Source organism: Allorhizobium sp. DMC15 (assembly GCF_056314065.1).
In genome coordinates this window covers 1-57,671 of record NZ_JBQUZB010000006.1, presented here as the reverse complement: position 1 = coordinate 57,671, position 57,671 = coordinate 1, and the positions used below count along the sequence as shown (strand labels likewise).

The following is a 57,671-nucleotide window of genomic DNA, read 5'->3' as shown; positions in this document are numbered from 1 at the left end:
CAACGTCCGCGTACCGGCCCTGCGCCTCGACGAGATGATGGATCGTGTCGGCGAGCTGGTGATAGCGCAATCAAGACTGAGCCAGATGGCAGGTTCGGCTGTCGATCTCGGTCTGCGCTCCGTGTCCGAAGAAATCGAGCGTCTGGCCGGCGAGCTGCGTGACACCATGATGGTTCTGCGCATGATGCCGGTCGCGAGCCTGTTCAGCCGGTTCCGCCGCCTTGTTCACGACCTTGCTCGCGAGACCGGCAAGGAAATCGAACTGGTAACGACGGGCGAAGGCACGGAAGTCGACAAGACCGTGATCGACCGTTTGGCCGATCCTCTGGTCCACCTCGTGCGCAACTCGATCGACCATGGCCTGGAACTGCCGCAGGACCGCATCGCCGCCGGCAAGCCGGCGGTGGGTCAGGTGACGCTCTCCGCCCACCAGACCGGCAGCGAAGTTGTGATCACCATCAAGGACGACGGCCGCGGCATCGACCGGGCGCGCGTCCGCGCCAAGGCTGAGGCGAATGGCCTGATCCAGCCGGGACAAGCACTGTCGGATCAGGAACTGCTGCAGCAGATCTTCCAGCCAGGCTTCTCGACCGCAGAGAAGGTGACCAACCTTTCCGGCCGCGGCGTGGGCATGGACGTGGTCAAGAAGACCATTGAAGCGCTCCGCGGCTCAATCGACGTCAAGAGCGATGAAGGCTCGGGCTCGGAGATCGCCCTGCGCATTCCTCTCACGCTGGCGATCATCGACGGCCTCCTCGTCCGGGTGGGGAACGGCAACTATGTCATTCCGCTGTCTGCGGTCGAAGAATGCCTTGAGCTCTCCGCCGAAGAGGATCTTCGCTCTCGTGGACGCAGCTTCATCTCGCTGCGCGACGATCTGGTGCCGTTCCTGCGCCTGCGCGAACTCTTCCGCACCGGCACCCAGCCGGATCGCTACCAGAAGGTGGTGGTTATCTCGACAGGCCGCGAACGCGTCGGTCTCGTTGTCGACCAGATTATCGGCGACCACCAGACGGTCATCAAATCCATGTCGAAACTGCACGACCAGGTGTCCTCCTTCTCGGGCGCGACGATCCTCGGCGACGGCAATGTCGCCCTGATCCTGGATGTCGCGCACTTGATCGCGGCCGGGCAGCAACAGGAGGCGCAAATGCGGGCAGCAGGATGAGCGAACAAAACGCAAGATCAGACCATCGCGCGGTCTTCAATGGCGCGGACGATCTCTCGGTTCTCACCTTCACGCTGAATGGCGAGACCTTCGCCATCGAGGCCACGATCGTGCAGGAAATCCTCGACCTTCTTCCCGAAACGAGCGTGCCGGGCAGCCTGCCCTTCGTCGGCAGCGTGATCAACTTCCGCGGCAAGGTCATCCCGTTGGCCGACATTCGCGTCGCCTTTGGCATGGAGGCCGGAGACGTCACGATCGACAGCCGGATCGTCGTTACGGAACTCGACCTCGACGGGGAACTCTCCCTGATCGGCATCCGCACCGACAAGGTGCACGAAGTCACCCGCCTTCCGGCATCGGCCAGCGAGCCGCCACCGATCGTGGGGATGCGTTGGCGTCCCGATTACATTCATGCCCTCGTCAAGAGGGAAGGCGAATTCATCATTCTTCCCAACCTGCAGGCGATTTTCGCCTCGCAGCGCGGATCCACCATCTCAGCGACAGCTTGATAGAAAGCGAGGGGGCCATGCGCTTCACGATCAAACTTAAACTTCTGCTGGCATTCGGCTTCATCATTTTGATGCTGGTCGGGACTGCCTTCTACAGCGTTCAGAGCATTGCCGACGTCAACAATCACTGGACCGAAACCCTGAACGGCCCTGCCGCTCGTCTGAGCGCGGCACAGGACCTCAACATCGCCCAGCTGCAACAGGTCCGTCAGCAGAAGAACATGCTGGTTTCGACCTCCACGACCGAGATGGAAAAATACATCGAAAACAGCGACAAGGCGCGCGCGGAATACGATGAAACCTTCAACATCATCCTCGGCAAGGCCACGGAACAGGGCATGATCCTGTGGAACAAGCTGAAGGTCATGACCGCCGATTTCCGCAAGCAGGACGACCAGATCCGCAGCTTCATCCTTGCCGGCAATGTGGATGCTGCAATGCGGATCTCGACCACCACCGCACGCGAAACGACCTCGCAGATCGACGCGCTTCTCGCCGACGTCTTCCAGCTGGAACGCGAACGTCTGGCGGCTGCAAGCAAGAACGCGACGGACGAGTACACGAACATCCGATCGATCGTTATCGGCCTTGCAGCAATCGCCTCGATCGCAGCGCTCGGCGCCGCCCTTTGGATCATCGTTTCCATCAGCAAGGGTATCGGCACGGCGGTAACCACCGTCCAGCGCGTGTCGGAAGGTGACCTGACCAAGTTCGCAGAGATCCGCACCAGCGACGAAATCGGCATGCTGTTGGGTCATGTCAACGCCATGGTGGAACGCCTGCGCGCGGTCGTCGGCGACGCCTTGACCGCGTCGGAAAATGTCTCGGCCGGCAGCCAGCAGCTGTCGTCTGGTTCGGAACAGCTCTCCCAGGGCGCAACCGAACAGGCCTCCTCTGCCGAAGAAGCCTCGGCTTCGATGGAGGAGATGGCCGCCAACATCAAGCAGAACGCTGACAACGCCGCCCAGACCGAGAAGATCGCCCGCCAGTCGGCTACCGACGCCGAAGAAAGCGGCAAGGCCGTCGACAAGGCCGTCACCGCCATGCGCACGATTGCCGAGAAGATCTCGATCGTCCAGGAAATCGCCCGCCAGACCGACCTTCTGGCGCTGAACGCAGCGGTCGAAGCAGCACGTGCAGGCGAACATGGCCGTGGCTTTGCGGTCGTCGCTTCCGAAGTCCGCAAGCTCGCCGAACGCAGCCAGGCGGCAGCGGCTGAAATCTCCGGCCTCTCCAGCGAGACCGTCTCGGTCGCCACCCAGGCCGGCGAGATGTTGACCCGCCTGGTGCCGGACATCCGCAAGACCGCCGAACTGGTGTCTGAAATCTCGGCCGCCTGCCGCGAGCAGGACATCGGCTCGAGCCAGATCAACGAAGCGATACAGCAGCTCGACAAGGTGACCCAGCAGAACGCCGGGGCTTCGGAAGAGATGTCGGCCACCTCGGAAGAACTCGCCGCCCAGGCAGAAGAACTCCAGGCGTCGATTGCCTTCTTCAAGGTCGATGGCGCGAGCAAGCCGGCAGCTGGAAATGGCTCGCAGCAGGTCAAGCAGCTGAAGGCCGTTGCACGAAAGATGGCAAGCCCGTCACCGGCGCCGCGTCATCAGTCCAGACCCAACGTTGCGCCCCAGAAAACCCAGGGCTTCTCCCTCGACATGAGCATGGGTGGTCCCGATAGCGACGATAACGATTTTCGGCAGAGCGCGTGAAAAACCAATGCAAGAGTTGAGAGACGCTTAGCGCCACGTGAACGGGCGCTAAGCACCTCCGGCAAATGACGCTGCCGGATCTTCGGCCGATGAGGTCTTCGGAAGTTTGAGTATCTCATTCTTCCGACGTGCGACGACGGAGCGTCGAATGAAATCCATCAAGCGCTTTACCCTATCAAGGACGATTGTTCATGCGCGTCACCATCAAGTCGAAACTGGCCATTGCTTTCGGTCTCCTCATTCTTCTGTCGACCGGAATGTCGACGATGGCAATTTTGAACCTTTCCTCGCTGAATACGGCCATCACCGATATCATTCAGGGTCCCGCCAGCAATCTGCGAAATTCCAGTGACTTGTCCGATGCAGTCTTGAACGCGATCGGCAGTGAGAAAAGCGCTGTACTGAACAAGGATCCGAAGCTGATCCAGGGATTCGTTGAGGAGGTGTCTGAGAATCAGGCGAAGATTCAGGCGCTTGCAGCGGAAATTGCCAAAGACCGCGACCCGGCAATCAACGCCAAGATCAAGCAGTTCCTCGAGCTTGTACCTGCATGGAAGAGCCTGCAGGATAACGTGCTGACGCTTGCAATCGAAAACACCGACTTCAGTAATGCGCGCGCTGCCGATATAAATATGGGAGAAGGCCGAAATGCAGCCAATGCGCTCCTCGCCTCGCTTGATGAACTGAATGACCAGATTGCTCTCGATCTCAAAGCAACCGATGACGCGACCAACGAGCAGTATAGCTGGTCGCGCAACCTTCTGATTGCCTCGCTCGTCCTGATGTTCGCCATGTCGACAGGTGTGGCTTTGTGGATTGCGCTGGGCATCAATAGTGGCTTGAAGAAGATCCAGGCTGCTGTCAGCGCGGTCGCGATTGGCGATCTCGATCAGGATATTGAAGTCAAGACGAATGATGAGATCAAGGACTTGGTCGACACGGTCAATGCTATGTCCGGTAACCTGCGGGCGACGGCTGCCGTGGCAGACCAGATTGCTAATGGCGACTTAACCGTCACGCCGAAACCGCTTTCGGACAAGGACATCCTCGGCCGATCGCTTGAGAGCATGGTCGAGCGTCTGCGCGGCGTCGTCAGTGACGCGCTCGCCGCCTCCGAAAACGTCTCGGCCGGCAGCCAGCAGCTGTCGTCTGGTTCGGAACAGCTGTCGCAGGGCGCAACCGAACAGGCCTCCTCTGCCGAAGAAGCTTCGGCTTCGATGGAAGAGATGGCCGCCAACATCAAGCAGAACGCCGACAACGCCGCCCAGACCGAAAAGATCGCCCGCCAGTCGGCAACCGATGCCGAAGAGAGCGGCAAGGCCGTCGACAAGGCCGTCACCGCCATGCGCACGATTGCCGAGAAGATCTCGATCGTCCAGGAAATCGCCCGTCAGACCGACCTGCTCGCTCTGAACGCGGCTGTGGAAGCAGCCCGTGCCGGCGAACATGGCCGTGGCTTTGCCGTCGTCGCCTCGGAAGTGCGCAAGCTTGCCGAACGCAGCCAGGCGGCAGCGGCTGAAATCTCCGGCCTCTCCAGCGAGACCGTCTCGGTCGCCACCCAGGCCGGCGAGATGTTGACCCGCCTGGTGCCGGACATCCGCAAGACCGCCGAACTGGTCTCGGAAATCTCGGCCGCCTGCCGCGAGCAGGACATCGGCTCGAGCCAGATCAACGAGGCAATCCAGCAGCTCGACAAGGTGACCCAGCAGAATGCCGGCGCCTCGGAAGAGATGTCGGCCACGTCGGAAGAACTCGCCGCCCAGGCAGAAGAACTCCAGGCGTCGATTGCCTTCTTCAAGGTCGATATGGCCGGCAAACCGACAAACGGAAACAGCTTGCAACAGGCCAAGCAACTGAAGGCCGTCGCCGCCAAGATGGCGAGCCCGGCGCCGTCAAAGCGTCCTGCTACCCGGACGAACGCCGGGGCGGCGAAGAGCCATGGCTTCGCGCTCGATATGAGCCTGGGTGGCCCCGATAGCGACGACGCCGATTTCCGACAGACTGCCTAGATCCCGAAATCCGGTGGAGCCGCGATCAGCGGCTCCACCCCCAAGCTAATTTTCCGAAGGAACATTTATGCGTTTTACAATTAAGTCAAAATTGGTTTGCTCCTACGGGCTGCTGGTTGTGCTGATGGGCGCATGCGCCGGCTTTGGCATCAGCGGTGTCAACAGTGTTGCCTCGATGCAGGATGCTCTCGTGACCGGCCCGGTGCATCAGTCGACCGTGTCAGCACAGCTCGCTGCCGCGTTTGATGGTCTTGGCCTCGCCGAGGGCGACCTTCTGTTATCCACGTCCAAAGAAGGCATGGATGATGCTCTCGAACTGATGGCATCCGAGCGAAAGGAATTTGAACTCGCATTGGCAGAAGGCCGCAAATCCGCGCCGGAAGAGTATCAGCAGAAGTGGCAGGATATCAGCGATTTCTGGGATGGCTATGTCGAGATTAATGACCGGCTACAAAACTTAGTAGTCGCAGGCCGCGTGGCGGAAGCAATCCAACTGAACCAGACCGCAGGCGACAAGGCTTCGGATAAGCTCGATGAAATGACGGAAGCGCTCGCCTCCCTGACGCGCGATGCGATCGAAACGGGCGATCAACAGGCTGATGCAGCATTCCAGTCGACGCTCACAACGCTCATCGCCGTCTCGGTGATCGGAATTCTGGTGGCTCTGGCAGCTGCGTTCTGGATCGCCATGACGATCAGCCGTGGCCTGCGAACCATCACCAAAGTTGCAGAGGCAGTCGCAATCGGCGATCTCGACCAGAAGGCGGAGCTCCGGAGCGACGACGAGATCAAGGACCTCGTCCATACCATCGAACTGATGACCGACAACCTGCGTCAGACGGCCAGCATTGCCAGCCAGATCTCGGCCGGCGACCTCACGCAGACACCCGTTCCCCTGTCCGACAAGGACACGCTCGGTCTCTCGATGCTCAGCATGGTGAACAACCTGCGCGGGACCGCACAGATCGCCGATCAGATCGCCAATGGTGATCTCACCGTCACCCCGAAACCCGCATCCGACAAGGATACGCTGGGCATTGCGCTCCGCAACATGGTGGAACGTCTGCGCGGCGTCGTCAGTGACGCGCTCGCCGCCTCCGAAAACGTCTCGGCCGGCAGCCAGCAGCTGTCCTCGGGTTCGGAACAGCTGTCGCAGGGTGCGACAGAACAGGCCTCCTCTGCCGAAGAAGCCTCGGCTTCGATGGAAGAGATGGCCGCCAACATCAAGCAGAATGCCGACAACGCCGCCCAGACCGAGAAGATCGCTCGCCAGTCGGCCACCGACGCCGAGGAAAGCGGCAAGGCCGTCGACAAGGCTGTGACGGCCATGCGCACGATTGCCGAGAAGATCTCGATCGTCCAGGAAATCGCCCGCCAGACCGACCTTCTGGCGCTGAACGCGGCTGTGGAAGCAGCCCGTGCCGGCGAACATGGCCGTGGCTTTGCCGTCGTCGCCTCGGAAGTCCGCAAGCTCGCCGAGCGCAGCCAGGCCGCAGCGGCTGAAATCTCCGGCCTCTCTAGCGAGACTGTCTCGGTCGCCACCCAAGCCGGCGAGATGCTGACCCGTCTGGTGCCGGACATCCGCAAGACCGCCGAACTGGTCTCGGAAATCTCGGCCGCCTGCCGCGAGCAGGACATCGGCTCGAGCCAGATCAACGAGGCAATCCAGCAGCTCGACAAGGTGACCCAGCAAAATGCCGGCGCTTCGGAAGAGATGTCGGCCACCTCGGAAGAACTCGCTGCCCAGGCAGAAGAACTCCAGGCCTCGATTGCCTTTTTCAAGGTCGACAGCGCGGGCAAACAAAGCGCCCAGCAGGCGAGGCAGTTGCAGTCGGTGGCCAGGAAGATGGCAACCGAAGCGCCAGCGAAGCGCTCGGCAGCCACAACCCGGCCGCAGCCCAGAACGCATGGCTTCGCGCTCGATCTGAGCTTGGGTGGACCGGACGGCGACGATGACGACTTTCGCCAGACGGCTTGATCGAATTTAGCAGAAACCGTTGCCGGCCCCGCACGGGGCCGGTGATGCCAGCCCGGATCCCCTACCTTTTTCCTTTGGAAGGGGTCCGACGCGGTGCCGAACACAAGGAGAGTGCCCCATGGCCAATGCAGCAACTGAATCACAATACGTGACCTTCAGCCTAGACAACGAATGCTTTGCAGTTCCAGTCGAGGTCGTCCGGGAAATTCTCGACCACGAGGACCCTTTCCGGATACCCCACGGCCCTGCCTATCTCCTCGGCCTGCGCGATGTTCGCGGTCAAGGTGTACCGGTGATAGACTTGCGCCTTCGCCTGGGCATGTCGAAGACCGAGAAGACACCGCATACCCGTATCCTGGTAATCGATGTGCCGATCGAGGGTCGATCCCTGTCCCTCGGGCTCCTGGCGGACCGCGTCTTTGAGGTCACCTCTTTCCGGAATGACGCGATCGAGGCCGCCCCGGATATCGGTATCCGCTGGCCCTCGGATTACATCGCGGGTGTCGTCCGCCGCACCGGCGGTTTCGTCGTCATCGTCAATCTGACCAGACTTTTCTCGGCCACCGACGCCCGCTCCCTCGGCTCTGTCGCGGCTACGACCCTGGAACACGCATGAGAGCCTTTGCATTGAAGACGTCTGCGGCTTTGGCCGAGGAAAGCCGGCCTTCGGCATCGACCTTGGGCGACGGCCTGAGCCCGCGCAATTTTGAGCTCTTGGCGCGCTATATCTACGACTACAGCGGCATCAAGATGCCCATCACAAAGAAGACCATGCTGGAAGGACGCTTGCGTCGTCGCCTGCGCTTCGTCGGCGTCGACGGGTTGAACCAGTATTGCGACTTTCTGTTCAATGGCGGCGGCATCGAGAGCGAGGCGATCCACCTCATCGATGTGGTCACCACCAACAAGACCGACTTCTTCCGCGAGCCGGCTCACTTCGATCACATGACCAACAAGGCTTTGCCTGACCTTGTGGCCCAGGGTCACAGACGCCTTCGGGTATGGAGTTCGGCCTGCTCGATTGGCGCCGAACCCTATACGCTGGCCATGGTGATGGAAGATTACGTCCAGGCGAAAGGTGGCCCGGACTACTCCATTCTTGCGACGGACCTGTCCACCGACGTGCTGCGCGTTGCCAAGCGCGGCATCTTCTCGGCAGCGATGATCGAGCCGGTCGACCAGGAGCGACGCAAGCGTTACGTCATGGAGCCGCGCGATCCCGCCCGGGGCGAAGTCCGCATTCATCCCAAGCTGCGCGCCAAAGTCGGCTTTGCCCGTCTGAACCTGATGGACACGTCCTACGGGGTCGGTGACGCCATGCAGGTCATCTTCTGCCGCAACGTGCTGATCTATTTCGACAAGAAGACGCAGGAGAAGGTCCTGACACGTCTTTGCGACAAGCTCGTTCCCGGCGGCTATCTCTATGTCGGACACTCCGAGACCATCACCGGTTTCGCGCTGCCGGTGCGGCAGGTGGCAAATACCGTCTTTCAGAGGGTTTGACAGCTATGGCCAAGAAAATCCGCGTACTGGTCGTCGACGACTCTGCCAGCGTCCGTCAGGCTTTGACCCAGGTTCTGGAGGCCGATGGCGACATCGAAGTAATGGGCGTTGCGTCCGATCCATTCGTTGCCGCGCGCCGCATCCAGGAGGAAGTTCCTGATGTGGTGACGCTGGATGTCGAAATGCCGAAGATGGACGGGATCACCTTCCTGCGGAAACTGATGGCCCAGCATCCGATCCCCGTCGTCATGTGTTCGTCCCTGACCGAGGCGGGATCGCAGACGCTGATGCAGGCGCTGGAGGCCGGCGCTGTGGATGTGATCCTGAAGCCGAAGATCGGCGCGGCCGACCATCTGGCGGAAGCGGGCGCGACCATCCGTCAGACGGTCAAGGCCGCGGCACTCGCCCGCGTCAAATCCGATCGCCGCCGCGCGCCCTTCCCCGGCGCAACGGAGGCCAAATTGACCGCAGATGCCGTGCTCCCGCCACCAACTGGGCGCGCCATGGCCAAGACCACCGAAATGGTCGTTTGCGTCGGAGCCTCGACCGGAGGAACAGAGGCTTTGCGCGAACTGCTTGTTGCTCTGCCCGCCAATGCACCCGGTCTCGTGATCGTCCAGCACATGCCGGAGAAATTCACCTCTGCCTTTGCCGCGCGGCTGAACACCCTCTGCCAGGTCGAAGTGAAGGAAGCGGCTCACGGCGATCCGGTTCTGCGCGGCCATGTGCTGATCGCCCCCGGCGGCCAGCACATGCTGCTCGAGCGCCAGGGAGCCCGCTATATGGTCGCCGTCAAGGATGGCCCCCTCGTCTCTCGCCATCGTCCATCCGTCGATGTCCTGTTTCGCTCTGCCGCCCGTGCGGCGGGATCCAATTCCATGGGCGTGATCATGACGGGCATGGGAGACGACGGCGCGCGCGGCATGGACGAGATGCACAAGGCCGGCGCCTACACAGTGGCGCAGGACGAGGCGACATCGGTCGTCTTCGGCATGCCGAAGGAAGCGATCGCCAGGGGCGGCGTCGACAGGGTGGTACCGCTGGAACAGATTGCCCGTGAAATTCTCGCCGCAGACCGCAGGCACCTCGGATGACACCTATCCAGGCGATGGAGCCGCAAATGAAACGAACGAAAACGAGAAAAGAGGGCTTCATATGAACACCCAGAGATCGCACCGGGCCGAAGGCTTCTTGTCGCCGAAGGGCAGCACGGAATCGACGGTTACGATCGGAAACAGATTGAACGAAGCACTCGCCCAGATCGAGCAGCGTTTCCTCGATGGCGGTACCGTTCTGGTCGCAGTTCTCGATGTTTTCAGCGGACTTTTGACGTCGCTTGGTGGCGTTTCGGAAGCCTTGCGCGAAGACGAAGCCGCAGAGGCGACAACCGAACTGCAGCAGACGGCGGGACTGATCGCAGCCCTGCCCGCACGACAGCAGGACCTGCGCCAGCGGTTCGACATGATCGGAGAGTATGGTGAGGCTCTCGCGAATGAAGTTCTATCCATGGAGGACACGCTTCGCTACCTGCGCACCTTCGCCGTTACAGCAAAGATCACGGGTGCAGGCATTGCCGATTTCGCCGGTTTTGCCGAGGAGATTGTCGAGCGCATCCAGTTTGCCACCCAGGAAGTGAAATCCTTCGGCGAGCGCATAGACGCGCTCCAGCATCTGATCAGTCATGCCCGAACGGGAAGCGACAACCTTGGGCAGCATGATGGCTCCATCCCGGCCATCGTGGCGGACCTCAGTCGAAACGCCAATGCGATCCAGAACCAGCGCGGCACCCTCGCCGATCTGGCGACCCAGGTGACGGGCCTCGCGATGAAGGTCCAGGGCAGGTTGGCCAGCACCTTGTCATCGTTGCAGATTGGCGATGTGACTCGCCAACGCCTGGAACATTGCCAGGCAGCCTTCGACATCGCGGCAACGCACCTGTCCCGTCCGGAAGGTCAGGCACTCACCGCTGAGGACCGCGAACGTGTCACACGCATCATCATCCGCCTGGTCCGAGATCAGCTGATCGCCATGTCGGAGGATTTCAGTGCGGAATGCGCCACGATTGTCCGCAACATCGGGGCCTTTTCTCAGGACGTAACGGCGCTGATGGATTTGCAGCATTCAATGCTGCCGGTCGGCGATAATGCCTCCGCGCGCTCTGCCATGGGTCTGGTCCGCGAGAGCCTCGAAGCCGCACGTGCTGTCGTCTGCGGTATCCAGCAATCCGTTGGCGAGGCCCAGCGATTGAGCACTGCCGTCAGCGGCATGGTCAAGGATCTCGTGGAAAGCGTGGAGACCATCCAGATCGTCCGGACGGATATCCAGTATATGGCCCTGAATACCAACCTGCGCTGCAGCAAGCTCGGTGAGGAAAGCCGCGCCATCAATGTCGTGACCAACGAGCTGCGCACATTTTCCGGCCGTCTGGACGACGTCACGGATCGCGCACTTGCCCATTTGCAGCAGCTCGATGAGCAGGCGACCGGGCTCGGCCGGGACGAAAAGGGCGATGAGCAAGATGGCGAACCGGATCTGGTCGCCCGCATCGAAGTGGCCCTGGCGCATGTCACGGTCGCAGGCAAGACCCTCGACGAAAAGCTGGAAGATCTGCAACAGCATGGCCAGGAGATTTCGATCCGGGTGGCCAAGGCGACGGCCGGGCTCGATTTTCACCAGGATCTCACCGCGATCCTGGCCGACTGCCGCAGCCTCGCGGCCGATGCCATCGACATAGACCCCACCTGCGACGGACTGGAAGGCTTCATGTCCGGTATCTCCGGCGAGATCTATGCGACCTACACGATGAAGTCCGAACGTGACGTCCATTCGCTCATCTTCAGCGCCGTGGCAGACGACATCGAGACCACCGCGGCCTTGCAGGCGCAGCCCATGACGGATGACGAACTGTTCGACGATGCTTTGTTCTAAAGCGCCCCGCGCAGTGCGAGGCGACGAGGGTCACGCGACCAATCGAACGGGCTGCGACGCCGGAACCTCGGCACAGCCGATCGTGAAGTAACGCGTCAGCCGCTCCAGCACTTCCCGGCCGAGCATCTGCGCATTCTCCTGGGCCCGGTCGAGATTGCTCACATGGCGGGGATCCATGGTGTAAAGGGTCTCGCCGCAGGAGAACACATCCCGGAAGGCTGCCCGCTCGACGATCGGCGTCGCGAGCAGATGCACGCGTTTCTCCGCCATCAGAGCCTTCACCCCCTGCAGCGCGCGCGTGGTGATGATCGGATTGATGCGCGTCAGCACGACGGAGTGTGGAATGCGCACACCGGTTCTGTCCTCGAGGTAATAGAGGAGATCGATGACATTCGCTGCCCCTTGCGCATCCATGGCCGAACCCTGGGCGGGGATCAGCACATAGTCCGAGTAACCCAGCGCCTGCGCGATGAGCGGGCTGCGATGTCCCGGCAGATCGACCACAACCAGATCAACGGCGTGCTGATAGCGCTTGATTTCTCGTTCCAGGTTCGCGGCGGAGACATAGGGGACCACCTGCAATCGCTCAGGACAATTCTGCCCTAACTGTTGATGCCATCGCGAAATCCAGTGCTGCGGATCGGCGTCGAGCACGGCGATCCGCAGCCCCATCCGCGCCAGTTCGGTCGCGATCAGAAGCACTGCCGTCGTCTTACCGGCACCGCCCTTCGTGTTGGCAAACGTTACAACAGGCATATCGAGTGTCCATTCCACGCTGACATGGCCCAAGCCCTGCAGCAATCTATCCGAGTGGAATAGAGCATGACGTCATTATGCTTAACCCCCGGTAAACCGGAGCAAGAAGAAGCATCTTGTGGTCGCTTTATACGACGCTATGCCGCGTCAGCCGGCTTTCGAAACAACCTCCGTTCCGCCGCCTGCAGTCATTCGGTCGACCGGTTGCAGCGCGATCGCGAACCGTCGAGCGAGCCATGCACAGACCATCAGCTGGATCTGGTGAAAAAGCATCAGCGGCAGCACGATCGCGCCGACCGATTGTCCGGCAAATATCACGCCGGCCATCGGCACGCCGCTCGCCAGGCTCTTCTTCGAACCACAGAAGACGGCTGCGATCCGATCTTCCCGGCTGAAGCCGAAAAGCTTCGAGCCATAGAAGGTGACGGCCAGCACCACCGCGAGCAAGACAATGTCGAGACCGATCACCAGAGACAAGTCGGCCGCCGAAAACTCCGACCAGATTCCTTCGATAACGGCATTGGAAAAAGCGAGGTAGACGACCATCAGGATCGAGCCACGGTCGACAGGGGCGAGCAGCGACTTGCGAGCCCGGATCCAGTTGCCGATAAAGGGTTGCAGGGCCTGACCCAGCACGAAGGGCAGGAAAAGCTGCAGCAGGATCTTCCATATCATATCGAGCGACACGCCGACATGTCCGCCCGCTGAAAACAAAACAGCGACGAGCGCCGGCGTCAGGAACATGCCGAGGATGTTGGATGCAGACGCCGCACAGATCGCAGCAGGCACATTGCCTCCGGCAATCGACGTGAAGGCGATCGATGACTGCACCGTTGATGGCAGGACGCAGAGATAGAGCAAGCCGAGATAGAGCGCCGGCGGAATCAACCACGGCGTCAGGAGCCCGAGCAAGAGACCCAACAGCGGAAAGACGACAAAGGTAACGGCCAAGATGAAGCTCTGCAGCCGCCAATGCAGGAAACCGGCCACCACCACGTCGGTCGACAGACGCGCCCCATGCAGGAAGAAGAGCAGGGCAACGGCGAGATTGGTCGCAAGCCCGAACCATTCCGCCGGCTCGCCTGATATCGGCAGAATCGAAGCGAGCGCGACCATGGCAACGAGCAGCATCGTGAAAGTATCGGGAATGAAGCGTTTCATCTGAGCGTTCCGCAGCAGTCTGGACAGGGTTAAATGGTTGGTTATTGTAATCGCGAATGCAAGAGATAACAGTTATCGGAAAATGTGATATGCTTGATCTTGTGCATCTGCGCAGTTTTGTCTCCGTTGCCCAGGCCGGCAGCTTCACCATTGCCGGCCAGAAACTGGGTCTCGGGCAATCCACGGTCAGTCAGCACGTGCAACGACTGGAAACGGTATTGCGTCACCGCCTTCTGGCCCGGGATACGCACAGCGTCCGGCTGACGCCCGAGGGAGAGGCATTGCTTCCGCACGCCCGGCAATTGCTGTCTCTTGAACGTCAGGCGGCATCGCTGTTCGAAACGACCCAGCCGCGTGGAAAATTGCGGCTAGGGATCTCCGAAGATCTGGTCTCGGGGCAATTGCCCATCCTGCTCCGCGATTTCATCGCGGATTACCCCGCAGTGGAGCTCCATCTGACCGTTGCACTCTCCAAAGATCTGGCGGACATGCAGGACAAGGGAGACCTGGATCTCGTCTTCGCCAAACGTCGGTTGGGGGATCGGCGTGGCGAAGTAATATTGCGTGAGCCATTGGTCTGGCTGGCGGCGGATCCCGACGCGGTGCTCGCCAAACCCGTTCTGCCCTTGATCGTGTTTCCGCCGCCCAGCCTCACGCGCACTTTGCTCATGGAGGCTCTGGAACGCGCCGGCCATTCCTGGCGTATCGTCTGCTCCTGCCAGAGCCTCAGCGGACTGACTGCGGCTGCGCGAGCCGGCATGGGAGTTCTGGTCCAGCCGAGAAGCCTCGCTCCTGCTGGCCTGCGCGAATTGCCGCCCTCCGCCCTTCCGCCGATCGAGGATGTCGAATTCATACTGGTCGCCCGCCGTGGCGCCGATCGCAATTCCGTCGCAGCCTTCACGCGCCTCATTCGTGACCGGATGCGAAACGGCCTCGATTCATCGAACTGACCGCACCGCGACCGGTGCCGAAGGGGAACCATCAAGCTCGTTGGGGGATCTCATGATCCCACAATGGCAAAAGGCACCATTTCGAAACGACACGGCGCAAGCCCTGCTGGACCGTCTTCAAAACCTTTTGCCGCCGGGAAAACTGATCGGAGACACGTTTAGGCAATCGATCGAACCGCAGTCTTCGCGTCCGTCTGGAGAGCGATCTCGACACTGAGGACAACCGGGAAGGCTTCTCGCGGGTTACGCTGAGGAGCTTTCGAAGAAACAACTTGAATGGCAGCAGCATCAAGTTTGTTTGGTTGCGGGGGCCTGGTTGCACGGAGACTTACATAAAGCCCCCTCCAGAGGACTAGATTTGGCCCCTTGCAGGTTCATCGAACTAAGTCCGAATGAGGATAGCCCGAAAGTCGTTTACGTTGGTCAGCGTGGGTCCTGTGACGACCTGAGCGCCCAGCGCTGCGAAGAAGGAATGGGCGTCGTTGCGCTCAAGTGACAAACGTGGATCGCCACCACATTTACCCGCCGTCCTCAGGATGTTCGGGCCGATAACGGCACCGGCCACTTCCGCCGCGCCGTCGACACCGTCTGTATCACAGGCCAACGCATGAATGCCTTCGGCTCCGTCAAGCTCAAGAGCAAGCGCAAGACAGAACTCCGCATTCGGTCCGCCGACACCCTCGCCCCGGCGGGTGACCGTCAGTTCTCCGCCGGAAAGGAGTAGGATTGGTGGATCGCCCGGCTTCATGGCGGACCGCAAGGCCAAAGCCTCTCTTGCCTGGGACGCGGCAACCTCCCGCGCCTCGCCTTCGAGCGCATCTCCGAGCAGGCGCACGTCGCAACCAGCCTCTCGGGCCAGCGCAGCGGCTGCCTCCAGCGACTGGCGCGGTGCGGCGTAGATGACGTTTCGGGTACGGGCCAGGCGCGGATCGCCCGGCTGTACGACACCCGAACCATGGGACAGGGCTTCCCGGACCGAGACCGGGACCTCGACCTTCCATCGGTCGATCACCGCAAGAGCGTCGTTGGGCGTCGAGGGATCGCCGACGGTCGGGCCGGAGCCGATGAAGGCCGGATCGTCTCCGGGCACATCTGAAATGATCAGTGCAAGCAGATACGCCGGCCAGGCCGCGGCGGCCACCTGGCCTCCTTTGACCCGGCTCAGATGCTTGCGCACCGTGTTCATGCGGTCGATCGGCGCGCCGGAGGCGAGAAGCGCCTGGTTGACGGCCTGCTTTTCGGCGAGCGAGACGCCCGGTACCGGCTGGACCAGGAGCGCCGACGCACCGCCTGATATCAGGGCGAGGACGAAATCGCCTTCGCCGGCACCCTCGACCAGGGATAGCATGCGGGCTGTTGCCTCAAGGCCCGCCTCATCCGGCACCGGGTGGGCGGCCTCGACAATCTCGATTCCCTGACAGGGCCGGGCATAGCCATAGCGCGTGATGACGAGGCCCTCGCAAGGCCCCCAGGCCGCTTCAACAGCTTCGGCCATGCGCGCGCTCGCCTTGCCGGCACCGATCACGATCACGCGTCCCTTCGGCTTTTCGGGAAGGAAATCTTTCAGCGAACGCATGGGGTCGGCGACTTCGACCGCCCGATCGAACAGGCGTCGAAGGAAGAGGTCCGGTCGATCGATCATGGGATGTCCTTCAAGCCGCTGGTGTCGCGGATGACGAGTTCCACCGCTGTGAGCGTTTCAGGCTCGGGGCGCTTGCCCTCTTCCAGCCAGGCCAGGATCGTCGCCGCGATGCTGCGGCCAAATTCGGCGATCCCGCAATGGACGGTGGAGAGCGCTGGAAAGACCTGACTGCACTCCTCGATATCATCGAAGCCGACCATGCGGAAATCCTGCCCGACATGGCGCTTCAGCTTGGCAAAGCCCGAGAGCATGCCGAGTGCAACCAGATCGTTAAAACAGATCGCGGCGTCGATCTCCGGATGGGTGCGTGTCAGTTCCTCGGCGGCTTCGCGGCCGAAGCTGCGGCTTGCCCGGCCCGAGAGCACAAACGGCTCCATCCCGGCTTCGGTCAGCGCCTCGAAGTAGCCTGTCATGCGCTCGCGCGTGACGGCACGGTCCGCAAGTCCGCCGACAAAGGCGATGCGGCGGGGCGAAAAGGAGAGGAGATGCCGGGCAGCGAGCAGGCTCCCCAGCCGATAATCGGGGGCGGCGAAGGGAAATTGCTCGACGCGCGGATCGACCTTGCGCAGCACCTGCATGGGGGGGATGCCGCCGCGCGCGATCGCATCGAATGTGCCGCCTTCATCGCCATAAGTCGGGGACAGGACCAGCGCGGAAACGCCATGCTCGATCATCGCGCCGACGACCTGGGCCTGGACGGCAGGATCTTCGTCGGTATTGGCGACAACCGTTGCATAGCCGCGCGCAGACAGGGCCATCTGCAGCGAGGTTGCGAATTCCGTAAAGAACGGGTTGCGGAGATCGTTGATGACGAGGCCGATCAGGCCGACATTCGACGAGCGGAGGTTCGCGGCCGCGCGGTTATAGACATAGCCGACCTTGTCCATGGCCTCGCGGACCAGGCGGCGGGTCTCCTCCTTGACCAGCGGACTGTTCTGCAGGACGAGGCTGACGGTGGATTTGGAAATCCCCGCCACGCGCGCCACATCGATGATTGTCGGCCGCCGCTCCATGCCCGTCAGTATACCCCGTTCAGCTCCAGCAAGACTCGCATCCTTCTCACGGCAAGCTCCGGATCGGCAAGCAGATTTGCCTGATCCGCAAGCCGGAACACCTCCGCGTAGTGGACGATGTCGCGGCTCGACTGGAAGCCGGCCGGCATAATGAAGTGCCGCTGGTGGCCATTCAGCCAGGCGAGGAAGGCAATGCCGGCCTTGTAGAAACGCGTCGGCGCGCGGAAAATCTCGCGGCTGAGCGGCACGGTCGGTTTCAGAAGGCGGTGATAGGTCTCCAAGTCACCGGCCGCGAGCGCATCCAGCGCCTGCGAAGCGGCCGGTGCGATGGCGGCGAAGATGCCGAGCAGCGCATGGGAATAATGCTTGCCATCGCCGGCGATCAGGTCGGCATAGTTGAAGTCGTCACCGGTATAGAGACGAACACCTTCCGGCAGGCGGGCGCGAAACGCCTCTTCATGCGCCTGGTCGAGCAGCGAGATCTTGATGCCGTCGACCTTGCCGGGGTTCTCGCCGATCAGGTCGAGCACGAAGTCGCTGGCTTCAGCGACATCCTCGCTGCCCCAATAGCCCTTCAACGCCGGATCGAACATATCACCCAGCCAATGCAGGATGACGGGTTCGCGCGCACCATCGATCAGCCGGCGATAGACGGTGCGGTAGACATCCGGTCCGGCTCCCATGGCGGGGAAGGCGCGCGAGGCCATCAGGATCAACTGCCCGCCGGCGGCCTCGATCGCTTCGGCTTGCGTCTGATAGGCGGCTGCGATTTTGTCGGCGGTGGTCAGGTCAGCGAGCGCCATATGGTCGGTGCCGGCACCGCAGGCGACGCGCGGCTTCATTGGATGCGCCTTGGCGGCCACCATCGTCCGCCGAATCAGTTCCAGCGCCGTCGGCCAGTCGACGCCCATACCGCGCTGGGCCGTGTCCATGGCTTCGGCGAGACCGAGGCCTTGATCCCAAAGCGAGGTGCGGAAGGCGAGCGTGCCCTCCCAGTCGACCGCAGGCCGCGTGTCCCAGGGATTACGTTCGCGCAGCGGATCGGAGACGACATGGGCTGCGGCAAAGGCGGTGCGGGTCAGCGGACGCGTCGGAGCGCGTGGTGTCAGCGGCGTTCCGGTGAGGCGATAGTCTTCGATGCGACCGTCGGCGGTGGGCAAGGCAATCATGTTGGAGATCCCTGAGTTTGGACGGGGAGGTCGAAGACGAGGATGCCGTCGAGACCACCCTCGGCATGGGCAACCAGACGGGCACCGAAGCGCTTGTGGTCCGGATGGACCTGATAGGCTTCGAGGGCTGCCCAGTCGGCGAAATCGGCGACGAAGCCGTGCAGATAGCCCCGTTCGATGCGCTCCGGGCTTTCGCTGCGGCCTGATGTGATCGACATGAGCCCCGGCAGCTTGCCTTCGATCTGATGCAGCTCTGCGAAGAGGTCCTCGATGACAGCGGATGAAACCGCCGGCTGGAAACGAACGAGCACGATGTGGCGGATCATCGCGCTGCTCCGTGATCGGCCTTGATCATGTCGGCTGCCTTTTCGGCGATCATGATGGTCGGTGCGTTGGTGTTGGACGAAACGACCGTCGGCATGATTGAGGCGTCGATGACGCGCAGCCCTTCGATGCCGTTGAAGCGCAGGCGCGGATCAACGACCGCTGACGGATCTGACCCCATCCGGCAGGTGCCGGCCGGATGGTGGTCGGTCTTCGAGTGACGGCAGGCATAGTCGAAATAGTCCTGGTCGCTTTGCACGTCCGGGCCAGGAAGGCGCTCGGCCAGAACAAAAGGCTTCAGCGCATCCTGGCGCATGATGTCTCTTGCGATCTTCAAACCCCGGATCGACATCTCGCGATCATAGGGATCCTCCCAGTAGTTGGGATCGATCAAGGGGGCTGCAAGCGGATCGGCCGAGCCGAGACGGACGGTGCCGCGCGACCGAGGGCGGAGATAGGCGGAGTTCAGCGTCACGCCACCATTCGGCATGGCGGCGACACCGGCCTCGATGCCGGACCCGAGGCCGAGATGGAACTGAATATCCGGCGAACGGGCTTCCGGATCGGCATACCAGAAGCCACCTGTCTCGAAGAGGCTTGAGGCGACGGGGCCGCTCTTGGTCAAGAGGTATTGCAGACCGGCCAGCACCGAGAGATGCGGCTTGGCGAAGCGGTCATAGGTATGCGGGCCGGTGCATTCGGCGATGACGAAGAGATCGAGATGGTCCTGCAGATTGGAGCCGACGCCGGGCTGGTCGAAGACCACGGGCAGACCGACCGAAGCCAGATGGTCGGCAGGGCCGATGCCTGAGAGCATCAGCAGGCGCGGACTGCCGATTGCGCCCGACGAGAGCAGCACCTCCCGTTCGGCACGCACCACGCCTTCGCCAGCGAGTTCGACACCGACTGCGCGCCCGTTTTCGACCACCAGCTTCAGCACCTGCGCATCCGTGCGGATGGTGAGGTTGGGGCGTTTACGTCGGGGGTTGAGATAGGCGATCGAGGCCGAGGAGCGGCGGACATTACGCTGGGTCAGCTGGTAGTATCCGACGCCATCCTGCGTCTCGCCCGTCATGTCGCCATTGAAGGGGATGCCGAGTTCGGCGGCCGCCTTGAAATAGGCCTCGCAGATCGGCAGCGGCGCCGAAGGTTTGCTGACACCGAGTGGACCGCCCTTGCCGTGATAGCGGTTGTCGAAGCTGTCATTGTCTTCTGCCTTGCGGAAATAGGGCAGGACATCCTCGTAGGACCATCCCTCGCAGCCCATCTGGCGCCAGTCGTCGTAGTCGAGCGCATTGCCACGGGTGTAGATCTGCGCGTTGATGCTGGAGCCGCCGCCAATGACCCTCGCCTGCGTATAGCGGATCACCATGTTGTTCATGTGCCGCTGCGGCACCGTGCTCCAGCCCCAGCTGCCGATGCCCTTGGTCATCTTCGCGAAACCTGCGGGCAGATGGTAGAAGGGATGCCAGTCGCGGCCACCCGCCTCGAGCAGGAGCACGTTGAAATCGGGATTTTCCGACAGCCGCGCCGCAAGCACCGAGCCTGCAGAACCGCCGCCGACGATGATGAAATCAAAAGCTTGCCGCATAAAAATCTCCTAGAGGCGCGCGAGAGACAGGCCGCCATCGACGGGGATCACGGCCCCATTGGCAAAGGCAAAGCATCCTTCCGCAAGCGGCACGACCACACTGCCGATATCGACCGGCTGGCCCCAACGTTGCGCCGGGACGAGCCCGCCCTCGATCCGCGCCGTGTATTTGTCCTTCACGCCCGCCGTCATCTCGGTCTCGATGATGCCGGGTCTGAGTTCAAAAACGCCGATGCCATGCGGCGCCAGACGCAATGCGAAGAGCTCCGCCATCATGCCGGCACCGGCCTTGGAGATGCAGTATTCCGCCCGCTCGATCGAAGCCATGCTGGCGCTCACCGAGGTCACGAAGACGATCGAGCGATAGGTGTCAGCAGGGGTCGCCAGCATGCGCCGCGCGACCTCCTGGGCGAGGAAGAAGGCGCCGCGCAGGTTGACACCGAGCACGAAGTCGAAGCTGTCGGGTGCGAGCTCCAGCATGTCGCCGCGCACCTTGGCGGGCACGCCGGCATTCGACACGAAGGTGGTGACAGGGCCGAGGCGTGCTTCGACCTGATCAAGGACCGATACGATGTTGTCGATATCCTGCAGGTCATGGCGAACATAGATGGCCGATTCACCCAGTTCATCGAGCGCTGCCAAAACCTGTGGCGAATCTTCCTCGGACCTCGACGCCAGCGCGACCTTGTAGCCGGCGCTCACAAGCTCGCGGGCGATGCCGAGACCAATGCCCTGCTGGCCTCCCGTAATCAGTGCGACCTTGCTCACTGGCTGAACTCCGTTTCGATAATGTGCTGGCCCGAGCGCAGGGCGAGTGCGGCGATGGTGAGAGCCGGGTTGACGGCGGCCGAGGTCGGCAGGATCGACGCGTCGACGATGAAGAGATTGCGATGATCGTGGCTGCGCCCGAAACTGTCGACCACGCTCGTCATCGGGTCCGAACCCATGCGTGCCGTGCCGCATTGATGGGAGGGCGTGCGGCGGTCGAAGGGACGCGAGAGCACGACCGGGTAGCCGGCTTTCCGGATCAGTGACTTCAGCCGGTCGACCAGAGCGAGGTGCGCATCCCAGTTCGACCGCTTCCAGTCGAGCATGATCCGACCGTTCCGCACCGTCACGCGGCTTTCGGGATTGGGCAGATCCTCGGACATCGCATAGAGATCGATCGAGCGATCCGCGATCCACTGAGCGAGCGGGCTTGGCAGCGGCGAGCTCGAAGCGAGGATCGGGCCGGTGATCTTGCCGAGCAGCTGGATATTGCCGAGCGGTTCGCCATTCGGCCCGCCCGTCAGATAGAAGTCGTTGACCAGCAGGGTCTTTTGATAGATCGACGGATTGCGCCTGAAAGGGTGGAGCGCCAGCACCGCCGAACAATTGTGGTTCATGAAGTTGCGACCGACCTGGTCGGATCGGTTTGCCAAACCCTGCGGATGGATTTCGTTCGCCGATGACAGCAGGATGGCAGCGCTTCTGACGGCACCGGCCGAGAGAACCACGAGGGGTGCGGTCAGCACCTTTGTCTCACCCCGTTCCAGGACTTCAACGCCGACAATCTGACCGCCATCGCCTGCCAGAAGACGCGTCACTTCGCATCCTGTCACCAGCGACACGTTAGGATGTCGAAGGGCTACGGCGAGGCTCACCGTCTCCGCATCCTTCTTGCCGCCGCAGGTATCCGGGAAGGCGTCCCAGGTCGTTTTCCCATGGGCGAGCCATGTGTCGATATCGACACCGAGTGGCAGGGAGGCCGGGTGGAGACCGACGGATTTCAGCCGACGGCGCAGATCGGCGATAGTGGGCTCGTCAGGTACGGGGCGATGGTCATAGCTTCCGGAATGCGGCGGCTCCGTCGGATCCTCGCCCAGCGTTCCCCGGACCTCGAACACATGTTCGGCCCTCTGATACCACGGCTCCAGGCTGTCATAGGCGATCGGCCAGCCAGGCGTCGTTCCGCCTATATGGCGCAGGGGGGAGAAATCTTCGCGGCGATAGCGCAGCAGCACGGCCCCATAGAATTTCGAATTGCCGCCGACATTGTAGTAGTTGCCGGGATTGAAGGGCTGGCCGTCGCCATCCAGCCACTCCTCCTTCGGCCTGAAATGCGCCTTGCCGAAAATCGCGTCCGCGTCCCGATCGGCGGAGGAAGGCGTGAGCCTTCCGCCCTTCTCAACGATCAGGATTCGCCTGCCCGTCGGTGCAAGCTGGGCGGCAAGCGTTGCGCCCCCCATCCCGGAACCGACGATAATGATGTCTGCGTCGCTCATGGCCGGATGCGCTCTTCCGTCTTGGGGTCAAAGGCCACAGCTTTTTCCATGTTGACTGCGAATTCGAAGTCGTCGCCACCGGATATATCAACATCGGCGCGCATGCGGGCGATCACATCCTTGCCCCCGAGACCCATGGTGACGAAGGTGTCGGAGCCGGCCGGCTCGGTGACGATGACACGGTTCTTCAGGCTGACGATGTTCTGCGACTTGCGGTCGGCCCCTTCGGGATCGGTGATCGCCTCCGGGCGGATGCCGAGCAGGATCTCCCGCCCGTCCCAGGCGGCAAGACTCGGCTGGCTGAAGGCGAGCAGGCTCTTCGATCCATCCCCCAACACGACTTCGGCATGGGGCGTACCATCGCGAACAACAACACGTGCCGGCACGACATTCATCGCCGGGCTTCCCATGAAAGTGGCGACGAAGACATTGGCCGGGGTATCGTAGATCTCCTTGGGCGTGCCGAGCTGCTGAATGTAGCCCTTGTTCATGACCGCGATGCGGGTCGAGAGCGTCATCGCCTCGATCTGGTCGTGGGTGACGTAGACGATGGTGCGCTTGAGTTTCGCATGCAGCTTCTTGATCTCGGTGCGCATGTCGACGCGCAGCTTGGCATCGAGGTTCGACAGCGGCTCGTCGAAGAGGAAGACATCGGGATCGCGCACCAAAGCGCGGCCCATGGCCACACGCTGGCGCTGGCCGCCGGACAGCTGACCCGGCTTGCGATCGGTGAGATGATCGATCTGCAGCAGCTTGGCGACGTCGAGCAATGCCTTGTCCCGTTCCGGCTTCGGCACCCCATGCATCTCAAGACCAAATGTGATGTTCTGGCCGACGGTCATGTTGGGGTAGAGCGCGTAGGACTGGAAGACCATGGCGATGTTGCGCTTCGACGGATGGACCCCGTTGATGACGCGGTCCTTGATCGCGATCTCGCCCGAGGAGATGCCTTCCAGTCCCGCGATCATGCCGAGAAGTGTCGACTTGCCGCAGCCGGAGGGACCGACCAGCACGAGGAATTCGCCTTCCTCCACCGAGATGTCCACGCGATGCAGGACTTCAAGCTGTCCGTAGGACTTGGTGACGTTCCGGATGTCGAGAAAGCCCATGATCTTATCCTTTGACTGAACCGGCCATCAGTCCGCGCACGAAATAGCGCCCGGCGACGACGTAAACGAGAAGGGTGGGAAGGGCGGCGATGATCGCGCCCGCGAAGTGGACGTTGTATTCCTTCACACCCGTGGAGGACTGAACGAGGTTGTTGAGGGCTGCCGTCATCGGCTGGCTGGTGCCGCCGAAGGAGACGCCGAACAGGAAGTCGTTCCAGATATTGGTGAACTGCCAGATGACGGAGACGACGGTGATCGGGCCGGAGACCGGCAGCAGGATGCGCCAGAAGATGCGGAAGAAACCGGCGCCGTCGATCTGCGCCGCCTTGACCAGCTCGGTCGGGAAGGTGGCGTAGTAGTTGCGGTAATAGAGCGTGGTGAAGCCGATTCCATAGACCACATGCACCAGGACCAGTCCGGGAACCGTGCCGGCGAGCCCGAGCTTGCCGAGCACCAGCGCCATCGGGATCAGCACGATCTGGAACGGAATGAAGCAGGAAAACAGCATCAGCCCGAAGACGATCGTGTCGCCGCGGAAACGCCATTTGGTCAGGACGTAGCCGTTGAGGGCGCCGAGGATCGTCGAGATGGCGACGGCGGGGACGACCATCAGGATCGAATTCAGGAAGTAGGGCCTGAGGCCGGTCGGCGACACGCCGATCTGGGCGGTCGACCAGGCGGAGCGCCAAGCATCCAGCGTCCAGGTTTCAGGCAGTGCCATCATGTTGCCGCCGGTAATCTCCGGCAGCGGCTTCAGCGAGTTGATGCCCATCACATAGAGCGGCAGAAGGTAGAAGAGCGCGAAGAGGAGAAGCACCAGATAGATGAAGGTGCGGGTGACGCGACCGGTCTTGACGGCGGTGTCCTGGCTGACGGCAGACATCAGTTCTTCTCCTTCAGTTCGGCATAGAGATAGGGAACCATGATGGCCGCGATGGTCATCAGCATGATCACGGCCGAGGCAGAGCCGACGCCCATCTGATTGCGGGTGAAGGTGTAGGAATACATGAAGGTCGCCGGCATTTCGGTCGCGCGTCCCGGGCCACCGCCGGTCAGCGCAATCACGAGGTCGTAAGACTTGATCGCGAGGTGGCTGAGGATGACGAAGGCGGAGAGAAAGGCCGGGCGCAGCATCGGGATGACGATGCGCCGATAGAGTTGGAAGCTCGAGGCGCCGTCGATCTGGGCGGCCTTCAGGATTTCGTTGTCGATGCCCCGAAGGCCGGCAAGGAACATGGCCATGACAAAGCCACTGGTCTGCCAGACCGCCGCGATGACGATGGTGTAAACAGCCATGTCGTTGTCCTTGATCCAGGTGAAGGAAAAGCTCTCCCAGCCCCAGAGGCGCATGATGCGCTCCAAACCGATGCCCGGATCGAGGAACCACTTCCAGGCCGTGCCTGTGACGATGAAGGACAGCGCCATCGGATAGAGATAGATCGGCCGCAGTAGTCCTTCGCCGCGGATCTTTTGGTCGAGGAAGATCGCCAGCATCAGGCCGAGTGCGGTGCAGATGACGATGTAGAGGCTGGCGAAAATTGCGATGTTGCTGATCGCGATATGCCAGTTTTCCTGGGCCCAGAGCCGGCTGTAGTTGGTGAAGCCGACGAAGGTGTAGAGCGGCAGCATCTTGGAGCCGGTAAAGGACAGAAAGATGGTGAACAGGATGAACCCGTAGACGAACAGCAGAATGACGGCGAAGGACGGTGCCAGCACCACCTTGGGCAGCCAATCCTGAATGCGCGTGCGCAAATCAGCCCCAGTCGAGCTTGTCATGAGGGTTCTCCCTGAATTTTCTGGATAGACCGACGCCGCCTTTCACCTTGGCAGGCGGCGTCGGAAGGGTCGCGAGCGACGAGGAGCATCGCTTGCGACGGGAGGTTACTTGGCCGCTGCGACCGCTTCGCCGAGAGCCTTCGCAGCCTCGGCACCATCCTTGAAGCCACCATTGAAGGCCTTGGTCACGACGTCATAGACGGCGTTCTTCACGGCAGCCGGTGCTGCATGGCCATGGGCCATGGAGCCGAAGAGCGAACCGGCCGAGCTTGCTTCCGCCAGATCCTTCATGCCCTTCTTGCCGCAATCGTCGAAATCCGTGTCCGGCACGTCGGTGCGGGCCGGGACCGATCCCTTGACGACGTTGAAGGCCGACTGGAACTTCGGGCTTTCGATCGACGAGGCCATGGCCATCTGCGCCTTGATCTTGTCGTCGCCCGAGACGTTGAACATCGCAAACTGGTCGGAGTTGAAGGTCACCGACCCTTGCGTTCCGGGGAAGCGGATGCAGACGAAGTCTGCCCCCGGCTTCTTGCCGGCCTTCAGGAATTCGCCCTTGGCCCAGTCGCCCATCATCTGCATGCCGGCCTTGCCGTCGATGACCATGGCCGAGGCCAGGTTCCAGTCGCGGCCGGAGAAGTTGTCGTCGACATAGCTGCGCAGCTTGATCAGTCGGTCGAAGGCATCGGCCATGTCGGGACCGGTGAGTGTCGCTTCGTCGAGATCGACGAAGGCCTTCTTGTAGAAATCGTTGCCCTTGGAGAGAACGACACCATCGAAAACGGTCGCGTCCTGCCACGGCTGGCCACCATGGGCGAGCGGGGTGATGCCGTTTGCCTTCATCTTGTCGAGAACGGCCACGAGTTCGTCCCAGCTCTCGGGTGCCTTGCCACCGGCGGCATCGAGGGCGGACTTGTTGATCCAGACCCAGTTGGTCGAATGAACGTTGACGGGCGCGGCAATCCAGCGGCCATCATACTTCGAGAACTTCTGCAGCGCTTCCGGCACGACCTTGTCCCAGCCTTCAGCAGTGGCCACTTCGTCAAGGTTGCCGAGCGCGCCCTGCTCTGCCCAGTCGAGGATGTCGAAACCGAGCATCTGGACGGCGGTCGGCGGATCGCCTGCGGTGACACGGGCACGCAGCGCGGTCATCGCTGCCTCACCGCCGCCACCGGCGACCGGCATGTCGACCCAGCCGATGCCCTTGGTGTTCAGATCCTCCTTCAGAACGTTCAGGGCTGCGGCTTCACCGCCCGAGGTCCACCAGTGGAGCACCTCGACGTCGGTGGCATGAGAGAGGCCGGCGGTGCCCGCCAGCATAGTACCGGTAATCAGCATGGTTTTGAAAAGGCTACGCATGTTATTCCTCCTGTTTGATGCGTTGCTTTCAATTGTTCCGGAAGTCAGTCGCGCACCCAGTTCGGCCTGGTCTTGCCGATGCGCATCACGACGGATTTGATCTCCAGGAATTCATCGAGGCCGTAGCGGCCATTCTCGCGGCCCTGGCCGCTCTGCTTGAAGCCGCCAAAGGCGACTTCCGGGAAGCCATCCATCCAGGTGTTGGTCCAGACGGTGCCGGCTTCCGCGCGGCGCGCAAAGGCAAGGCAGGTGTGGACGTTCTCGCTCCAGACACCCGCCGACAGGCCGTAGGACGCGTCGTTGACGAGCGAGAGTGCCTCTTCGAGCGTCTTGAAGGTGAGGACGGCGAGCACCGGGCCGAAGACCTCCTCGCGGGCAATCGGCATGTCAGGGCGGACATTGGTGACGACCGTCGGTCCGAAGAAGTCGCCGGGCAGGCCTGGATGACGGACGGCCTCGCCGCCGAGGGCAAGCTTTGCGCCGGATGCCACCGCATCGCGCACATAGGCCGCGATCTTCTGCTGATGAGCCTGAGAAATGATCGCGCCGACCTGGGTCTCGGGATTGAGCGGATCGCCGAAGGCGACCTTGCGGGAGAGCGTCACGACCTTTTCGACCAGAGCTTCCGTGATGTCTTCGTGCACGATGATGCGGCTGCCGGAATTGCAGCATTCGCCGGCGTTGAAATAGACGCCGAAGGTGATCGCATCGGCGGCTGAATCGAGATCGGCGTCCGGGAAAACGACCTGCGGGTTCTTGCCGCCCAGTTCGAGTGCGACCTTCTTCAACGTCTTGGAAGCGGCGGCACTGATCGCCTTGCCGACTGCCGTGGAGCCGGTGAAGCTCACCATGTCGACATGGGCATGTTCCGCCATCAGCGCACCCACCGGCTGGCCGAAGCCAAGGACGATGTTGACGACGCCTGATGGCAACCCCGCTTCGATCAGCAGCTCTCCCAGCATCACGGTCGTAGACGGCGTCATTTCCGACGGCTTGATCACGCAGGTGCAACCGGCCGCCAGTGCAAAGGGCAGCTTCTGGCTGAGGATCCAGAAGGGGAAATTCCACGGAGTGATGATCGAGACGACGCCGATCGGCTCTTTCAGCACCACCGCCAACATGTCTTCGCCGAGCGAATTGTGGCTGTCGCCATGCAGGGTGCGGGCAAGTGCTGCCGCATAGCGCCAGAGGTCGGCGGCGCCTGCGACTTCGCCACGCGCCTGAGAAATCGGCTTGCCGCTTTCGAGTGTTTCGAGGAGCGCCATACGCTCGACATTCGCCTTGATGAGATCGGCGACCTTCAGCAGCAGCGTCGAACGTTCCTTGCCGGTCGCGCGGCTCCATGCGCCGTTGTCGAAGGCCCGTCTTGCAGCGGCAATCGCGGCTTCCGTTTCGGCCGTGCCGCCACGCGCGGAGCAGCTGACGACAACGCCATGGGAGGGCGAGATCCTGTCGAAGGTCGCGCCATCGGCACTACCCTGCCAGATCCCGTCGATCAGGTGGCGGCCTTCGAAGGGAGCCTCCGGCAGCGGATGGGCGACGGCAGCGGTCATGGTCATGTCGTTCATGTCATTCTCCCGAGAATGCGGGTTTGCGTTTTGCCCTGAAGGCGGCGACACCTTCGTCGCGATCGGCACTGGCAGCAATCGCGGCACTGCCCAGCGCCTCGATCATGGCATCGCGATCTTCGCCTCGGCCCGCATGGACCATGAATTTGGAGACCTCGACGGCGCGCGGAGAAAGGCTTAGAACCGACTGAGCCATGCTTCGGGCCGTCTCGGCGGGGGTTGCCGAAACCTCGGCGACAAAGCCGAAGGCATGGGCGCGCTCGGCGGAAATCCGCCGGCCGAAGAGCGCCATTTCCTTGAGGATCGGTTCCGGCAGCAACCGAGCCAGCCGCTGCGTGCCGGACCAGCCGGGCACGATGCCGACATGGGCTTCCGGAAGCGCGATCGTGGCTGATGGCGCCATGACCCTGATGTCGCAGGCGGCGGCAAGTTCCAGACCGCCACCAAAAGCGTGGCCCGCCATGGCGGCGATCACCGGCTTCGACAGGCGTGACAGACGATCGAAGATGCGATGCCCATCGCGCACCCAGTGGCGGGCGAATTCGGCAGGCGTCAAATCACCCCAGGCGTTGATATCGGCACCGGCACAAAACGCGCGCTCGCCTTCTGCCGTCACGATGACGCAGAGAACATCGACCGTCCGCTCCAGTCGGTCGAGATGACCGGAGAATTGCTCCAGCATTTCGACCGTGAAAGCATTGAGTTTCGCCGGGTTGTCGAGCCGGATCTCGGCAATGCCATCGGCAGTGTGGAGGTGAACTGCGCTCATGGTGTCCACCCCATCGGTTCCTTCGACAGGAGCGATGTCGAGATCACCCGCGCGTCGGGAGCAATTGTCACTCGGCCCTGCGATGCCGCGACTATGTCCCGCTCGGGTTCGATGCCCGGCATGATTTCTGTGGCGACGAGGCCGCTCTCCGTCAGCCGCATCACGCAGCGCTCGGTAATGTAGAGCACGTCCTGCCCCTGCTGCCTTGCTCTTTTGCCGGAGAAGGTGACGTGCTCGACCTTGTCGACCATCTTGGTAAACTTGCCGGGACTGCGGACATGGATGCCGTCTTCCGTCAGTTCGACGACCGCACCGGCCTCGAACCAGCCGGAGAAGACGATCTTCTTTGCGTGCGCCGTGATATCGACAAAGCCACCGCAGCCGGCAGTCAGATAGGGTTTCTTGCCGAGCTTCGAGACATTGACATTGCCCTCGACATCCACCTCCAGGAAGGAGAGGAAGGACACGTCGAAGCCGCCACCCTGGAAATAGATGAACTGCTGCGGTGACGGCACAAAAGCGTCCGCATTAGAGGCACAGCCGAAGGCAAAATCGGTGAGCGGCATGCCGCCGACGGCGCCCTGCTCGATTGCCCAGGTGACAGCCTCGGGATGCCCCTCTTCCAGCAGAATACGCGGCACCTGGGCGCTGATGCCGAAGCCGAGATTGGCCGTCATGCCGGACTTCAATTCCAGCGCGGCCCGGCGGGCGATCACCTTCTCGACGCCATGTTCGGCGAGCTTGAAGCTCGACCAGGGCCGCATGATCTGGCCCGAGATCGCCGGATCATAGGGCGTCTCGCAGGTCTGTTTCTGCTCGGGATCGAGAACGACGAGGTCGACGAGATGACCGGGCACCCGCACATCATGCGGACGAAGGCTCCCGGCCGCCGTCATGCGGCTCACCTGGGCAATGACGAGACCGCCATTGTTGCGTGTCGCAATCGCCTGTTCCAGCCCGCCGAGATAGGCGCCCTCGTGTTCGTAGGTGAGGTTGCCACGCTCATCGGCCGTGGTGGCCCTGAGAATGCAGACATCAGGATAGATGTTGGGGAAGTGCAGCCAGGTTTCGCCGGCGAATTCGACTCGGCTGACGATGGGATGGGCGGCTGCGCTTTCATTCATCGCGCAGCCCTCGCGGACCGGATCAACGAATGTGTCGAGGCCGATGCGGGTCAGCACGCCAGGACGCCGGGCGGCCGCTTCACGGTGCATGTCGAACATGATGCCGGAGGGGACGTTGTAGGCCTCGACCCTGTCTTCGACGACCATTTTCCAGATCTCGGGCATCGGCAGGCTCGACGGACCGGACGGATAAGAACCGGCCAGCACGCGGCTGATCAAGCCGTCTTTTGCGATGTGGTCGATGCCCTTCACCCCATACATGTCGCCGGCGGCAATCGGATGCAGCATGGTGAGATTGCGCGGATGACCTTCCGTCTCGAACCTGCGACCGAGGGCGGCGAGCACAAAGTCCGGGCAACCGAGGGCTGAGGACGAGGACACCGTGACGACGGCGCCATCGGGAATGCGCGAGACCGCCTCTGCGGGGGCAACAAGCTTGCTCAACGGACACCTCCGTAATTCACGCCGACCCGGACGCCGCGCGCGGCTGCATCGCGCACGGCAAGCGCGACGGCTAGCGACTTCACGCCATCGCGGCCGGTGGCTGCAGGCTCGCCATCGCCTGCGATGGCGGCGTGGAAACGCCGAACGCCTTCGGCGTAGAGATCATGGTGGTCAACGCCGATGACCTCGCGGCCCGAGGCCGTCACCAGCTCGAGGGAGCCGATCGGGTTCTGCGTCATGACATCCCGAGCGAAGATCGACCCTTCCGTGCCGTGCACTTCGAGACCAGAGCCGGCAAAGGGATGGGTGAAACTTTCATGGCTCATCACCATGGCGCCTGACGGCATGGCCCAGACGGACATGGCGGAATCCTCGACACCCTCGCCGAGGCCGGAACTCGCCATCTGCGCCACGACCGAAACCGGATCTTCGCCGAGAAGGAAACGGGCGACATCGGCGTCGTGAACGGTGATGTCGGGAATGACGCCACCACCGGCATCCGGTGCATTGATGCGCCATCCCTGAAGGTGCGGCGGCAGAAACACGGCGTGATGGAGACGCAGGGAAAGTACGCGACCGATGCGGCCCGAGGCGATGAGTGCGCGCACGGCACAGTGACTGCCGGAGCAACGCAGGTGGTGATTGGTGGCGAAGACGAGCCCGGCCTCTTCGGCGGCGCGCACCATCGCGCTGGCATCATCGAGCGCCAGCGCCAGGGGCTTTTCGCAGAGCACATGCTTCCCGGCCTTTATGGCGGCGAGCGCCTGCGGCAGATGCTTCTCATTGGTCGTCGAGATGTAGACAGCTTCGATTGTGGGGTCGGCCAGAAGCTCGTCCAGGTCGGTGCCTGATCGCGGGATCTGGTGCTCGTCGGCAAATGCCCGGGCACGCTCCGCCGATCCGCTCAGGACGCTGACAATCTCGCCTTGCTGGGCGCGGATCGCGCCGACCATGTATTGGCGCGCGATTGTGCTGGCTCCGATCAGGGCCCACCGCATCTGCATCTCCTCCCACAATCTCTTAGGCTTTTTTGGATCGTTCCAACATATATGGAACGATCCAAACTTTATGTCAACCGATTCTTGAGCGAGCGTTTCCCATGCTCTCTGTCGAAAATACTCTTCATGCTGCGAGGGGGCTTTCCCACACCAACGTTACGTGGGTTTTGCATGGAGATACTGCGCGATCATTGCGAAAGCTTCAGTGCGCGCGCTGGGCCCAATCCCGAAGGCTCGTTCACCGATCCGTGCTTCGGGTTTATCGCAAGCCTTTTATAAGGTTGAGACTAAGCACGATTGGTGGCATTTTCACGCATAGATAACTTTTTGAAATTCGAAGAAGCGCTCGCGCAGATCATTCTGATCGTTCACGCCCTGCCGCCCGCGAAACGAAATCCCTTCTTCAGCGACAACATCGCCTCAAATCCAGCAAACGTTCGGCGCGCGGTGTTGCAAGATTGGAAGCCGCCGATTCTTTGCATGTTCTTCTTGACCCGGAGGTGGTCGCTCTCGTTACCTTGTTGAAGGTGCTTGGTGGGATAATGTCCAGGCTTTGGATGCAGAAGCCCGTCATCGATGACCGTCTTGATCGTCCGTGGGGAAGGTGTTGGCGCCATCGGCGCCGATCTTTTTGGGGGAGAGTAGCGGCTCGCCCTTCAGCATTTACCGGAAGAAGCGCTCATGACCTGAGACCCTCCCACGGCACAAAGGGGTCAGACGCTTGCCGGCCGCGGACTGACAGCTCTCCCAGAGTGTTAAACGCAAAAACCGCCCACTACGAACCGCGTCGGAGGCGGCAGGCAAGAGGCGCATATCCTCCTCCGGCGTAGAGCAGCCGATCGCACGGCTGGCGCTGTCCAATGGCATCCGCTCGACCCTGATCGGCCGGTCAAAAACACTCGCTGCGTAAGTGGCCGCAGACGGCGTGACCGTGAACGTTCTTCTTCCCGGGCGCATCCACACACAAGGGTGGACGAACTCGACGCAGTTGCAGCCAGGCGCTTAGCCAAGAGTGTCGAGGCGATCGCCGCCGAATCCGCGGCCGTTATTCCGACAGGACGTTATGGCCGGCGGGAAGAATTCGCCGCCGTTGCCGTCTTCCTGGCCTCCGAGCCCGCGTCCTACGTAACGGGAAACAAGATCCGGGTGGATGGCGGGGCGATCAGATCAATCTGACGGCTTGCCTGGAGACGCGGCTTACGGCTCCAGCCCCGCGCAGCGCGCCGTGTTGCGGATATGCGTTTCCATCTCGAGTTTCGCCCGTGACCCGTCATTGGCCCTGAGTGCCGCAATGATCTTGCGGTGCTCGCCGATCGATTCCCGCATGCGCTCCGGGTCGGTGATCGGGATCGGCTGACGTTGGGTCTCTGTCACCTGATCCCGCACTGTTTGATAAAGCGCCTTCAGCATGGCATTAGAGCAGGCGGAGACGATGGTACCGTGAAACTCGAGATCCGCCTCGACATTGGCCAGAAGATCCTGGCTCGCCCAGCACTCTTCCATCGTCCGCGTCGCCTGCTCCATCTTGTCGAGCTGCAACTGGGTCAGACGCCCCGCGGCCAGCCGGGCAATCTCCCCCTCGAGCAAGATGCGGGTCTGGAAGACGTCGAACACGGAATAGCTGTCGGAATAGCGCCAGGGCGCCATGTGACCGGCGGCACCCGAACTAGGCGCAGAAGGACTTGCAACGAAGGTGCCCCGCCCCGCCTCGGTCTTCAACAGACCCAGTGTTTCCAGCGTCAGCAGCGCTTCCCGCAGAGAGGCCCGGCTGATGCCGAACTTCTGGGAGAACTCGCGTTGTGACGGGATTTTCTCCCCCGGCTTCAACTGCCCGGACTGGATCATCCCCTGGATTTCGCGTGCCACGGACTGCGGAACGAGCGTCTTGTTGAACATGCGGTCCCTTCCCCGGCGGCCTGTATCGTCGCGTAATCTATTTTTTTCGCCATCCTCTTGCCAAGCACAAAGCAGCATGCTTGTTTGGCCTGACTGGTCTGACCAGTTAGACCAATGTAGATTGAGTCATGTTCAAAAAACAAGGGGAACTCTCATGACACGCTCATCCGCTTTCAAGGCAACGGTACTCGCCGGCTTGCTCGCCGCTTTCGCCACCACCTCCCATGCAGCCGATCTGACCGTCGGCGCCAACATCGGCAACGTGCCGTGGGAATTCGAAGATGCCAGCGGCAAGGTCGCGGGCTTCGAAGTCGACCTCGTCAACGAGATCGCCAAACGCCTCGGCAAAACCGTCGAATTCGTCAACACGCCCTTCAACGGTCTCTTCCCGGCCGTCCAGTCGGGCCGCATCAACATGGCGATTTCCTCGATCACCATCACCGAGAAGCGCCTGGAATCGGTGACCTTCGCCCAGCCCTACTACGACAGCGACCAGTCGCTCACCGTAACGGCCGCCTCCGGCATCACGGGCCTGAAGGACATGGGCGGCAAGGTCGTCGGCGTCGACACGGGCTCGACCGGCGACATGTGGGCCGACGGCCACAAGGACGAATACAAGCTCGGCGAGATCCGCCGCTTCGAAGGCCTGCAGCCGGCCATGCTCGATCTCGTTGCCGGTCGCGTCGACGGCTACATCTCCGACATCCCGGCCCTTCTCTACTACGTCAAGGACAAGCCGGAACTGAAGGTGGTCGAGCGCATTCCGACCGGCGAAAAATACTCGATCATGTTCAACAAGAACGACCCGCTCGCAACCGAGGTCAACGCCGTCATCACCACGCTCAAGCAGGAAGGCTTCATCGCCAAGCTGCACGAGACCTGGTTCGGCGCCAAGGCCGAGGACACGACCTCGACGGTGACCGTACTCGACATGCCCAAGGGCAAGTAACGCTCGAAACGCGACCGGCGGAACAACCTCGTTCCGCCGGCCCGCCACGGGAGCCGATGCGGCATGACACTCATCAATACCTTCTTCAACCTGGACGTCCTCACCGGCAGCCTGCCGGCGCTGCTTTGGGGTCTTCTGGTAACGCTCGAGATCGGGATCACGAGTATCCTGGTCGGCCTCGCCGGCGGCCTGTTTCTCGCGGTCACCCGTCTCTACGCGCCTGGCTTCATCAAGCTCCTGATCCGCATCTACATCGACATCTTTCGCTCGATCCCGCTGCTCGTGCTGCTGATCGTCGTCTACTATGCGCTGCCCTTCGTCGGCATTCGCCTGTCGCCATTTCTGTCGGCGGTCACGGCATTGTCGCTGGTCTCGGCCGCCTACACGGCGGAAATCTTTCGCGCCGGCATCGAGGCGATCCCGCATGGCCAGTTCGAAGCCTCCGCGGCACTTGGCCTCTCCAACCAGCACACCATGATCGACGTGATCCTGCCCCAGGCGATCCGCATCGTCATCCCGCCGCTCACGAACAACTGCATCAACGTCATGAAGGACACGGCACTCGCCTCAGTCGTTGCCATGCCGGACCTCTTGAAGCAGGCGACGCAGGCGCAGGCCCTGGCCGCCAACCCGACACCGCTGATCGGAGCCGCCCTGATCTACGTCGCGCTGCTCTGGCCGATGGTGGCCGTGGTCTCGCGCCTTGAGAAACATTTCAGCCGAGGGAAACGCTGATGACCGAAAACGAGGCCCTCATCTCCATCCGCGGGCTCACCAAGGCCTACGGCACCTTCACCGTCCTGCACGGCATCGACCTCGACATCGCTGAAGGGGAAGTCGTTTGCGTCATCGGTCCTTCGGGTTCGGGCAAGTCGACGCTCATCCGCTGCATCAATCATCTCGAAGCCTTCGCCCCGGAGAGCCGGATCACCGTGGACGGCATCCGAGTGGAGCCGGGCCCGAGCCTTGCCAAGGTCCGGGCCGAGGTCGGCATGGTCTTCCAGTCCTTCAACCTGTTTCCGCACATGACCGTCTTGAAGAACGTCATGCTCGCTCCGATGCGGGTGCGCGGCACACCGGAGGCTGAGGCCGAGCGCAAGGCCCGCGAGCTGCTCACCCGTGTCGGCATCTCGGAGCAGGCGGAGAAGTTTCCTGGACAGCTCTCCGGTGGCCAGCAGCAGCGTGTTGCCATTGCCCGGGCGCTGGCGATGGAGCCGCGCGTGCTGCTCTTCGACGAGCCGACCTCGGCGCTCGATCCGGAAATGGTCGGCGAAGTGCTCGACGTCATGCGCAAGCTCGCCGGATCGGGCGTCACCATGGTCGTCGTGACCCACGAAATGGGTTTTGCGCGGCAGGTTGCCGACCGGGTGATTTTCATGGATGGCGGAAGGCTGGTCGAAAGCGGCACGCCTGGCGAAATTTTCGATGCCCCCAAGCACGAGCGGACGCGCGGCTTCCTCCGCGCCGTTCTCAACCACTGAACAAGAAAAGATACCGGAGGAAACACCCCCAATGGCCAACCCGTCTTCAAAGCCGCTCGACCTCGACTATGTCCGCAGTCAGTTCCCCGGCCTGTCCCGCGGCTGGACCTTCTTCGACAATGCCGGCGGATCACAGATCCTCAAGGGCGCAGTCGAACGCATCAACACCTTCCTCTTCGAGAGGAATGTCCAGATCGGCGGCTCATACGCGGTCTCGCAGGCTGCGGCCGCTGCCCTCTACGAAGCCCGCACCGCCGCCATGCACCTCGTCAAAGCCGATCGACCGGAAGAGATCGTCTTCGGGAATTCGACGACCGCGCTTTTGCAGAACCTCGCCCGGGCCATGCACAGCCAGCTCTCGGAAGGGGATGAGATCATCATCACCATCTCCGACCACGAATCCAACATCGGGCCCTGGGACCGGCTGCAGGAACGCGGGATAGTCCTGAAGATCTGGCCGCTGAACAAGGAGACGCTGACCCTTGATCTTGCCGACCTCGCCCCCTTGATGAGCGAACGGACGAAACTCGTCTGCGTCACTCACTGCTCGAACATCCTCGGCTCGATCAACCCGATCCGCGAAATCGCCGATTTCGTCCATGCCCGGGGCGCCAAGATCTGCGTCGATGCCGTCGCCTATGCCCCGCATCGCGCGGTCGATGTCCAGGCCCTCGATGTCGATTACTACGTCTTCAGCCTCTATAAGACCTACGGTCCGCACTACGCCCTGATGTATGGCCGATATGACCTGTTGCTCGAGCTCGACACGCTTTACCACTACTTTTACGGCAAGGACAAAGTCCCCGGCAAACTCGAGCCGGGCAATCCCAATTATGAGCTCGCCTACTCGACCTGCGGCATCGTCGACTATTTGGTGAGCCTCGGAGAGCGGGTCGGCGAAACCGGCTCTAATCGCCAAAAGATCGAGGCGGCTTATGGCGCAATCACCGCCCAGGAAAATGTCCTGACCGAGCGGCTGCTCACCTATCTGCGCTCGCGCAATGACTGCCGCATCATCGGCCAATCAATCAACCGAGACAGTCTGCGTGTGCCCACCATCGCCTTCCGCTTCGACGGCCGCGATGCCGCCGATCTCTGCAAGGCGATGGATGCGCAGAAGATCGCCATGCGTTTCGGTGACTTTCACTCGCGGCGGCTTGCCGAATATCTTGGGCTGACCGACCATGGCGGCATGCTCCGCGTCTCGATGGTGCATTACAACACGATCGAAGAGGTCGACCGGTTCACGGCAGCCCTCGACGGGATCCTTGCCGGAGAAGCAGGCCTTGCCAAGGCAAGCTGAGTGTCAACGAAAGGAAGGCTGATGCGCTTCGATACGGTAATCCGCAATGGAACGGTGGTGACGGCAAGCGATACCTTCGTCAGCGATGTCGGCATCAAGAATGGCAGGATCGCTGCGCTTGCAGCGGAGTTGACGGATGCCGATGAAGTCATCGATGCCACGGGTCTCTTTGTCCTACCCGGCGGGATCGATAGCCACGTGCATCTCGACCAGCCCTCCGGCGACGGTATCGTGATGGCGGATGATTTCGACAGCGGCACCCGCTCGGCGGCGATTGGCGGTAACAGCACGGTGCTCGCCTTCTGCATGCAGGAGAAAGGCCAGTCCCTGCGCGAGGCTTTGAAGGTCTATCACCGGAAGGCCGAGGGCAAATGCCATGTCGACGTCTCTTTCCATCTCGTCATCACCGATCCGACGGCAGAAGTGCTTGGCCAGGAACTGCCCGCCCTCGTGGAGGACGGCTACACCTCGCTCAAGGTCTTCATGACCTATGAGGGACTTCGCCTGCGCGACGACGAGATCCTCGCGACCCTCGATACGGCGAGACGCACCGGCGCGCTGGTCATGGTCCATTGCGAAAACGAAGATGCCATCCGCTATCTGATCGGCCGGCACGAGGAAGAGGGCAAACTTGCTCCAAAATACCACGCCACGACCCGACCGGTGGCTGCCGAACGCGAGGCGACCCATCGTGCCCTGTCTCTGGCCGAAATCGTTGACGTGCCTATTGTCATCGTCCATGTCTCCAACCGCGAGGCGATGGAAGAAATCCGCCGGGCCCGGCAACGTGGCCAGAAGATTGCCGGCGAGACCTGCCCGCAATATCTGATGCTGACGGCCGAGGATCTTGATCTCGAAGGGCTCGATGGCGCGAAATTCGTCTGCTCGCCGCCACCGCGCGACAAGGCGAGCCAGGACGCCTGCTGGGAGGGCATCGAGCAGGGTGTCTTCGACCTCTTCTCCTCCGACCACTGCCCCTTCCGTTTTGATGATCCGGAAGGCAAGCTGAACGAGAAGGGCAAACGCCACTTTCGCTGGATCCCGAACGGTATCCCTGGCGTTGCCACGCGCCTGCCCATCCTGTTTTCCGAAGGCGTGATGAAGGGCCGGATCGACATCAACCGCTTCGTCGCGGTGACATCGACGAATCACGCCAAGCTCTACGGCATGTACCCGCAGAAGGGCACGATCGCCATCGGTTCCGACGCCGACATCGCGCTCTGGGATCCGCGGGAGCGCGTGACCCTCACCAACGAGATCCTCCAGCACGGCGCCGACTACACGCCGTATGAAGGACTGGAGGTGAGAGGTTGGCCGGTACGCCTGCTCGTTCGCGGCCAGACGATCATGGAACGCGGTTCTGTCGTGGAGGCCGGGCAAGGACAGTATCAGAGCCGCAAGCGCTCGAACCTGATTGCCGTCGTCCCGACCTAAACCACGGCTTCCGCTTCAATCTCGACTTCGTAATCACCGACAAGCGCACCGGCTTCGATCAAGGTGTTCGCCGGAAGCACATCGGAGAAGAAGCGGCCATGGGCACGAGAGACAGGCTCCCACTGTGATGCATCTTTAAGATAGATCCGCGTACGCACGACATCTTCCATCCTTCCGCCAAGCGCGGAGATGGAAGCCGCGATCTTGTCGAGAATATAGGTCGCCTGCGCGCCCGGATCGCCGGGCGCCACGCAACGATTGCTGCCGTGGGTCGCCGTCGTGCCGGATACCAGGATCCGGTCACCGACCCGGACGGCGCGGCTGTAGCCGGCCAGCGGCTCCCAGATACTGCCGGAGGAAACACGCATCCGATCGTCGCGCCCCGGCACGGGAACCGCCCTGTAGACCGACGGGATCGCATCGAGGTGATGGCTGAGGTCGCCGGATGCGGTCAGAAAGGGCGGCTTGCGATACTCATCGCCGCAGTCGCCGGGAATGGATGTGGCTTCCGCAAAGACGTTGTCGAGCAGAGCCCGGTCATCCGCATCCAGTTCGAAGGTAAAGACCTTCAGATTGTCGTCGCGATGCTCGTTTTCACCCAGTCTTGCTCCAATGATCGTCGCGGCAACGGCCGGGTGTTCGAGAACCCAGCGGCTCGCCACATTCGAAATCGAGACCCCGTGCTTGCGGGCGATCGTGGATGCCGCCCTCAGAATACCCTGATAGACGCTCCATCCGCCGGCCGCATCGATGAAGCGTTTGTATTTCGACCGGCTCCAGTCCGCGATCGACGTGGGTTCCGGCTGGTCGAGCCACTTCTCCGACAGGAAGCCGCCGCAGAGCGTGCCATAGGCCAGGAGCTTCACGCCGCGCTTGAGGCACAGGGACGACAAATCGCCGGCGGCGCGCCTGTCGATCAGGGAGAATGAGACCTGGTTGCTGGCGATCTCGATCCCGTCCGACAGGGCGAGATTGAGATGGGCGGCATCGAAATTGGTGAGGCCGAGGGCGCCAATCAGGCCCTCCTCCTTCATCACCTGCATTTCATGAAGCGCATCGAGCCAGGCAGGATGTTCGAATGTCCACCAGTGGAACTGCAACAGGTCGACCTTGTCGACGCCAAGACGGGCAAGCCTGTCCTCCACACCCCGGCGCACCACATCGCGCGTCATCGGACCGGGCTCGGGGCACCATTTGGTAAAGGCGACCGGTCGCTTTCCGCCAGCAGCATAACGCTTCAGAAGATGGCCTGTGATGATCTCCGCTGATCCATAGTGATCGGCCATGTCGAAGCTGTCGAACCCTGCATTCGCGTAAGCCTGAAGTGCGTCAGCCCCCTGCTCCGGATCGACGGTGGCACCATTCTTTTCGATATCGGCAACCTGCCAGAGGCCGCAAACGAGGCGGCTGATCGACAGGTCCGGCGTGAGATTGATGCGTTCGGGGTGCTGGGACACGGAGATCATTCCTCGATGGTCAGGATTGTTTGTTGCGGTTCAGGCGGGCGAGCGGGCTCACCTCGCCGAACAGGCCGCGCGGACGCAACAGGAGCATGAGGCAGAGCCCGACGCCGATGGCGACAATCTGCAAGGCGGCGGCGCGCGCCTGTTCCTCGGGCGGAACGAAGGCGGAGACGGCAGCGGCCGTGAGCGCCCAAAGCCCCCAGACGAGAATGGCACCGGCAATCGCACCACGATTGTTGCCGGAGCCGCCGACAATCAACATGGCCCAGACCTGGAAGGTGAGGACCGGCATATAGTTGTCGGGTGCGATGAAGCCGATGAAGTGGGCCTGGGCGGCTCCGGCCAGGCCCATGATGGCGCCGCCGACGGTAAACGCCTGCAAGCGAAAGCGGACAGGCCGCTTGCCAAGCGCCTGGGCGGCCACCTCATCTTCCCGGATCGCCCGCAGGACGCGTCCCCAGGGGCTGCGCGACAAATGCTGCAGCCCGAGATAGAGGACCAGCACGACAAGGGCCATGAGGCCGCAATTGGCAAGACTGAAAAGCAGCGCATTGCCCTGCAGATCGGCAAAGGGACGCGGAATGAAGCCGATCCCAAAGGCCCCGCCTGTCAAGCTTTGCAGGTTGAGCATGCAGAGCTGAACGGTGACGGCGACGCCGAAGGTTGCGATGGCCAGGTAGTCGGATCTCAGCCGGATCGTCAGCGCACCGACGGCCCAGGAAAGCGCGCCTGAGACGATGGCAGCCCCAAGCCACCCGACGGCAATCGGCATGCCGAAGCCGCCAAAGCGCTCTGCCGTGTCCGGCGTCGTTAGGATCGCCGAGGTATAGGCGCCGACCGCAACAAATGCGGCGATCCCGACATTGAACAGTCCCGTCATGCCCCACTGAACATTCAGCCCCAGGCAGATGATCGCATAGGTGAAAGCCATGGTGAGGAAGAAGGCGCCATAGGCGATAAGATCGATGCTCATGTCGCTTTTCCGAACAGGCCGCGGGGGCGTACGAGAAGAACCGCAATCAGGATAGCGAAGGACACCGCCGCCCGCCATTCGGCCCCGATGAGCTGGACCGTAAAGGCCTCGGAAAGACCGATGAACAGACCGGCAATCATCGCGCCCGGAACCGAACCGATGCCACCGAGAATGGCGGCCGCAAACAGGGGCAGCAGAAGATCATGCCCGAGATAGGGGCGGATCTGGATGATCAGGCCGCTCATGATGCCAGCGATGCAGGCAAGTGCGGCGCCCAAGAACCAGGCCGTTCGGATAACCCGGCGGACATCGATACCGGCGATACCGGCAAGGCCGGGATTTTCGCTGACCGCCCGCATGGCCCGGCCGATATCGGTCCGCGTCATGACGAGATGCACGGTGATGACAGAGACCAGCGCCACGGCCAGCATGGCGAGCTGGTCCGGCGTGGCTCTAAGACCCAGCCCCAACTTCATCGCAATCTGCAGCGCCTGGCTGAAATAGGCGGGCTTCGAGGTAAAGAGAAATTCGAGCAGGCTGCGTAGTGCAAGCGACGCGCCAAAGCTTGCCATGACCATGATGATGATGGCGCTGCCGCGTCGCCGGAAGCTCGAAAACAGCGCTGCGTCGACGGCCAGTGCAAGCAGGCCCGTCAAGGCGATGGCGAGCACAGCCGCGATCGGCAGCGACCAACCGAAGGAGAACGGCACAATCGGCGTGGTGAGCCCCGATGCCAGCACGCCCAGCGCGCTGCTGATACCGAGCGCGAGGTAGGCACCCCAGGACAGAAGCTCGCCATGCGCAAAATTGGAGAAGCGCAGTATCGAATAGGTGAGCGTCACGCCGACCGCGCCGAGGCCAATGATCGCGCCTGCGATCAGCCCGTCCATCAGGAATTGCGGGTTCATGGCGCGACCTCACTGGCAGCGTGCCCGGTCGTGCCGAGATAGATCTTGCCGATGAGTGGATCATCGGCGAGATCGGCAGGTGTCCCTTCGTGGCGGATCTGCCCTTCGGCCAGAATGACGGCGCGATCGGCAATCGCCATGGCCGCCTTCACGTTTTGCTCTACCAGCACGATCGTCACGCCCTCACCATTGATGCGCTGGAGCATGGAAAAAACCTCGCCGACGATCTTTGGCGAGAGGCCAGCAGATGGTTCGTCAAGGATGAGCACCGGCGGATTGAGCGCCAGAGCGCGCGCCACCGCGAGCATCTGCCGCTGACCGCCGGAGAGCGCGCCCGCCAGACGCTTCGGCTTGACGGCAAGATCCGGAAAGCGCGTCAGTATCGTCTCGATGGCAATGTTGCGTTCAGATTTCGGCAGAAGCGCCACGGCGATCTGGAGGTTTTCCAGAATGCTCATGGTGGCAAAGACATTCTCCGTCTGCGGCACGAAGGCCAGACCTTCGGCCAGTTTGCGGTGCGGAGCGACATCCGTGATGTCCCTCCCCGCCAGATGAATCCGACCCGAATGCACCGGCACCATGCCGGCAATCGCCTTGACGAAGGTGGATTTGCCAGCGCCGTTCGGGCCCAAGAGGATGACGAGTTCGCCCGGTGCGACGGAAAAGTCCACGCCGCGAACAATGGGAAGGACCGGCTCGTAGCCCGCGACCAGCGCCGAGGTTGTGAGAACCGGCTCGATCATGCACCACCGCCAAGATAGGCTTCGATGACAGCAGGATCGGCGGCCACATCAGCCGGCGCCCCCACGGCAAGCAGCTTGCCGAGCGCCATCGCCACCACCCGCGAGCACAGCCTCGATACCATGTCCATGTTGTGTTCGATAAGGAGGATAGACTTGCCCTCCGCGTTGAGCGCCACCACCCGCTCCATGATCACTTCGAGCAGTGCCGGATTCACCCCCGCAGCCGGTTCATCGAGCAGGATCACCTGCGGATCGGCCATCAGCACGCGCGCGAGTTCCAGAAGCTTGCGCTGCCCGCCGGAAAGCACGCGGGCGGGTTCATGGGCCAGCCGCGACAGCGTGACGAAGTCCAGGATCGCATGCGCCTTTTCAAGAGCTGCCTTTTCTTCGTGGCGCACCAGGCGAGCTTTGAGAAAGTTGGCAAACAATCGCTCCCCCGTCTGCTTTTGCGCCCCAACCAGCAGGTTCTCAAGCACGCTCATTTCCAGAAAAGGCCGCGGAATCTGAAAGGTCCGCGCGACCCCATGGGCGATCCGCTGCTCCGGCGCTTGGCTTGAGACTTCGCGCCCCTCGACCCAGATCTCGCCAGAACTGGGCTTGAGGCTGCCCGCAAGCAGATTGAACATGGTGGTCTTGCCCGCACCGTTCGGGCCGATCAGGCCCAGGATCTCGCCCGGGGCGAGCTGGAGCGACATATCGGAGACCACGGTCAGCCCATCGAAATGTTTCGTCAGATGCCGCGCCTCAATGGCAGGCGATGCTGCGGCACTCTGAAACGATCGTGACGGTTGAGAATGGGCGGCAGCCATCTTCAAAAATGAGCCTTGATTTGATCCGTGATGTTTGATCAAACTTTACACGGACGCGAAAATCAACCGATATTTCCGGGAGGCTTGGAGGCGGGATGACGGACACGATTGGCCAATCGGACGACTTCCTCACACCTGTTGGCCGGGAAACCTTGCAGGACCGCGTCTACGATCAGCTGCGCCGAACTTTGATCAATGGCGGCTTTGCCGCAGGCGACATGCTGCGGATCGTCGACATGGCAGATCGCCTGAAGACGAGCACCATGCCGGTGCGGGAAGCGCTCGGCCGGCTCGTCTCCGAACAGGCGCTGGAGGCCCTTCCCAATCGCTCCGTCCGCGTCCCGCTGATCACCCGGGAACGCCTCGATGACCTGGAGCGTGCCCGCATCCTGATCGAGGGGCGTCTGGTGGCGCTCGCCTGCCATCGGCTGACGACGGAAGACATCGAAAGCCTGAAACAGATCAACCGGGATTGCGAGGCGGCGTTCGAGCGGCATGGCCAGGACGTCGGCCCAGTGACCTCTGAAATCAACCATCGCTTCCATTTCCAGATCTATCGGGCCGCCTCCTCGCGTGTGCTGATCCCGGTGGTGGAAAGCCTCTGGCTGCAATCCGGTCCGGTGGTCCGGGCCGCCGCCCATATCCACGACGAACAAGGCGGCCTTGCCGCAACGAACCACCACTGGACGCTGATCGAAGCACTCGAGGCGCGCAATGAAGAGGCGGCGGTCAACGCGCTTTCCAATGACATCGGCCGCTCGTTCGATCTTGTGCGCGGGCGTCTCGACGCCGGCGAACAAGCGGCGTGAGGGAGAGCACAGATGAGCGGCACCGACGACACATTCGAGCTCTTTGACCTGCGTGTCGAGGTGGTGATCCCGGAGGGTGGGGCCGTCTACTGCGGCGCCAAGCCCGGCGACTTTTTCGAGCTGCAAGGCGAAATGCTCTATCTTCCGCCGGGCCAGGGACTGTCGATCTACTCCCTCGCCTCTGTCCTTCCCCTGCTGGCAGCAAAACAGCGACCGACCCATGCGCATGACTGGATGACGACGGATACGGATATTGCCTGTCCGGATCCCAACTGCTCCACCCGATTGCGGATCCGGCGCACAGGCCTTCGCCGTTTCAGCCATGCCGCCACGACAGCCGTGCCCCTCGAAGGAAAAGAGTAACATGCAGCGTATCTCCATTGCCCCCGGTTACGAGATCTCCCGCGTCATCCGCGGTGGATGGCAGCTTGCCGGTGGCCATGGCGCCATAGATGAGGAGACGGCCATCGAAGACATGGTGGCCTTCGCCGATGCGGGCATCACTGCCTTCGACTGCGCGGACATCTACACCGGTGTGGAAGACCTGATCGGGCGCTTCCGGCTGCGCTACCGCGACATCCGAGGTCGGGCAGCACTCGACCGCATTCGCGTCCATACGAAGTTCGTACCCGATCTCGGCGTGCTCCCGACGATCACCAAGGCCTATGTGGAAGGCGTGATCGACACGTCGCGCAAGCGGCTTGCAATGGAGCGACTGGATCTCGTCCAGTTTCATTGGTGGGACTACGAAATGCCTGCCTGGCTCGACACCCTCGGCTGGCTGAAAGAGCTCCAGCAGGATGGGCGGATCGACAAGATCAGCGCCACGAATTTCGACAGCGAGCATGTCACGGCGATCCTCGATGGCGGGATCCCGCTGACCTCACTGCAACTGCAATATTCGCTGCTCGACCGGCGCCCGGAAAAGCGCATGGTGGAGCTTGCAGCCCGCCACGACTTCGCGCTGTTCTGCTACGGCACGGTCGCTGGCGGTTTCCTCTCCGACCGCTGGCTCGGCAAGGCGGAACCGGAGCATCCGCTCGAGAACCGATCGCTGACCAAATACAAGCTGATCATCGAAGACCTTGGCGGCTGGGATCTTTTCCAGGCTCTGCTGTCGACGCTTCGCAAGGTGGCCGACCGCCATGCAACCGACATCGCAACGATTGCCAGTGCCGCCATGCTGCGCCGGCCCGGTGTGACGGCGGTGATTGTCGGCGCCCGCAATCGCGATCACCTCGCCTCCAACCTCGCCATCTCCGATGTCGTCCTCTCAGATGCCGACCTGGCGGAGATCGAGACTGCACTCTCTGGAGCACGGGAACTGGAAGGCGACGTCTATACGCTCGAGCGGGACCGCACCGGGCGGCACGGCAGCATCATGAAATATAATCTCAACAAAGGGGAATGACATGTACAAGGGATATCAGATGAAACGCCTCGTCCTGGCTTCAACCATGCTTGCGGGCATTGCGGTCGGTGCAGCTCCGGCCTTTGCGCAAGAATGCGACATCACCGTCGGCGTCGTCATGGAACTGACCGGCCCCGCCGGCGAATACGGCAAGGCAGGCGCGAAATCCGTCGAAATGGCCTTCCGCGACTTCAACGACGCAGGTGGCGTCGGAGGCTGCAAGCTGGTCATGGACACTCGCGACAGCCAGAGCCAGGGCAACGTCGCCGTCGACCAGGCGACACAGCTCGTCAACATCAAGAAGGTGCCGGTCATCATCGGTGGCATCATTTCCTCGGTCTCGATCCCGATCCTGACCTCCGTCACAGCCCCGGCCGGTGTCGTTCAGGTCTCGCCCGCATCCTCATCCCCGACGCTCACGGCACTCGGCCGCGAGGGCAAGACCAACGGGGTCTTCTTCCGCACTATCACCTCGGACGCGCTGCAGGGAACGGCGGCTGCCAAATATGCGCTCGATCAGGGCATGAAGAAGATCGCCATCATTCACGTCAACAACGACTTCGGCAACAACCTGATGCAGGAGTTCACGGCCGCCTACACCAAGCTCGGCGGAACGATTACCTCGACGACCCCCTATAACGAGAAGCAGGCGAGCTATTCCTCCGAGGCTTCGGTCGCGATGGAAGGGGAACCGGATGCGCTCTACCTCGTCTCGACGCCGGTCGATGGCGCAACGATCGCCCGTGCCTGGATTTCAGGCGGCGGCGTGCAGAAGTTCCTGTTCAATGACGGCATGAACTCCAAGGACTTCATCGCGAGCGTCGGCCCGCAGTATCTGAACGAGGCCTATGGCACATCGTCCGGAACCACGCCGACGGCCTCGACCGAATACTTCAACGCAAACTACGCCGAGTTCTCCGGAGGCATCGAACCCTCTGCCCCCGCGGCCGATCGATCCTACGATGCCGGTGCCATCGTCGCCCTCGCCATCGCAAAGGCCGGCAAGGCCGACAAGGACGCGATCAAGAAGGCGATCTCGGACGTCACAGCACCCGGCGGCACGCCGATCTACGCCGGCAAGGCCGAATTCGAGAAGGCGCTTGGCCTGCTCAAGGACGGCAAGCCGATCAAGTACGAAGGCGTTATCGGCCCGGTCAGCTTCGACCAGTACGGCGACATCACCGGCCCCTTCCGCCTCTGGAAGATCACCGACGGCGAAGTGACCACCGTGGGCCAGATGGAATCCGAGGCCGTAGCGGAGATCAAGGCCACGCTCTCGAAGTAGTTCTCGCATCGGAGACAAGATCAAAGGCGGCTCGTCAGGGCCGCCCGATACCGCAAGGGTATTGCTCTGATTGCTCTTGTACCAAACCTTGGACCGCCGGAAGCGTATCCAGACCGGACTTCGGCGAGTCCGCTTGCAGAAACGCAAAAACCGCCCCCGTTTATACAGAGGCGGTTTCGGATTTGTTTTAGATATTTATGGTTGCGGGGGCTCGCAACCAACGATTCCTGCGATTGGTTGAGGGACCTGCTCCGAGATTAACAGCATGGCCGCACTCCGCCCAGTTGCTTAGTGATTTGCCTGTGTTATGCGCCGAAGCTTGATCCGATTAGGTCGCCAGCGTGAGCCCGGCCGACGCGCTTTGATCGACCAACACCCGCCGGAACCGATCGTGGTGCCGCTGGAGAATCGAAGACGTCCGAGAGCCGGGAACGAATCGGCACGATCTCACCCGCCCGATTGCGAAACCTCATTCGCGGAGCGCTTTGTACGTGCAATTTGCGACTCGACAATGAGTACGCCCAATGAAATCCGGAGCTCCGGTTCCAGAGTATCAGATCGGGCACGCCGCAATGCATCAAGCAGGACCTCATACTTGGACCGCGGCCGACTCGCGAGGTCCGCGACAAAGATCGCTTGCTCGACATCGCGTGCCCTCGCATCGGTGCGCAATCCGGCGAGGCGTTCAATCCATGAAGGTACGGGATTGCCAGCTTCGACCCGCTGCTCCTGGTAGAGGAGCGCCGGAACAATAAATTCGCGCAAACTCGGGTTCGCCACGTGTCCGCGAAGGACCGCAATGTCTTCGCTCAAAAGTTTGCGCGTGCGGCCAAATTCCGCCAGCGCTACTAACCAAGGGCCTGCGCCGACTACAATTGTAACGCCGGGCGTTGGGCTCACCGAAGTGCTGGAATCATCAGGCGTGTAGGGGGCGGCCGCGAACGCTTGTGCTCGCACCTTCGCCAGCATGTCGGCGGTATCCAGGCGTTGGCGCCCCAGCACCCCGTACATCTCGGCGGTCATCATCGATCTTGGCGTGACCGAATTCGCGGCACGCTCGATGAGTCCGTATGCAACGGCCCGATCGGCATCCGGTATCTGACTCATCGCGTGTGCCAATACTCTGGCGAGTTCGCTGTCCTCAAAGTCGAGTTCGCTCTTTTCGGAGGCAGCCTTAGCACTGACGATTAACGCACCAAGTACGGCCGGCGGAAGCGCGCGAGCATCCGCCGCACCGATCAGAAAATGCGTATGGTAGCTGTTGGGTACCGTCCCCAATTGAGCGAAGAGAGTTGCAACGTCGGCCACCAGCGCTTTGGCCCTCGGACTCGCGTCAAGACCCGCCAGGATTGTCCGAAACGCGACGCCTTGAGCCGGCTCATCGGCGTTACCGTGAAATCGTTCAAGCGCCTCGGTTGCGGCCTTTAGGCGCGCCTCACTGTCCGCAGGCAGGCGACTGAGTGCTAGACCGATCATCTCGGAATATCCGACATTAACCAAGGCCAGTAGATGTGCTCGATCCGCTTCATCAAGTGCTACCATTCCACGATCGATACGGGCAAGAGAAATGACACGAAGAGTATCGGCAACAGAATTGAGAACACGGTCACGCGCGCCACGTCCCCGCTGCGCATCAGTGTTGTGAACCAACCACTCCTGTGTCGCCTTCGCAAAACCGAGGAAAGCGGGAAACACTTCAACCGGATCCAGCGTCGCTGAGTAGGACAACGCCGCGGCATAGCTTTCCATGTTTGCAGGGCTGAGATCCAGGATTTCAAAATCCATACGATTGACATCAAGCTGCACCAACTCATGCGAGCGCCTGTCCATGCCCGGGACGTGCGGGAGAATCCCAACCAACGTGTGCGGATCGCCTACACTAAGCGCCATCCAGGCAGCCCGCTCGACGTCTAACGGAGTAGGTGCAGAACCGAGAGCTGGAGGTATGTCGCCGATGAGCGTCGCATAGTGGGCGGCGGCCGCGGGATCGAGCCCAGCAAGTATCGCCGTGAACCACGTCCGATAGTCCTCCATGTGCGTCCAGACACCACTCGTATATCCAGACTGGAGCGGCGCCGATGCTGCAGGATTGTTTGATAGGTTCGCAACAGCAATCCCCGTATCGACCCTGTCCAACGGAAGGAAGCGTAGGAGGGGCTCAAGAGACCGGATACCGTGCCGTACCAACAAAGTGCCGGTCGCACCCGGCTCGACATAGTATAAGAGAGCATAGGCGAAAAGGAGAAGCGCAACTCCTGTCGCGATGATGCCGACCGCGATTTGACGCAGGCGACGCAGCACTGTGCCAAGAATCGTCCGGCCCCGAACCCGCTGCGCGGAATTTGCGACTGGCAATGTCACCGAGGCCCGTGCAATGCCCCCCTTTACGGGCTCCTGATGCTCGCCATTCTTATGCTCATACACATACAGCGGCACCTGCTCGCAAAGAGCCGGAAACAACTCGGCATCGACATCGATGCGGTCCTTTCGACCGCTAAAGCTCGCGGAGCTGCCGGTATTGAGCAGGTCGATCAGGTGAGCGGTGAATACGCCTCGTTCAACTCCATCATCCTCCCAAGTCCGCTGCTTCTCCCGCGATGAAGCGACGTAGAGCCGCGCGACGCTCTGTTCAAGTGCGTCGAAGAACGTCATGTGACGCACCAGTCCCTCAGCGAAGCAACAATCGAGCACGAGTATCGTCCGCTCGGCGACGATCGAGCCGAGAAGTCTATCCAATCTTCTAACATCGAGCAGCGGCAGACATTCCCCGCCTTCGCTGGGCTGGGCGATCAGCCCAGCCGATGAATCGTCCACCCATCCGTGGCCGGACATGAAGATCCAGCACAGGTCATACGGTCCCTGCCTGGCAAGTGACGTCAGGCCGGCTTCAAGGGCAGCAGCCGTCGCCTCCTGCTCCTTGATCCTGACGATGTTGAGCTCTGCCGGCTTCCAGCAGGTCCGAAGGTATTGCTCGATGTCATCCGCGTCGTTGACGGCGTATCGCAGTCGGCCAAGGCGCCCAACGACATCTCGGGAATACGCCCCAATGCCAACGATGAATGCCCCTACCCTTGCCATCTCACCAAGTAAAAAAGTTTCGGATGCTCGGCGCGGGCTTTGCAATCACATTCCTCGACCCCGGTGGCTGCGGCACACTCGTTACCAGCTTTTGCAAAATCAGTGGGGTTGAAATCCCAACGTGCAGGGCAACGATGCCTTCCGCGCGCCCTCCGAAGTAGAGCCAGGTGATGAACCCGCCGGCAATGACCATGGCCATCGTAATTCCCCAGTACAAGGGGCTTTTTCGATAGGTAGGAAGTTGCTCCGCTTCTCGAAGGTTCCACCAGTGGAGCACCTCGGCGAGTACGCCGCCGGCGCAACCAATGCCAAACACCGTCCACGCTCCGTCAATGACCATTGTCAGCCCTTATCCCCAAACTTTGCCCATAAGCGTCCAAATCCAATCGGCTGCCTGCTCTCTACATCTCGTCCGGCAACTCGAAACGCATGCTAATTCTTTCCCGGCGCCGCCTGATCCCCGGCCCTGCGTCCAACGACAAGGGTGTCGCTGGCATGGCGTCATTTTGAATGGCTGCCATTACCTTGAGCATTGTCTCGATCTCAGCCGCCTGAGGATCGGAAGGGCCTTGGTGGTGACTTCCATGGTCGTGCCCGCCAATGTGCTCGTCGAGCGAGATGCCGACAAAGGGCTCGTCGACCTTTACCCAAGGAGCGTTGACCTCAAACCAATCCACGCCATGGAGCGAACGAGGTTTGACCGCTCCGGGCCGCGACGCCTCCTGCGCCCTGAACCAATCTTCAATCCTGTCGTCCACCCATCCATGGAGGCGCCAGAATACCGGGTTGACGTGTGATGAATAGAACTCACCGAGAAAGTCATACTTTGGCGAACTCCACTTCTCCGAGAAATCGAATGTTGGGCGCGAGTCGGGTTCGCCCGTTTCCGAATCGATGATCAGTTCTCCCGTTTCCGGATCCCGAGCTGGCGTCATCCAGCGGTTATGCATCGCGTTGTGGATAGTGAACTCCAGCAGGTTCCCCAACGCTCCCAGGCTCAAGCTCGCGAGCACGGAGGGACTTGTATAGTTCGCCTCCCATTGGCGCATCACGGTCCCAAAGTAATCAGGCGTCTTTACCCAATCACCGGCCGGTGGCACCATATTGCCTGACGCTGTGACATCTCGCTGGAAGATGGTCTGCCCAGAGTGACCGGTGCTGGGCGAATAAACGATTTGGGCAGTATCTGCGGCGGGAATACGCTTCCATGACGGGGGTGGCGGGAGTCCCTGCCCGTCATAGTCCCGGTGCACCATCTTGATCATCCAGCGATGCATGAAGAGAAAGTCTTCGCCTGCACCATTGTCCAAGATGAGAGTGTTTCCATCCGTCCGTTTTTTCCGCGGCGGCCGAGCGACTCCCCACCCGAGATCCGCTATCGCCGTTCGAGTGGCCTCTTTCTGCAGATTAGGCCATTGGCCTCGAACCGTGTGCCACGTGGCATGCCAGAGGCGATGCCATTTGCTAGAAAGCATGACGATCGTCGATGGCAGCAGCGCCACGCCCGGAATATCTCGCGGCTCAACAAAATCCCGTTGTACGGCAATGACGCTGGCCGTCGCACCTGCTTTAGCGTTGCCATGATCCTTTGCGCGCATGACGGACCCGACCAGACACTTGCGAGGACTCGTGCTTTCCGGCCACTGCCTCGCGAGCGTCAGTTCATAGACATACTCAAATATCTCAATGGCAGATCCCTTCGCGCCGGCACCGCGTAAGCGGATCAATGGTGGCTCCCGCGTGACCAGTTCCCCCTCAATCATCATCACCGCCCGCGCGGAATCGTCCTCGCTTGTCGGCCAGGACAGGATACCGGTAATCGTCCCATTGAGCGCCGCTACCAGCGTCAGCTCCGCTTCCGCGAACCGCAGTTTACCGAAGTCGTCGACAATGTCGGGTTCGTTCAGGAAGCTTCGGTAGGTGTAAGTGCCGGTGATCTCCGTCGGCTCCATAAGCTTCTCCTCGCTGCTGCGCCCTGTTGCTTGACCGAAAACAATCCGACCACGGCCGAAATTAAACTTCGAGTTCAATGCTGGCGTCCTTGTTGAACGCAAGCGACAGCGCGCCGCCGGATTGCCCCTGCAGTTCGGCAGCTAGGTCCTCGACGGCAACGAATGCTTCGTAGTTTTCGCTGCCCTCAACCAGACTGTCGGAGGTAGTGCTGAACCAGAAGGTGAAGGGCTTTCCGTCCGCCTCGGGAGCCAGGGCGCGCTTGTCTACGGGACCGAGGCGTGAGTTATAGATCTGCTGGATAACCGATAGCTCTGGATTTCCACTGGACCCGTTCCCGCAGAAAACATAGTGGTCGGCGGACACCTTCTTGCAAAACGCTTCGTCGACATTGTGTTCCGAGCCATGGTGCTGAACCTTCAGCACATCGACATGGCAGTAGCCATCGTCTAGGAAGCCCGCGAGTTCAAGTCCCTTCAGAATGATGTCCTGCTGGGAGTCGCCGGTCAGCAAAAGACGCTTGCCGTCGTCTTCGACCATGAACATCAACGACGCGATGTTCGGTGTCGTAACGCCCTTGAAATCCTCGATCCCGTTCCAGTCCCTTAGGTTGAATGCGTCTTGACCGAAGGCATCTACCTTACGCCTGATCTCTGCTCGCAGGTCGCGCAAGCGCTTGCGATTGTCGACGTCGCGCAAGAAATTGTTCCACCCTTCTCTCAAGGCCTCAAGTTCGGCCGCCGTAGGGCCGATAATAGTGAAACGCAGCGATCCAACCTTGAAGGATTTCTGTCCCTCCCGATACATGAGCAGCTTTGGCTGGTCCCGCGACCGTGGCAACTTATTGACGGGGATATTGAGTAGTTCCGCCGAGGCGTAGCGGGAGACCTTGATTGCTTCCGGGATCGAAACGGCAATCTGCTGCATTTCCGCACCAAGTTCGACAAGTTCCGGCACCGAAGTTGCGAGCAACGCTGGAGCTGCCGCCGCGAGCAGGCTCTCGATATCGCCAGCATTCTCTCCCACCTGATCGCGGAACGCGTTGTGCCAGATGCCGCCGATTTCCGGCGGGCGAGGCACCTTCGGCGCGCGAATCGGTGTTCCGTTCTCTTTGTGGTGATCGAAGAGGCGCCACTCCAGCTCATCTTCGAGCAACTGAAGGACTCCAGAAATGTGGTCCTGATCGATGTGCGATACGTAGATGTAGTCCAGTTTCACGCCTTGATCTCGGAGCTTGGAGAGCTGTTGACGAACGCTGTTCCTCATACTGGATGACATGCCTCCATCGCAAAGGATCCGGCCGTTTTCGGCACCTTCGAGCAGGAGGCAATCGCCCTTGTCGGATTGGAAGATGTGAAGCTTCATTGGGTGCCCCTCACCTCGACGCGTTCGTTGAAGGTCCGCGCTTCATCGACAGCCGCCGCAGGATCGATTACGCCAAAGCCGGCGTCATTGCGCCATTCATATGAACTGCCTGGAAGGGGGCGGGCTGTCCGTTGGAGGATGCCAGAGCATTGTGCTGACGTCAGATCCTTGTTGACAGCCAGCATCAGACCGACGACGCCGGCAACAAACGGACTGGCCATGCTGGTGCCGGTCATGCCGATCCACTGCTCGTTGTCCTCAGTGAACCCCTTGGCGGCAACGATGTTCGTTCCAGGCGCCGCGATGTCCGGCTTGGTACGATCATCACGCGTCGGCCCTTGGCTGCTAGATATGTTCATGCGCTGCCGCGCTTCGTCCAGATTCGCAACAGCGATGACGCGATGGGCACAGGCAAGGGAACTGATCGAGTGCGAGTCTACATTCGACCCTTCCGAAAAGAATGACGGGAACCGATAGAGTCGCAGGCCGCCATGCACACCGATATCGATCGGATCATCCCGTTCTATCCAGCAGTTGAAACGCCCGTTTCGTATCTCATCTCCTACGAGCCTTACCTTCCAAACCCCGGCCTCTACTCCCCGCAAACTGTCCGCCTGCAGATTAGGTGTAAGATAAATGGCTGCGTAGTTGCTACCGTTAGTCGGGTGATAAAGCTCGTTGTAGATCGAGACGGTCGTCCCGCTAGTCAGACGTCGATTCTGGACATACTCTCGAGGGTGAACAGTGATCCAATCGGCGCCAGGGCTAGGCGGCTTCACCATGACAGTTATACGATCCTGAGCGCCGTACCAGATCTCCAGCTCATTCTCGGACATGTCCTCGATACCATTGCCGACAACAGTCCATTCGAGATCGACGGTCAGGCCACGTGAGGCAATTCGGCCGCTCGAATGAATGCGGCCCATGATGAATCCCAAATCTTCTGCGGTCTCCCCCTTCTCTTGGCCTGCGTTGCCCGCCGCCACAGAAATGGCCCGACCAGGCGTGGCGAGCAGCGCGTCAATCCAGCGGCAGACACCATTCGAGCCATCGTGACCGGCGCCATTCGTGCCGAGACTTATATTGATCGAGATGGGTTTGCCTTCGCGCTCGGCAATTTCAAGCAAATACTCGACGGCATGAACGATCCGCGTCGAGTCGCTGAAGGTTGCACGGCGTTCCTCCATTTCATCCTCGAGCCGCGGAACTGATATCAGTACGGCCGCGATTGTCGCCTTGGGGCACACACCGTTGTTGCCGGCCGCTATGCTCGCCACGTGCGTGGCATGCGAGCTTTCCGATCGCTGTGACTGCCGCTCCGCGAAGGTAGCCGGAAACCCTCCCTTTTTCTTCGCTGCGACAATTGCTCGATCCATCAGATCCTTTGTGAGTTCGCTGCCATAATCGAATCGACTCCCGCCATTTTTGGAGGGGGGCTCGCGAAAATCTCCGCCTTGGTCCCAAATGGACAGAAACCGTGTCTTGCCGGCATCATCGAGAAAGTCGGCATGCGCAAAATCAAAACCGCCCACGTCAATGATGCCGATAATCACCCCCTCACCATCGCGATGGGCTTTGCGCAACGATGCCTCAGCATGAAAGCGGGTATTGGGGGCAGAAGCCAACTTGGGCGAAACGACCGGTCTGTCGAACGTCAGCGGCTCAGAAGGATGGACGAAGGCGACGTCTGGATCTGTCTCAAGCTCTGCAAGAGCCGTGATCGGCACCGTTGCTGAAACAAAGTTTCGCCGTACCAAGACCTGCCCACCCAGCAAGGCCTTGTCCAATGCTTTCGTGCCGACTTGGCCGGCTTGCGCGATCCGCCTGACGTGCTCTGCGGCGGCCTGCTCGGCCTTGCCATTGTCGTCAAGCCCTCCATCCCGATAAAGCTCAACAAAGACGTTGACATAGGACTGGTCGGCCGGCGTGGATGCCGCGAGTTTGGGCCGCTTTGGCAAACGTGTGCTTGCGAGGGTCTTTTGTGCATTAATCGGTAGGTTCGCGCGAAACAGAGAAAGATCGAGGTTCGCAGGGATGCCCAGCGACTCGGCGGACAAACTCGGATCCGTTGCAACTGTCGAACTGATATCAGATCTGAGGAGATTGACCGTTGCCGCTCCGTTTTTCAGGCAGCGCAGCCGCGGGTGAAGCCTACGAGAAGTCTCATCGCTAACTGCCACTGCCTGCCCCCCCCGAAAAGACCCAGTGTAGTAACGAAGATGTGCGTCAACTGCATGTTCGCGCTGCAGCAACACAACCTTTGAGTTAATACTATTGGTGGCATAAACACCTGTTTAATGCAACAGCTGGTGGCGATTAATTGTACATTTCGAGGGTCCGATCAGCGAAGCGCGGCAGAAGCACTTCACAGAATTGTTCGGGAGCAGATCCGAAGACCTCCAAATTCTTGACAAGCAGGAGAAAACGCTCAATTCGGCCATCGCCGCGAGCGTAATCAATTTCAGTCCGATCGCAAGCTCTCACAACCATTCCAGCGTGTGTCGATCAGTTGTACTCAGTCACCTCGACTTTCAACTTCCGTGACCTTGCCCCCAAGTTTTATCCAGTTTTGAGTTCGCTCCGGCGGTTTTGGGTTGCGGTATTGTGGGCGATAGCGGCGGGTTGCGGTGCGGAGCCATTCCGGCTGCGCAGCACCGCATCACGTCGCGGGTTGATGGTTTGAGCGAACTCGGCCGGTGAGAGCCAGCCGAGGCCGGAATGTGGTCGATGATCGTTGTAGTCGTTACGCCAGCTTGAGAGCGCTGATCGGGCATGGCTCAGTGACGAGAAGAGCGTCTCGTTCAGGAATTCATCCCGCAATCGGCCATTGAAGCTTTCGATGAAGGCGTTCTGGATCGGCTTGCCAGGCGCGATGTAGTGCCATTCTACCTTGACCTGGTCCGTCCATTGCAGGATCGCGTTGCCGGTGAACTCGCTCCCGTTGTCACTGACGATCATCTTAGGCTTGCCACGCTTCTCGATGATCCGATCCAACTCACGGGCAACGCGCAGGCCAGAAAGCGATGTATCGGCGACGAGGCCCAGGCATTCCCTGGTGCAATCATCAACGATCGTCAGCACCCGGAACCTGCGGCCATCGGTGAGCTGATCCGACACGAAGTCCAGCGACCAGCGGTCATTGGCCGTCATTGGGACCAGCATCGGTGCTCGTGTGCCGATCGCTCGCTTGCGGCCGCCGCGCTTACGCACGGTCAGCTTCTCCTCCCGATACAGCCGGAGGAGCTTCTTGTGGTTTACGCGGTGCCCCTCGCGCTTGAGAAGCACATGAAGGCGTCGATAACCAAAGCGGCGGCGCTCATGCGCCAGCGCTTTCATCCGCTCGCGAAGGTCATGGTCATCGCTACGCCTGGTTTCGTAACGAACCGTCATTCGGCAAAAGCCGCTGGCTTTACACGCCCGCCGTTCGCTCATCTGGTGATGATCCATCAGATGCACGACAGCTTTCCGCCTTGCTGCGGGCGTCACCACTTCTTTCCCAAAAGATCTTTCAAAGCTGCATTGTCGAGCATCGCATCTGCCAGGAGCCGCTTCAGCTTCGTGTTCTCGTCCTCCAGCGTCTTCAGCCGTTTGGCTTCCGACACGTCCATGCCGCCGAACTTCGCTTTCCATTTATAGATGCTGGCATCGCTGACACCGTGCTTGCGGCAAAGCTCCGAGACCGGCGTCCCCGCCTCGTGCTCCTTCAAAATGCCGATAATCTGTTCGTCCGTGAAACGGTTGCGCTTCATTCTCTGGTCCTCTCGATGGGCCAGAGCTTACTTCAAAATGGATTAGTTCACCGGGGCAAGGTCACACGATATCAGTTGCTTAGCGGGGCAAGGTCACAATGACGGCTGGCATTAAACGCAAAAACCGCCCCCATCAAATGGAGGCGGAGAGACTTTTATGTTTGAACTGGTTGCGGGGGCAGGATTTGAACCTGCGGCCTTCAGGTTATGAGCCTGACGAGCTACCGGGCTGCTCCACCCCGCG

48 protein-coding genes, 1 tRNA gene and 2 pseudogenes (1 of these 51 running past the window's edge) are annotated in these 57,671 nt (G+C 61.3%); 20 read left to right on the top strand and 31 right to left on the bottom strand.

Translation table 11 applies throughout. The features are described 5' to 3' along the window. The 9 genes from ACT53S_RS21510 to ACT53S_RS21470 all read left to right on the top strand — a co-directional run. A protein-coding gene (locus ACT53S_RS21510) for a chemotaxis protein CheA (protein WP_476068523.1) crosses the window boundary here: on the top strand, positions 1-1,168 show its 3' portion. The gene continues 833 nt to the left of window position 1, outside the view; the window shows 1,168 of its 2,001 coding nt (coding positions 834-2,001); the start codon falls outside the window, past its left edge; the stop codon is at positions 1,166-1,168. Continuing rightward, complete coding sequence (locus tag ACT53S_RS21505) at positions 1,165-1,677, top strand: chemotaxis protein CheW (protein ID WP_113379174.1); 513 nt, start codon at positions 1,165-1,167, stop codon at positions 1,675-1,677. The genes ACT53S_RS21510 and ACT53S_RS21505 overlap by 4 nt, the downstream gene beginning before the upstream one ends. Positions 1,678-1,694: 17 nt before the next feature. Further along, positions 1,695-3,386 (top strand): methyl-accepting chemotaxis protein, encoded by a 1,692-nt coding sequence (locus ACT53S_RS21500; RefSeq protein ID WP_476068522.1) that lies wholly within the window; start codon positions 1,695-1,697, stop codon positions 3,384-3,386. Positions 3,387-3,577: 191 nt separating this feature from the next. Then, positions 3,578-5,395: a methyl-accepting chemotaxis protein gene (locus ACT53S_RS21495; protein WP_476068521.1), complete on the top strand. Its 1,818-nt coding sequence runs from the start codon at positions 3,578-3,580 to the stop codon at positions 5,393-5,395. 67 nt (positions 5,396-5,462) lie between these two features. Continuing rightward, a complete protein-coding gene (locus ACT53S_RS21490; RefSeq protein ID WP_476068520.1) occupies positions 5,463-7,373 on the top strand; it encodes a HAMP domain-containing methyl-accepting chemotaxis protein in 1,911 nt (636 codons plus the stop codon). Between the two features lie 118 nt (positions 7,374-7,491). Beyond that, positions 7,492-7,989: a chemotaxis protein CheW gene (locus tag ACT53S_RS21485; protein WP_113379178.1), complete on the top strand. Its 498-nt coding sequence runs from the start codon at positions 7,492-7,494 to the stop codon at positions 7,987-7,989. Further along, positions 7,986-8,876, top strand: coding sequence for a CheR family methyltransferase (locus ACT53S_RS21480; protein WP_476068519.1), 891 nt, complete (start codon positions 7,986-7,988; stop codon positions 8,874-8,876). Before ACT53S_RS21485 ends, ACT53S_RS21480 begins: the two co-directional genes overlap by 4 nt. Before the next feature lie 5 nt (positions 8,877-8,881). After that, the gene (locus ACT53S_RS21475) at positions 8,882-9,970 is read left to right on the top strand and encodes a protein-glutamate methylesterase/protein-glutamine glutaminase (protein WP_113379180.1); all 1,089 of its coding nucleotides are present in this window, start codon (positions 8,882-8,884) and stop codon (positions 9,968-9,970) included. Positions 9,971-10,031: 61 nt separating this feature from the next. Continuing rightward, positions 10,032-11,804: a hypothetical protein gene (locus ACT53S_RS21470; protein ID WP_476068518.1), complete on the top strand. Its 1,773-nt coding sequence runs from the start codon at positions 10,032-10,034 to the stop codon at positions 11,802-11,804. A gap of 30 nt (positions 11,805-11,834) precedes the next feature. Here the strand turns inward: ACT53S_RS21470 and ACT53S_RS21465 are convergent, their stop codons facing one another. Together ACT53S_RS21465 and ACT53S_RS21460 are read right to left on the bottom strand one after the other, a co-directional pair. Continuing rightward, entirely contained in the window at positions 11,835-12,560 is a 726-nt protein-coding gene (locus tag ACT53S_RS21465; RefSeq protein ID WP_476068517.1) for an AAA family ATPase, read from the bottom strand. A gap of 147 nt (positions 12,561-12,707) precedes the next feature. Beyond that, positions 12,708-13,721: a bile acid:sodium symporter family protein gene (locus tag ACT53S_RS21460; protein ID WP_476068516.1), complete on the bottom strand. Its 1,014-nt coding sequence runs from the start codon at positions 13,719-13,721 to the stop codon at positions 12,708-12,710. An 89-nt stretch (positions 13,722-13,810) separates the two neighbouring features. Here ACT53S_RS21460 and ACT53S_RS21455 point away from each other — a divergent pair, with 89 nt between their 5' ends. Beyond that, positions 13,811-14,671 carry a LysR family transcriptional regulator gene (locus tag ACT53S_RS21455; protein WP_476068515.1) on the top strand — a complete coding sequence of 287 codons (861 nt, stop codon included), beginning with the start codon at positions 13,811-13,813 and terminating at the stop codon, positions 14,669-14,671. A 382-nt stretch (positions 14,672-15,053) separates the two neighbouring features. Here ACT53S_RS21455 and ACT53S_RS21450 read toward each other — a convergent pair whose 3' ends face one another. From ACT53S_RS21450 to ACT53S_RS21375, 16 genes and pseudogenes are all read right to left on the bottom strand, one after another. Next, positions 15,054-16,313 (bottom strand): glycerate kinase type-2 family protein, encoded by a 1,260-nt coding sequence (locus ACT53S_RS21450; protein ID WP_476068514.1) that lies wholly within the window; start codon positions 16,311-16,313, stop codon positions 15,054-15,056. Beyond that, positions 16,310-17,326: a LacI family DNA-binding transcriptional regulator gene (locus tag ACT53S_RS21445; RefSeq protein WP_476068513.1), complete on the bottom strand. Its 1,017-nt coding sequence runs from the start codon at positions 17,324-17,326 to the stop codon at positions 16,310-16,312. The genes ACT53S_RS21450 and ACT53S_RS21445 overlap by 4 nt, the downstream gene beginning before the upstream one ends. Before the next feature lie 5 nt (positions 17,327-17,331). Next, positions 17,332-18,495: a dihydrodipicolinate synthase family protein gene (locus ACT53S_RS21440; protein WP_476068512.1), complete on the bottom strand. Its 1,164-nt coding sequence runs from the start codon at positions 18,493-18,495 to the stop codon at positions 17,332-17,334. Then, the gene (locus ACT53S_RS21435; protein WP_476068511.1) at positions 18,492-18,821 is read right to left on the bottom strand and encodes a Dabb family protein; all 330 of its coding nucleotides are present in this window, start codon (positions 18,819-18,821) and stop codon (positions 18,492-18,494) included. Before ACT53S_RS21435 ends, ACT53S_RS21440 begins: the two co-directional genes overlap by 4 nt. Further along, positions 18,818-20,410, bottom strand: a complete 1,593-nt coding sequence (locus ACT53S_RS21430) for a GMC family oxidoreductase (RefSeq protein WP_476068510.1) — start codon at positions 20,408-20,410, stop codon at positions 18,818-18,820. The genes ACT53S_RS21435 and ACT53S_RS21430 overlap by 4 nt, the downstream gene beginning before the upstream one ends. A gap of 9 nt (positions 20,411-20,419) precedes the next feature. Further along, positions 20,420-21,178, bottom strand: a complete 759-nt coding sequence (locus ACT53S_RS21425) for a 3-ketoacyl-ACP reductase (RefSeq protein WP_476068509.1) — start codon at positions 21,176-21,178, stop codon at positions 20,420-20,422. Then, a complete protein-coding gene (locus ACT53S_RS21420) occupies positions 21,175-22,674 on the bottom strand; it encodes a GMC family oxidoreductase (RefSeq protein ID WP_476068508.1) in 1,500 nt (499 codons plus the stop codon). Before ACT53S_RS21420 ends, ACT53S_RS21425 begins: the two co-directional genes overlap by 4 nt. Next, a complete protein-coding gene (locus ACT53S_RS21415) occupies positions 22,671-23,783 on the bottom strand; it encodes an ABC transporter ATP-binding protein (protein WP_476068507.1) in 1,113 nt (370 codons plus the stop codon). Before ACT53S_RS21415 ends, ACT53S_RS21420 begins: the two co-directional genes overlap by 4 nt. A 4-nt stretch (positions 23,784-23,787) precedes the next feature. After that, positions 23,788-24,666: a carbohydrate ABC transporter permease gene (locus ACT53S_RS21410; protein ID WP_476068506.1), complete on the bottom strand. Its 879-nt coding sequence runs from the start codon at positions 24,664-24,666 to the stop codon at positions 23,788-23,790. Next, positions 24,666-25,559, bottom strand: a complete 894-nt coding sequence (locus ACT53S_RS21405; RefSeq protein ID WP_110789861.1) for a carbohydrate ABC transporter permease — start codon at positions 25,557-25,559, stop codon at positions 24,666-24,668. The genes ACT53S_RS21410 and ACT53S_RS21405 overlap by 1 nt, the downstream gene beginning before the upstream one ends. A gap of 105 nt (positions 25,560-25,664) precedes the next feature. Continuing rightward, on the bottom strand, positions 25,665-26,918 hold the full coding sequence (locus ACT53S_RS21400; RefSeq protein ID WP_476068505.1) for an ABC transporter substrate-binding protein: 1,254 nt from the start codon (positions 26,916-26,918) through the stop codon (positions 25,665-25,667). Between the two features lie 44 nt (positions 26,919-26,962). Then, positions 26,963-28,486 carry an aldehyde dehydrogenase family protein gene (locus tag ACT53S_RS21395; RefSeq protein ID WP_476068504.1) on the bottom strand — a complete coding sequence of 508 codons (1,524 nt, stop codon included), beginning with the start codon at positions 28,484-28,486 and terminating at the stop codon, positions 26,963-26,965. A 1-nt stretch (position 28,487) separates the two neighbouring features. Further along, complete coding sequence (locus tag ACT53S_RS21390) at positions 28,488-29,255, bottom strand: enoyl-CoA hydratase/isomerase family protein (RefSeq protein ID WP_476068503.1); 768 nt, start codon at positions 29,253-29,255, stop codon at positions 28,488-28,490. Then, on the bottom strand, positions 29,252-30,823 hold the full coding sequence (locus tag ACT53S_RS21385; protein WP_476068502.1) for an acyl CoA:acetate/3-ketoacid CoA transferase: 1,572 nt from the start codon (positions 30,821-30,823) through the stop codon (positions 29,252-29,254). The genes ACT53S_RS21390 and ACT53S_RS21385 overlap by 4 nt, the downstream gene beginning before the upstream one ends. Then, a complete protein-coding gene (locus ACT53S_RS21380; protein WP_476068501.1) occupies positions 30,820-31,827 on the bottom strand; it encodes a Gfo/Idh/MocA family protein in 1,008 nt (335 codons plus the stop codon). Before ACT53S_RS21380 ends, ACT53S_RS21385 begins: the two co-directional genes overlap by 4 nt. Before the next feature lie 303 nt (positions 31,828-32,130). Beyond that, a pseudogene (locus ACT53S_RS21375) lies at positions 32,131-32,484 on the bottom strand (DDE-type integrase/transposase/recombinase); the annotation flags it as partial. 148 nt (positions 32,485-32,632) lie between these two features. Here ACT53S_RS21375 and ACT53S_RS21370 point away from each other — a divergent pair. Continuing rightward, a pseudogene (locus ACT53S_RS21370) lies at positions 32,633-32,997 on the top strand (SDR family oxidoreductase); the annotation flags it as partial. A 21-nt stretch (positions 32,998-33,018) separates the two neighbouring features. Here ACT53S_RS21370 and ACT53S_RS21365 read toward each other — a convergent pair. After that, positions 33,019-33,717: a FadR/GntR family transcriptional regulator gene (locus tag ACT53S_RS21365; protein ID WP_476068500.1), complete on the bottom strand. Its 699-nt coding sequence runs from the start codon at positions 33,715-33,717 to the stop codon at positions 33,019-33,021. 154 nt (positions 33,718-33,871) lie between these two features. On the opposite strand from ACT53S_RS21365, the gene ACT53S_RS21360 reads away from it, so the two are divergent. The 5 genes from ACT53S_RS21360 to hydA all read left to right on the top strand — a co-directional run bounded on the left by ACT53S_RS21360 (position 33,872) and on the right by hydA (position 38,884). Next, positions 33,872-34,666, top strand: coding sequence for an ABC transporter substrate-binding protein (locus tag ACT53S_RS21360; RefSeq protein WP_476068499.1), 795 nt, complete (start codon positions 33,872-33,874; stop codon positions 34,664-34,666). Between the two features lie 63 nt (positions 34,667-34,729). Then, the gene (locus ACT53S_RS21355; protein ID WP_476068498.1) at positions 34,730-35,401 is read left to right on the top strand and encodes an amino acid ABC transporter permease; all 672 of its coding nucleotides are present in this window, start codon (positions 34,730-34,732) and stop codon (positions 35,399-35,401) included. Next, complete coding sequence (locus tag ACT53S_RS21350) at positions 35,401-36,147, top strand: amino acid ABC transporter ATP-binding protein (RefSeq protein WP_476068497.1); 747 nt, start codon at positions 35,401-35,403, stop codon at positions 36,145-36,147. The genes ACT53S_RS21355 and ACT53S_RS21350 overlap by 1 nt, the downstream gene beginning before the upstream one ends. A 31-nt stretch (positions 36,148-36,178) precedes the next feature. Next, complete coding sequence (locus tag ACT53S_RS21345; protein ID WP_476068496.1) at positions 36,179-37,450, top strand: cysteine desulfurase-like protein; 1,272 nt, start codon at positions 36,179-36,181, stop codon at positions 37,448-37,450. 21 nt (positions 37,451-37,471) lie between these two features. Next, the gene (gene hydA / locus ACT53S_RS21340) at positions 37,472-38,884 is read left to right on the top strand and encodes a dihydropyrimidinase (RefSeq protein ID WP_476068495.1); all 1,413 of its coding nucleotides are present in this window, start codon (positions 37,472-37,474) and stop codon (positions 38,882-38,884) included. Here the strand turns inward: hydA and ACT53S_RS21335 are convergent. Genes ACT53S_RS21335 through ACT53S_RS21315 form a run of 5 tightly spaced genes read right to left on the bottom strand, consistent with a single transcriptional unit; the run spans position 38,881 to position 43,780 of the window. After that, complete coding sequence (locus tag ACT53S_RS21335; RefSeq protein WP_476068494.1) at positions 38,881-40,350, bottom strand: aldo/keto reductase; 1,470 nt, start codon at positions 40,348-40,350, stop codon at positions 38,881-38,883. The genes hydA and ACT53S_RS21335 overlap by 4 nt on opposite strands. A gap of 10 nt (positions 40,351-40,360) precedes the next feature. After that, positions 40,361-41,320, bottom strand: coding sequence for a branched-chain amino acid ABC transporter permease (locus ACT53S_RS21330; RefSeq protein WP_476068493.1), 960 nt, complete (start codon positions 41,318-41,320; stop codon positions 40,361-40,363). Further along, on the bottom strand, positions 41,317-42,228 hold the full coding sequence (locus ACT53S_RS21325) for a branched-chain amino acid ABC transporter permease (RefSeq protein WP_476068492.1): 912 nt from the start codon (positions 42,226-42,228) through the stop codon (positions 41,317-41,319). Before ACT53S_RS21325 ends, ACT53S_RS21330 begins: the two co-directional genes overlap by 4 nt. Then, positions 42,225-42,971, bottom strand: a complete 747-nt coding sequence (locus ACT53S_RS21320; RefSeq protein ID WP_476068491.1) for an ABC transporter ATP-binding protein — start codon at positions 42,969-42,971, stop codon at positions 42,225-42,227. The genes ACT53S_RS21325 and ACT53S_RS21320 overlap by 4 nt, the downstream gene beginning before the upstream one ends. Then, on the bottom strand, positions 42,968-43,780 hold the full coding sequence (locus ACT53S_RS21315) for an ABC transporter ATP-binding protein (RefSeq protein WP_476068490.1): 813 nt from the start codon (positions 43,778-43,780) through the stop codon (positions 42,968-42,970). Before ACT53S_RS21315 ends, ACT53S_RS21320 begins: the two co-directional genes overlap by 4 nt. 95 nt (positions 43,781-43,875) lie before the next feature. On the opposite strand from ACT53S_RS21315, the gene ACT53S_RS21310 reads away from it, so the two are divergent. From ACT53S_RS21310 to ACT53S_RS21295, 4 genes are read left to right on the top strand one after another with little or no spacing between them, the layout of a single operon-like run. After that, positions 43,876-44,589 (top strand): GntR family transcriptional regulator, encoded by a 714-nt coding sequence (locus tag ACT53S_RS21310; RefSeq protein WP_476068489.1) that lies wholly within the window; start codon positions 43,876-43,878, stop codon positions 44,587-44,589. Positions 44,590-44,601: 12 nt separating this feature from the next. Beyond that, positions 44,602-44,952 (top strand): TIGR04076 family protein, encoded by a 351-nt coding sequence (locus ACT53S_RS21305; RefSeq protein WP_476068488.1) that lies wholly within the window; start codon positions 44,602-44,604, stop codon positions 44,950-44,952. Position 44,953: 1 nt separating this feature from the next. Further along, the gene (locus ACT53S_RS21300) at positions 44,954-46,000 is read left to right on the top strand and encodes an aldo/keto reductase (protein ID WP_476068487.1); all 1,047 of its coding nucleotides are present in this window, start codon (positions 44,954-44,956) and stop codon (positions 45,998-46,000) included. A 19-nt stretch (positions 46,001-46,019) separates the two neighbouring features. Continuing rightward, positions 46,020-47,285 carry an ABC transporter substrate-binding protein gene (locus tag ACT53S_RS21295; protein WP_476068486.1) on the top strand — a complete coding sequence of 422 codons (1,266 nt, stop codon included), beginning with the start codon at positions 46,020-46,022 and terminating at the stop codon, positions 47,283-47,285. Positions 47,286-47,732: 447 nt separating this feature from the next. Here the strand turns inward: ACT53S_RS21295 and ACT53S_RS21290 are convergent, their stop codons facing one another. The 7 genes from ACT53S_RS21290 to ACT53S_RS21260 all read right to left on the bottom strand — a co-directional run bounded on the left by ACT53S_RS21290 (position 47,733) and on the right by ACT53S_RS21260 (position 57,671). After that, positions 47,733-50,408 carry a caspase family protein gene (locus ACT53S_RS21290; RefSeq protein ID WP_476068485.1) on the bottom strand — a complete coding sequence of 892 codons (2,676 nt, stop codon included), beginning with the start codon at positions 50,406-50,408 and terminating at the stop codon, positions 47,733-47,735. Next, positions 50,365-50,703 carry a hypothetical protein gene (locus ACT53S_RS21285; RefSeq protein ID WP_476068484.1) on the bottom strand — a complete coding sequence of 113 codons (339 nt, stop codon included), beginning with the start codon at positions 50,701-50,703 and terminating at the stop codon, positions 50,365-50,367. The genes ACT53S_RS21290 and ACT53S_RS21285 overlap by 44 nt, the downstream gene beginning before the upstream one ends. A 61-nt stretch (positions 50,704-50,764) precedes the next feature. Further along, complete coding sequence (locus ACT53S_RS21280) at positions 50,765-52,393, bottom strand: hypothetical protein (protein WP_476068483.1); 1,629 nt, start codon at positions 52,391-52,393, stop codon at positions 50,765-50,767. Then, the gene (locus ACT53S_RS21275; protein ID WP_476068482.1) at positions 52,377-53,678 is read right to left on the bottom strand and encodes an MBL fold metallo-hydrolase; all 1,302 of its coding nucleotides are present in this window, start codon (positions 53,676-53,678) and stop codon (positions 52,377-52,379) included. The genes ACT53S_RS21280 and ACT53S_RS21275 overlap by 17 nt, the downstream gene beginning before the upstream one ends. Beyond that, a complete protein-coding gene (locus ACT53S_RS21270) occupies positions 53,675-55,735 on the bottom strand; it encodes a S8 family serine peptidase (RefSeq protein ID WP_476068481.1) in 2,061 nt (686 codons plus the stop codon). Before ACT53S_RS21270 ends, ACT53S_RS21275 begins: the two co-directional genes overlap by 4 nt. A 502-nt stretch (positions 55,736-56,237) precedes the next feature. Beyond that, a protein-coding gene (locus tag ACT53S_RS21265) for an IS3 family transposase (RefSeq protein ID WP_476068480.1) occupies positions 56,238-57,427 on the bottom strand; the annotation gives its coding sequence in 2 pieces (ribosomal slippage) (positions 56,238-57,178 and positions 57,178-57,427; 1,191 coding nt in all). A 167-nt stretch (positions 57,428-57,594) separates the two neighbouring features. Continuing rightward, positions 57,595-57,671: transfer RNA gene (locus tag ACT53S_RS21260), tRNA-Met, on the bottom strand.

Coding starts and splice junctions, on each gene's coding strand:
- ACT53S_RS21325 (WP_476068492.1), bottom strand. CDS start 42,228: ATGAACCCGCAATTCCTGATGGACGGGCTGATCGCAGGCGCGATCATT.
- ACT53S_RS21395 (WP_476068504.1), bottom strand. CDS start 28,486: ATGAACGACATGACCATGACCGCTGCCGTCGCCCATCCGCTGCCGGAG.
- ACT53S_RS21445 (WP_476068513.1), bottom strand. CDS start 17,326: ATGGAGCGGCGGCCGACAATCATCGATGTGGCGCGCGTGGCGGGGATT.
- ACT53S_RS21490 (WP_476068520.1), top strand. CDS start 5,463: ATGCGTTTTACAATTAAGTCAAAATTGGTTTGCTCCTACGGGCTGCTG.
- ACT53S_RS21455 (WP_476068515.1), top strand. CDS start 13,811: ATGCTTGATCTTGTGCATCTGCGCAGTTTTGTCTCCGTTGCCCAGGCC.
- ACT53S_RS21420 (WP_476068508.1), bottom strand. CDS start 22,674: ATGAGCGACGCAGACATCATTATCGTCGGTTCCGGGATGGGGGGCGCA.
- ACT53S_RS21315 (WP_476068490.1), bottom strand. CDS start 43,780: ATGGCTGCCGCCCATTCTCAACCGTCACGATCGTTTCAGAGTGCCGCA.
- ACT53S_RS21505 (WP_113379174.1), top strand. CDS start 1,165: ATGAGCGAACAAAACGCAAGATCAGACCATCGCGCGGTCTTCAATGGC.
- ACT53S_RS21430 (WP_476068510.1), bottom strand. CDS start 20,410: ATGCGGCAAGCTTTTGATTTCATCATCGTCGGCGGCGGTTCTGCAGGC.
- ACT53S_RS21345 (WP_476068496.1), top strand. CDS start 36,179: ATGGCCAACCCGTCTTCAAAGCCGCTCGACCTCGACTATGTCCGCAGT.
- ACT53S_RS21365 (WP_476068500.1), bottom strand. CDS start 33,717: ATGTTCAACAAGACGCTCGTTCCGCAGTCCGTGGCACGCGAAATCCAG.
- ACT53S_RS21410 (WP_476068506.1), bottom strand. CDS start 24,666: ATGTCTGCCGTCAGCCAGGACACCGCCGTCAAGACCGGTCGCGTCACC.
- ACT53S_RS21300 (WP_476068487.1), top strand. CDS start 44,954: ATGCAGCGTATCTCCATTGCCCCCGGTTACGAGATCTCCCGCGTCATC.
- ACT53S_RS21400 (WP_476068505.1), bottom strand. CDS start 26,918: ATGCGTAGCCTTTTCAAAACCATGCTGATTACCGGTACTATGCTGGCG.
- ACT53S_RS21440 (WP_476068512.1), bottom strand. CDS start 18,495: ATGATTGCCTTGCCCACCGCCGACGGTCGCATCGAAGACTATCGCCTC.
- ACT53S_RS21275 (WP_476068482.1), bottom strand. CDS start 53,678: ATGAAGCTTCACATCTTCCAATCCGACAAGGGCGATTGCCTCCTGCTC.
- ACT53S_RS21415 (WP_476068507.1), bottom strand. CDS start 23,783: ATGGGCTTTCTCGACATCCGGAACGTCACCAAGTCCTACGGACAGCTT.
- ACT53S_RS21295 (WP_476068486.1), top strand. CDS start 46,020: ATGAAACGCCTCGTCCTGGCTTCAACCATGCTTGCGGGCATTGCGGTC.
- ACT53S_RS21335 (WP_476068494.1), bottom strand. CDS start 40,350: ATGATCTCCGTGTCCCAGCACCCCGAACGCATCAATCTCACGCCGGAC.
- ACT53S_RS21470 (WP_476068518.1), top strand. CDS start 10,032: ATGAACACCCAGAGATCGCACCGGGCCGAAGGCTTCTTGTCGCCGAAG.
- ACT53S_RS21390 (WP_476068503.1), bottom strand. CDS start 29,255: ATGAGCGCAGTTCACCTCCACACTGCCGATGGCATTGCCGAGATCCGG.
- ACT53S_RS21285 (WP_476068484.1), bottom strand. CDS start 50,703: ATGGTCATTGACGGAGCGTGGACGGTGTTTGGCATTGGTTGCGCCGGC.
- ACT53S_RS21305 (WP_476068488.1), top strand. CDS start 44,602: ATGAGCGGCACCGACGACACATTCGAGCTCTTTGACCTGCGTGTCGAG.
- ACT53S_RS21405 (WP_110789861.1), bottom strand. CDS start 25,559: ATGACAAGCTCGACTGGGGCTGATTTGCGCACGCGCATTCAGGATTGG.
- ACT53S_RS21465 (WP_476068517.1), bottom strand. CDS start 12,560: ATGCCTGTTGTAACGTTTGCCAACACGAAGGGCGGTGCCGGTAAGACG.
- ACT53S_RS21330 (WP_476068493.1), bottom strand. CDS start 41,320: ATGAGCATCGATCTTATCGCCTATGGCGCCTTCTTCCTCACCATGGCT.
- ACT53S_RS21360 (WP_476068499.1), top strand. CDS start 33,872: ATGACACGCTCATCCGCTTTCAAGGCAACGGTACTCGCCGGCTTGCTC.
- ACT53S_RS21495 (WP_476068521.1), top strand. CDS start 3,578: ATGCGCGTCACCATCAAGTCGAAACTGGCCATTGCTTTCGGTCTCCTC.
- ACT53S_RS21350 (WP_476068497.1), top strand. CDS start 35,401: ATGACCGAAAACGAGGCCCTCATCTCCATCCGCGGGCTCACCAAGGCC.
- ACT53S_RS21480 (WP_476068519.1), top strand. CDS start 7,986: ATGAGAGCCTTTGCATTGAAGACGTCTGCGGCTTTGGCCGAGGAAAGC.
- ACT53S_RS21435 (WP_476068511.1), bottom strand. CDS start 18,821: ATGATCCGCCACATCGTGCTCGTTCGTTTCCAGCCGGCGGTTTCATCC.
- ACT53S_RS21475 (WP_113379180.1), top strand. CDS start 8,882: ATGGCCAAGAAAATCCGCGTACTGGTCGTCGACGACTCTGCCAGCGTC.
- ACT53S_RS21450 (WP_476068514.1), bottom strand. CDS start 16,313: ATGATCGATCGACCGGACCTCTTCCTTCGACGCCTGTTCGATCGGGCG.
- ACT53S_RS21310 (WP_476068489.1), top strand. CDS start 43,876: ATGACGGACACGATTGGCCAATCGGACGACTTCCTCACACCTGTTGGC.
- ACT53S_RS21355 (WP_476068498.1), top strand. CDS start 34,730: ATGACACTCATCAATACCTTCTTCAACCTGGACGTCCTCACCGGCAGC.
- ACT53S_RS21320 (WP_476068491.1), bottom strand. CDS start 42,971: ATGATCGAGCCGGTTCTCACAACCTCGGCGCTGGTCGCGGGCTACGAG.
- ACT53S_RS21500 (WP_476068522.1), top strand. CDS start 1,695: ATGCGCTTCACGATCAAACTTAAACTTCTGCTGGCATTCGGCTTCATC.
- hydA (WP_476068495.1), top strand. CDS start 37,472: ATGCGCTTCGATACGGTAATCCGCAATGGAACGGTGGTGACGGCAAGC.
- ACT53S_RS21460 (WP_476068516.1), bottom strand. CDS start 13,721: ATGAAACGCTTCATTCCCGATACTTTCACGATGCTGCTCGTTGCCATG.
- ACT53S_RS21380 (WP_476068501.1), bottom strand. CDS start 31,827: ATGCAGATGCGGTGGGCCCTGATCGGAGCCAGCACAATCGCGCGCCAA.
- ACT53S_RS21485 (WP_113379178.1), top strand. CDS start 7,492: ATGGCCAATGCAGCAACTGAATCACAATACGTGACCTTCAGCCTAGAC.